A 55,927-nucleotide genomic window follows, 5' to 3' on the forward strand; every position below is an offset into this window, starting at 1 on the left:
CTGTTATGTGTGAACTCGGTCAAATGTGGGAGGGGGCTTGCCCCCGATGGCCGCGCCGCGGTTTTCCAGAAATCCCCCAGGCTGTTACCATTCGCCCCTTGCTTCAATTTTCAGTTTTATCGCCCATTCGAGACCTGCCATGACCACCGTCCGCACGCGCATTGCGCCATCGCCTACTGGGGATCCCCACGTCGGTACTGCCTACATCGCCTTGTTCAACTACTGCTTTGCCAAGCAGCACGGCGGTGAATTCATCCTGCGGATCGAAGATACCGACCAACTGCGTTCCACCCGTGAGTCGGAGCAGCAGATTTTCGACGCCTTGCGCTGGTTGGGCATTACCTGGGCCGAAGGCCCGGACGTCGGCGGCCCCCATGGCCCGTACCGCCAGAGCGAGCGCAGCGACATCTACAAGCAGTACACCCAGCAACTGGTCGACATGGGCCACGCCTTCCCGTGCTTCTGCACCGCCGAAGAGCTGGACCAGATGCGCGCTGAGCAGCAGGCCCGTGGCGAAACCCCACGCTACGATGGCCGTGCGTTGTTGCTGTCCAAAGAAGAAGTGGCCGCACGCCTGGCAGCTGGCGAACCTCACGTGATCCGCATGAAGGTGCCAAGCGAAGGCGTGTGCGTGGTGCCGGACATGCTGCGCGGCGATGTCGAGATCCCGTGGGACCGCATGGACATGCAGGTGCTGATGAAGACCGACGGCCTGCCGACGTACTTCCTGGCCAACGTGGTCGACGATCACCTGATGGGCATCACCCACGTATTGCGTGGCGAAGAGTGGCTGCCCTCGGCGCCGAAGCTGATCCTGCTCTACGAGTACTTTGGCTGGGAACAACCGCAGCTGTGCTACATGCCGCTGCTGCGTAACCCGGACAAGAGCAAGCTGTCCAAGCGCAAGAACCCGACGTCGGTAACCTTCTATGAGCGCATGGGCTTTATGCCTGAAGCGATGCTCAACTATCTGGGCCGCATGGGTTGGTCGATGCCGGACGAGCGTGAGAAGTTCTCGCTGCAGGAAATGGTCGACAACTTCGACCTGTCCCGCGTCTCCCTGGGCGGGCCGATCTTCGATATCGAGAAGCTGTCGTGGCTCAATGGCCAGTGGCTGCGTGACCTGCCGGTGGAAGAGTTCGCCAGCCGTGTGCAGCAGTGGGCGTTGAACCCTGAGTACATGATGAAGATCGCGCCATTGGTGCAGGGCAGGGTAGAGACCTTCAGCCAGGTCGCACCGTTGGCCAGTTTCTTCTTCGCCGGGGGCGTGAACCCGGATGCCAAGTTGTTTGAGTCGAAGAAGCTTTCGGCTGACCAGGTTCGCCAACTGATGCAGTTGATCCTGTGGAAGCTCGAAAGCCTGCGCCAGTGGGAGAAGGACGCCATCACCGCGACGATCCAGGCGGTAGTGGAATCCCTGGAGTTGAAACTGCGCGACGCCATGCCCCTGATGTTTGCCGCGATCACCGGGCAGGCCAGTTCAGTGTCGGTGCTCGATGCGATGGAAATCCTTGGGCCGGACCTGACCCGTTTCCGTCTTCGCCAAGCCCTTGATTTGCTTGGTGGTGTGTCGAAGAAAGAAAACAAGGAATGGGAAAAACTGCTGGGCGCCATCGCGTAATCAGGCCGCTGCAGTGACAAAACCCCGGTTTTCCGGGGTTTTGTCGGTAAGTGATTGTTATCCCGGCAAAAAATTTTGGAAAATGTTGAAAATAAATTTGACACCTTTCCAAACCGCCATTAAGATTCGCCCCGTCCTCACCGATGAGGGGCTATAGCTCAGCTGGGAGAGCGCTTGCATGGCATGCAAGAGGTCAACGGTTCGATCCCGTTTAGCTCCACCAATCTACAGGTTCAAGGTCTGGCCACACCGGCCTTGAATCGATCAGGTCTCAGCCCTGATCAGTTGTACAGAAGGTTTTGTCCCCTTCGTCTAGTGGCCTAGGACACCGCCCTTTCACGGCGGTAACAGGGGTTCGAGTCCCCTAGGGGACGCCAGTTTCAACAAGCAGCTCGCAAGGTCTGCTGCGCCGCGAGGCGAAAAATCCGGGGCTATAGCTCAGCTGGGAGAGCGCTTGCATGGCATGCAAGAGGTCAACGGTTCGATCCCGTTTAGCTCCACCAATTTACAGGTTCAAGGTTTGGCCACACCGGCCTTGAATCGATCAGGTCTCAGCCCTGATCAATGTACAGAAGGTTTGTGTCCCCTTCGTCTAGTGGCCTAGGACACCGCCCTTTCACGGCGGTAACAGGGGTTCGAGTCCCCTAGGGGACGCCACGATTACCCGCTTTGCGGGATTTTTAAGGGTCATTCAATTATTGAATGGCCCTTTTGTTTGTCTGGCGTTTGGCCAATCCTCTCCCCAACCCCATTCCTGTGTACTGACCAATGGTCATGCCGGTCGCTTGCCAAATATTATTATGGTAATAATATTCAACCCATGAGAGACGGAGGCAAGTATGAGCGATAAAAAAGCCCAGACCCGCGAGCGTATTCTGCAGGCTGCCAGCGCGGCGTTGATCCAGCGTGGCCCGGCTGAGCCAAGCGTGGGCGAAGTCATGGGTGCGGCGGGGCTGACGGTCGGTGGTTTCTATGCGCACTTTGAAAGCAAGGACGCCTTGATGCTCGAGGCGTTCACGCAGCTGTTGGCCAAGCGTCGCGCGTCCATTGACGACATGGACTCCCAACTGACCGGTGAAGAACGCAGGGCGCTGGTGGCGGCGTTTTATCTGTCGCGCAAGCATCGCGACTCTACCACCCAGGCTTGCCCGATCCCGGCGACGGTGGGCGAGATGAGCCGCCTGCCCGATGAATTCCGCCAGGCGCTGAATGAGCACTGTGAGCTGATGGCTGCGCAGCTGGCGGCCAGCCCTGAGGACACTGACAAAGCCCTGGCGGACATGGCGCTGATGATCGGCGGCCTGGCCCTGGCGCGTGCCCTTGGCCCGGGTGAGTTGTCTGACCGTGTGCTGCGCGCTGCCAAGTCGGCCGTACGCTAGAAGAGGGCTGGAAGATGGGCACGTTAACCTGGACTCGTCGCTTCAACGGCACCCTGGGGCATCTGGCGCCGCAAACCGTGGCCAACAGGATGCGACGTGTGTTCATGACGCCGCGTGACCTGCCGCCACGAGCCTGGGAGCTGCCGCTGTTGGCGCAGTCGGAGCGCATTACTTTGCGCTTTGGCTTGTCCGCCCTGCGCTGGGGCCAGGGCCCGGCGGTGCTGTTGATGCACGGCTGGGAAGGTCGGCCCACCCAGTTCGCCAGCCTGATCACTGCGTTGGTGGACAACGGTTATTCAGTGATTGCCCTCGATGGTCCTGCCCATGGTCGTTCGCCGGGGCGTGAAGCCCATGTGCTGCTGTTTGCCCGCGCCATGCTTGAGGCCGCTGCCGAGTTACCGCCGCTGCATGCGGTAGTTGGCCATTCCATGGGCGGTGCCAGTGCGATGCTGGCGGTGCAGCTGGGGCTGCGTACCGAGGCGTTGGTGAGTATTGCCGCGCCGTCGCGTTTTCTGGATGTGTTGCGCGGCTTCACCCAGATGGTCGGCCTGCCGGCGCGTGCGCGGGCGGCGTTCATCCAGGAAGTGGAACTGACGTTCGGCATGCCCCTCAAGCACCTGGATGTGGCTCACTACCAGATGAATATTCCCGGCCTGATCGTGCATGCCGAAGACGACACCTTTGTGCCGGTCAAGGCGTCGCAAGCCATCCATGAGGCATGGTTCGACAGCCGTCTGCTGCGCCTGGAGGCCGGCGGGCATCAGAAAGTGCTGGCCGACCCAAGGGTGATCGATGCGGTACTCGTGCTGTTGGCTGGCCGCCTACAGGAACGGCAAATCGCCTGATACACTGCCCCGCCGACATTAATCGACTGGAGCAAGGCATGGGCTGGGACCTGGCAACGCCGTTTATCATCGATCTGCAGGTCGCGCCTGAGGACATCGACGGCCTCGGGCACGCCAATAACGCAGTGTACGTGTCCTGGCTGGAGCGTTGTGCCTGGCGCCATTCCCAGCGCCTGGGGCTGGACCTCACCGAATACCGGCGCCTGGATCGTGCCATGGCCGTGGTGCGCCACGAGATCGATTACCTGGCGGCCGGCTATGAAGGCGATGAGTTGCAACTGGCCACCTGGATCGTCGATTGGGACCAGCGCCTGAAAATGACCCGTCGTTTCCAGCTGGTACGCCCCCGTGATGGCGCGACCCTGCTGCGTGCACAAACCACCTTTGTGTGCATCGAGCTGTCCAGCGGCAAGCCCAAGCGTATGCCCGCCGAGTTTATTGAAGGTTATGGCCCCGCCCTGACCGGGGGTTAACGGTTACCGCAGGAAACCCAGTAAACTGCGCCACGATTTTTGTTGAGTGTTTTCCATGCAAATTGCCTTGGCGCCCATGGAGGGGTTGGTCGACAACATCCTGCGGGACGTGTTGACCCGCGTGGGCGGTATTGATTGGTGCGTGACCGAGTTCATCCGCGTCAACGACCGCCTGCTCACCCCTGCCTATTTCCATAAGCTCGCTCCGGAACTGCTGCACGGTGCCCACACGGCGGCAGGCGTGCCACTGCGTGTACAACTGCTCGGTTCCGACCCGGTATGCCTGGCGGAAAATGCCGCACTGGCCTGCGAGTTGGGCTCGCAAGTCATCGACTTGAACTTCGGTTGCCCGGCCAAGACGGTGAACAAATCCCGTGGTGGCGCGGTGCTGCTCAAGGAGCCGGAATTGCTCAACCAGATTGTCGAACACGTGCGCCGCGCCGTACCCGCTCATATTCCGGTCACCGCCAAGATGCGCCTGGGCTTCGACAGCCCGGACGGGGCGTTGGTGTGCGCCACGGCCCTGGCCGAGGGCGGTGCTGCGCATATCGTGGTGCATGCGCGCACCAAGGCCGATGGCTACAAGCCGCCGGCCCATTGGGAGTGGATCCCGCGGGTGCAGGACGTGGTCAAGGTGCCTGTATTTGCCAATGGCGATATCTGGAGCGTCGAAGACTGGAAGCGTTGCCGCGAAATCAGTGGTGCCGAAGACATCATGCTGGGCCGTGGCTTGGTGGCGCGCCCTGACTTGGCGCGGCAGATCGTAGCCGCGAAGGCGGGCGAGGACGTGGTCGAAATGACCTGGGCGCAGATGCAGCCGATGCTGCAGGAATTCTGGCGCCAATCGGTGGCGCAACTGACTGAAAAGCAGGCGCCCGGCCGCTTGAAGCAATGGCTGGCGATGCTGACACGCAATTACCCGGAGGCGGTGGAGCTGTTCACGGCCCTGCGCCGTGAGACGCAATTGGAGCAGGTCAGTCGCCTGTTGGGCATGCAGCACCCCGTCACGTTGGATTGAATCATTAATTAAGTTTTAAATTTACCTGATAGGGCTCCAGTGGAGCCCTATCTTTCTCGTGCGCGAAATACCATAAAAACTCAGCTTGAAGTTGCTCGAATATTATCGGCTATTTACATGTAAGCAGTTTATTAACGTATGTAAGGATCGAGCTTTGTCGGCAGCCGCGTGGTGCAAGGGCTCAACGGGCGCAGACAAGAAGTGGCGTCCTTGAGTACGTGTAGGTGTGGTTATATGAGAAACGATTTCGGGAACTCGATAGGCGAATTCTCCACGAATAGGTGGACTGGGTGACGCTGTTGTTTCCAGTTCATAAAAATCAAATCAATACCCGCACTGAATCAGGGGCGGAAGAGCGCCCCGAGGCTGTGTATGCGCGGGCTGGTTTAAAATTTTAAGAAAAGCAGGCACCTTCGGCGACGTGTGTATTCGTGGGATGCCTGTGTGTGGAGAAGTATATGTCTATCCATTCAATAAACAATATTGCGCGTATTGTAGATTTCAATAAGTTCGGTGATCTGGCTGAGGCGAGTAATAAGTCAAGCCCAGCGCTGTGGTCTGGCAGTGAGGGTATTAAGCGCGATGTAAACGTTCCTGCCAGCACGGTGTCGGAAAGCAAAACCGAAACTGACAAGTTGCCGGAAGTTCTTACTGCGTTGCGTTCAATTTCTTTTCAGTTACAAGCATTGATATCTGATCGAAGAGATAGACGGGCCCAGGTACGTCCTGATGCACCTGCTCCTTCCGTAGAAGTTACCCCGCAGGTGACGCCAGAACCTGTCGCCCCCAAACCAGGCGCTGCACTGGAAATCCAGGGGCTTTCCAGCAAGCGAAATGGCGCCAAGCCTGACAACATCTGGAGCGGGTTTCGCCAAGGCCCCGATGGCAACTGTGTGACGGTATCGGCCATCAAGGCGGCGATGTATCGATTTGGCCAGAGCCCCACGGATATTTTCAAGGAAGTGATCAAAACCAGTGGCGGCTACCAGGTGGTCATGCGTGACGACTTCAAGCTCACCCTGACCGACCGTGAGCTCGCCGAAGGGGCACGAAGCGCGCGGTTTGTCGGCGCGGACAAGGGGATGCTCAAGGATGCGCAGTTTTTGTTTGCGGTCAGTGCCAAGCGTGCGCAGATGGAAAACAATGATCGTACGGCGGGCCGAAGCTTCCAGGCGGCGATCCGCAGTTTGAATAATGGCGAGGACGAGACCGGGCCGGGTGAAGGGTTCATGCGGCTGGGGTTGAAGAAGCATATGAAAAAGGTTTCTGTACGCGACCTTGCTAACGGGCAACTGGGTATGTGTAACCGGGCCATGCATTCGGTGGCGGTCATCAATGGCCGCGAAGAATTATGGGGGCGCCAAGGTTCGGCCCCCACGCGAGGTCAGGCCGTAGCGCTGATGTGATCGCTACTCCAGCAGTCGCCTGAACCCCTCTATCGGTAACGGCCGGCTGTGCAAATAACCCTGGAATAAATGGCAGCCCAGCTGCTGCAGGAACGCCAGTTGTTCCGGGGTTTCCACGCCCTCGGCAATCACCTCCAGGTTCAAGCTGCGCGCCATGGCTACGATGGCGCGGATGATTTCCGCATCATTCGGGTCGTGGGTCGCATCGCGTACGAACGACTGGTCAATTTTCAATGCATCCACCGGCAGGCGCTTGAGGTAGGTCAGGGATGAGTAGCCGGTGCCGAAATCATCCATTGCGAAGCTCACGCCTAGCTTTTTCAGGCGGCGCATCTTCGCCACGGTATCGTCAAGGTTCTGGATGACAATGCCTTCGGTGATCTCCAGTTTCAGCAGGCTGAAGGGTAGTTGGTGCTGTTCGAGGCTGCGTTCCACCCGCTCCACAAAATCATTTTGGCGAAACTGCCGCGGGCTGATGTTCACGCACAGGCTGAAATTGAGCGGGTCCACCAGGCCGTCGGCAATCAATTGTGCGAAGGCGCCGCAGGCTTCGTCGAGAATCCAGGTGCCGACTTCCAGGATCAGGCCGCTGTCTTCCAAAACCTTGATAAATTCCGTTGGCGACTGCGCGCCCAGTTGCGGATGCTGCCAGCGCACCAGGGCCTCGGCACCGACAATCCTGTTGCCGCGCGCGTCTACTTGAGGCTGGTAATGCACGCTGAACTCGCCGCGTGACAAGGCCAGGCGCAGGTCGGTTTCCATGCGCAGGCGCTCGCTGGCGGTTTTTTGCATGCTGTTGTGGAACATCTGTGTGGTATTGCGTCCTGAATCCTTGGCGCGGTACAGGGCGATGTCAGCGCGCTTGAGCAGGTCGGCCGGTGTGCTGCCATGGTCGGGAATCAGCGCCACGCCGATGCTCGGCGTGACCTGCAGCCGATGGCCGTCGAGGAACATCGGTTCCGAAAGTAACTCGCGAAGAGTGTCGGCCAATGCTTGCACCTGGCTGCTGACGGCCTGGCGCGAACCCTCCAGGCCGCTGAGCAGCACCACGAACTCATCGCCGCCCAGGCGTGCCACGGTGTCTTCCATGCGTACGCTGGCTTCCAGGCGTGCGGTGACAATTTTTAGTACGGTGTCGCCCACCGGATGGCCGAGGGAGTCGTTGATGTGCTTGAAGTGGTCGAGGTCAAGAAACAGCAGGGCGCCGCGCAGGTTGTGGCGCTTGAGCAAGGCGATCTGCTGGCTCAGGCGATCCATCAGCAGCGCACGGTTGGGCAGGTTGGTGAGCGGGTCGTGGTACGCCAGGTGACGGATCTGCGCCTGGGCGTTTTTCAACAGGCTGACGTCGCGTGCGGTCAGCAACAGGCATGGGGTTTCATTCAAGGTGATCGGCTCAACCGAAACCTCCACCGCCAACACCTCGCCACGTTTGTTGTGCCAGAGCATTTCCAGATGATGAATGCGGCCCTTGACCTGCAACTCGGCCAGTAGGGCGGCGCGCTGGTTTTCATCGGCCCAGATGCCGATCTGGTAGAGGGTCAGGCCGATCACTTCCTCGGTGCGGTAACCGGTCAGGCGGCAAAAACCATCATTGACCTCCACATAACGGCCGCTGTCGCGCTCGGTGATGGAAATCGCGTCGGGGCTGGAGTGGAATGCCTTGGCGAATTTCTCTTCACTGGCCTTGAGCGCGGCTTCCGAGCGTTGCTGCTGGGTGATATCGCGCAGTGTGGTGACGATGCATGACTGGTCGCTGACCTTGATCAAGCGGCTGGAAATCACGCAGGTCAGGCTTTGGCCGTTCTTGTGATGCACCACGACGGCCACATTGCTCAGGGCCTGTTCGCGAATCACCTGCTCGATGCGTTGCAGGCGCTTGCTGGACTCGTCCCACAGGCCGATCTGTTCGGCGCTTTTGTCGATCACTTCGGCGGCGGTAAAGCCGAAGGTCTGGGTGAATGCGGGGTTGATCTCAATAAAGGCGCCGCTGTCCAGGTCGGTCACGCAGATCGGGTCGGGACTGGCCTGGAACAAGCTGGCGAATTTTTCTTCGGAGGCTGTGAGCCGTTGTTCGCGCTCGACCTGGTCGGTGATATCCAGCAACGTACCGGCCATGCGCAAGGGGTGGCCAGCCTCGTCGCGATACAGGCGGGCACGGCTTTCCAGGTAGCGTGGGCTGCCGTCCTCCATCAGCACGCGATACGTCAACTGATAGTTGCCACCCGGCCCTTCGCGCAAGCTGCGGTAGGCGTTGCGCATGCCCTCGCGATCTTCATCGGACATGCCTTCGAAAAACGCGTCGAAGGACTCGTGGAACGGTGCGGGGTCCAGGCCGTGCAATTGGGCGGCGCGGGCCGAGCCGTAAAGCATGCCGCTGGGTATGTGCCAGTCCCAGGTGCCCAGCTGTGCCGAATCCAGGGCCAGGTCCAGGCGTTCCTGGCTGTCCTTGAGCGCTTGTTCGGCATTTTTGCGCTCTGTAGTGTCGAGGAACGTGCTGATCAGGTAGGCCTCGCCGTCCAGCTCGACTTTCTGAGCGCTGAGGGTGCCGTCGTGGATCTGGCCGTTGCTGGCGCAGAACTGCACCTCCATGGTCATGGGCTCGCCTTTGCGCTGGGTGGCCTTGACCAGCAGTGCGCGTTGTTCAGGGTCGCGCCACAAGCCCAGCTCCAGGGTGGTGCGGCCGATGGCGTCGGCCACCGGCCAGCCGAACAGCATTTCGAAGTACTGGTTGGCCTCGCTGATCAAACCGTCGGCCTGGCGCGTCAGCAGCACCATGTTCGGGCACAAGTGGAACAGCGTGGCGAAGCGCTTTTCTGAATGACTGAGGGCGTATTCGCGTTCGCGCTGGTGAGTGATCTCACGAATCACTCCGATCATGCGGCGGCGACCCGCTTTGTCGGGCGCCAGGCTGCCGCTGATCTCCAGCCAGTGCAGGCTGCCATCGGGCCACTGGATGCGGTGGTGCATGGCGCGCTCGAATGGCTCCCCGGCGAGTACCGCGTGAAAACCGCGTATCACGCGGGTTCGGTCTTCCGGTGCGAGCAGATCGAGATAGTCGAGGTCTTTGGGCAGCGGCTGGCGAGGATCAAAGCCAAATAGCGCCTGGGTGCCCCGGGACCAACTGATTTTTCCCGTATCGATTTCCCAGCACCAGGCACCCAGCCGGGCGGCATTGAGGGCCGCCAGCAATTGCGGGGCGCTGTCCCAGCTCTGTTCCGCCGCTTGTGGGTCCAGGGCGTAGATGCGGGGCAGGGGAGGTATCGGGTCGACGGGATTGCGCATTATCAAAGGGCCTTGGCTCGTTGGGAAAACAGCGCGGTAGTAGTTAGAGCCCGGGGCCGCACGGTGTCATGCCGGTAACCCTGGCAGATCGACCTGTGCATCCAATAGGCTCATGAAGGCCCGCGCAGCGTTCGACAGCGTCCTTTCGGTGTGCACGATATAGCCTAGCTGGCGACTGAGCTGTATGCCCGGCAAAGCGATACTTGCCACCTGGTCATCGAGCATGGTGCGCGGCAACACGCTCCAGGCCAGGCCGATGGAGACCATCATCTTGATGGTTTCGAGGTAATTGGTGCTCATGGCGATATTCGGCGCAAGGCCCTGGGCCTCGAACAACCGGCTGACAATGTGGTGGGTGAAGGTATTGCCCCCAGGGAACACTGCCGGGTGCGCGGCGATATCGGCCAGGCTGATGGAGCCATTGCTGATCAGGCTGTGTTCGGGTGCTACCACGAAATCCAGCGGGTCATCCCATACCGGCGTGGCGCGCACCAGGTTGTGGGGCTCGGGCGCCAGGGTAATCACCGCCACTTCGGCACGACCGTGGAGGATTTCTTCGTAGGCCACTTCCGAATCGAGAAACTGAATATCCAATGCCACGTTCGGGTATTGCCGAGTGAACGTGCGCAGGACCGGTGGCAGGCGGTGCAGGCCTATATGGTGGCTGGTGGCCAGAGTGAGTCGCCCGCTGACTTCGCCGGTAAGGTTGGTCAGGGCGCGACGGGTGTCGTCCAGCACATTGAGGATCTGATAGGCACGAGGCAGCAAGGCTCGCCCGGCTTCGGTCAAACCCACTTCACGGCCCAGGCGATCGAACAGACGCACCTTCAGTTGTTGTTCCAGGCCAGCGATGCGTTTGCTGATGGCCGGTTGGGTCAGGTGCAGGCGTTCGCCGGCACCCGAGAAACTGCCGGTTTCAGCGATGGCAATAAAGGCGTTGAGGTTGGCCAGGTCCATGGTGATATTCCAGTTGGTAATCCAAAGCATAAAAAATATGAATTTGAGTTATTTAATGTAGCGCCATACCATCAGCCTCACAAGCCAAAGGGTTATTGAAAAGCCCGGCGTATAGAAGCACCGCTGATGAGGACCGACTGATGGCCGGCAAAACGCTTTACGACAAGCTTTGGGATTCCCATGAAGTGAAACGTCGCGATGATGGATCGTCGCTGATCTATATCGACCGTCACATCATCCATGAAGTGACCTCGCCCCAAGCGTTCGAAGGCCTGCGACTGGCTGGGCGCAAGCCCTGGCGCGTCGACTCGATCATCGCCACTCCGGACCACAACGTGCCGACCACGCCTGAGCGCAAGGGCGGTATCGAAGCCATTGCCGATCAGGTCTCGCGTTTGCAGGTACAGACCCTCGACGACTACTGTGACGAATATGGCATCACCGAATTCAAGATGAATGATGTGCGTCAGGGCATCGTTCACGTCATCGGCCCGGAGCAGGGTGCGACCTTGCCGGGCATGACCGTGGTCTGCGGCGACTCTCATACCTCCACCCACGGTGCATTCGGCGCCCTGGCCCATGGCATCGGCACTTCCGAGGTGGAACATGTGTTCGCCACCCAGTGCCTGGTGGCCAAGAAGATGAAGAACATGCTGGTGCGCGTCGAAGGCACCTTGCCGTTTGGCGTGACCGCCAAGGACATCGTACTGGCCGTGATCGGCAAGATCGGCACCGCTGGCGGCAACGGCCACGCCATCGAGTTTGCCGGCAGCGCGATTCGCGACCTGTCCATCGAAGGTCGCATGACCATCTGCAACATGTCCATCGAGGCCGGTGCGCGCGTGGGCATGGTGGCGGCGGACGAGAAAACCGTCGAGTACGTCAAAGGCCGCCCATTTGCCCCGCAAGGCGCCGATTGGGATGCCGCCGTGGAAGCCTGGAAGGACCTGGTGTCCGACGCCGATGCGGTGTTCGACACCGTGGTCGAGCTGGACGCCGCGCAGATCAAGCCACAGGTCAGTTGGGGCACTTCGCCGGAAATGGTCTTGGCGGTTGACCAGAACGTGCCGGACCCGGCGAAAGAGGCTGACCTGGTCAAGCGTGGTTCCATCGAGCGCGCCTTGAAGTACATGGGCTTGAAAGCCAATCAGGCGATTACCGACATCCAGTTGGATCGCGTATTCATCGGCTCCTGCACCAACTCGCGGATCGAAGACCTGCGCGCCGCGGCAGTGATCGCCAAAGGCCGCAAAGTCGCCTCGACCATCAAGCAAGCCATCGTGGTGCCAGGTTCAGGCCTGGTCAAGGCCCAGGCCGAAGCTGAAGGCCTGGACAAGATCTTCCTCGAAGCCGGTTTTGAATGGCGTGAGCCGGGCTGCTCGATGTGCCTGGCGATGAACCCCGACCGCCTGGAGTCGGGCGAGCATTGCGCGTCCACTTCCAACCGTAACTTCGAAGGGCGTCAGGGCGCTGGCGGGCGTACCCACTTGGTCAGCCCGGCCATGGCTGCCGCGGCGGCCGTCAACGGTCGTTTCATCGACGTTCGCGAATTGATCTGAGGAATACCCGATGAGAGCTTTTACCCAACACACAGGCCTTGTCGCGCCGTTGGACCGTGCCAACGTGGACACCGACCAGATCATCCCCAAGCAGTTCTTGAAGTCGATCAAGCGCACCGGGTTTGGCCCCAACCTGTTTGACGAGTGGCGCTACCTGGACGTGGGCTATGCCTACCAAGACAACTCCAAGCGCCCGCTGAACAAAGACTTTGTGCTCAACGCGGAGCGTTACCAGGGCGCCAGCGTATTGCTGGCCCGGGAAAACTTCGGCTGCGGCTCCAGCCGTGAGCACGCGCCGTGGGCCCTGGAGGAATACGGCTTTCGCAGCATTATCGCGCCGAGCTATGCCGACATCTTCTTCAATAACAGCTTCAAGAACGGCCTGTTGCCGATCATCTTGAGCGACGCCGAAGTGGATGAGCTGTTCCATCAGGTGGAAGCCACTGTGGGCTACCAATTGACCGTCGACCTGGCCGCACAGACCGTGACTCGCCCGGATGGCAAGGTGTATCACTTTGAGGTGGATGCGTTCCGTAAACACTGCCTGATCAACGGCCTGGATGATATCGGCCTGACCTTGCAGGACGGCGATGCGATTGCGGCGTTTGAAGCCAGGCATCGGGCGAGCCAGCCTTGGTTGTTTCGCGATGCATAGATTGATGTAGGCAGGGCCGCCGCTATCGGGAGCAAGCCCCCTCCCACATTTGACCCAGTTCCTCCAGTTTGAAATGCGATCAAATGTGGGAGGGGGCTTGCTCCCGATAGGGCCAGAACAAACACCACAAGGTCCATTGAGGAATCCCCCATGACCACCACCGCCCACACCCAAGTCGTGCAAAAGCAATTCGGCGAACAAGCCTCGGCCTACCTGAGCAGTGCCGTACACGCCCAGGGCACCGAATTCGCGCGGCTCCAGGCCGAGCTGGCCGGGCAGGGCGCTGCACGACTGCTGGACCTGGGCTGCGGTGCCGGTCATGTGAGCTTCCATGTCGCACCTTTGGTCAACGAAGTGGTGGCCTACGACCTGTCCCAGCAAATGCTCGATGTGGTTGCCGCGGCTGCGGTTGACCGCGGCCTGGACAATATCCGTACCGTACACGGCGCCGCCGAACGCCTGCCCTTTGCCGATGGCGAGTTCGACTTCGTGTTCAGCCGTTATTCGGCCCACCACTGGAGCGACCTGGGCCTGGCCCTGCGCGAAGTACGCCGAGTGCTCAGGCCGGGTGGCGTGGCGGCGTTTGTCGATGTCTTGTCACCGGGCAGCCCATTGCTGGACACTTACCTGCAAACCGTCGAAGTGCTGCGCGACACCAGTCACGTGCGTGATTACTCCGCCGCCGAGTGGATGCAGCAACTCAGCGAGTCCGGTCTGCATGTGCGCAACAGCAGCCGCCAGCGTCTGCGTCTGGAATACACCTCGTGGGTTGAGCGCATGCGCACGCCAGAGGTGTTGCGCACGGCAATCCTTGAGCTGCAACAGGCGATGGGCCAGGAAGTGCGTGAATACTACGAAATACAGGCCGACGGCACCTTCAGCACCGACGTGCTGGTGGTGTTTGCCGAACGCTGATTGGATTTTTCCCGACCTGCCCGCGGGCGGGTCGCTTGATGAAATGAGGAACACATGAGCAAGCAGATTCTGATTCTCCCTGGCGACGGTATTGGCCCGGAAATCATGGCCGAAGCGGTCAAGGTCCTGGAATTGGCCAACAGCAAATACAGCCTGGGCTTCGAGCTGAGCCACGACGTAATCGGCGGCGCCGCCATCGACAAGCACGGCGTGCCCCTGGCTGACGAAACCCTGGACCGCGCCCGTGCGGCCGACGCCGTGCTGCTCGGCGCCGTGGGCGGGCCGAAATGGGACAAGATCGACCGTGACATCCGCCCCGAGCGCGGCCTGCTGAAAATCCGTGCGCAACTGGGCCTGTTCGGCAACCTGCGCCCGGCGATCCTCTATCCGCAGCTGGCCGACGCCTCGAGCCTCAAGCCGGAAGTGGTGGCAGGCCTGGATATCCTCATCGTGCGTGAGCTGACCGGTGGTATCTATTTCGGCTCGCCACGAGGTGTGCGTGAGTTGGAAAATGGCGAACGCCAGGCCTACGACACCTTGCCGTACAGCGAGAGCGAAATCCGCCGTATTGCCCGAGTCGGTTTCGACATGGCCCGCGTGCGTGGCAAGAAGGTCTGTTCGGTGGATAAGGCCAACGTACTGGCCTCCAGCCAACTGTGGCGCGAAATCGTCGAGGAGGTCGCCAAGGACTACCCGGACGTCGAACTGAGCCACATGTATGTCGACAACGCCGCCATGCAGCTGGTGCGCGCGCCCAAGCAATTCGACGTGATCGTCACCGACAACCTGTTCGGCGACATCCTGTCCGACCAGGCCTCGATGCTCACCGGTTCCATCGGCATGCTGCCGTCGGCGTCCCTGGACACCAACAACAAGGGCATGTACGAGCCGTGCCACGGTTCGGCGCCGGATATCGCAGGCCTTGGCATTGCCAACCCGTTGGCGACCATTTTGTCGGTATCGATGATGCTGCGTTACAGCTTCAACCTGGCTGATGCGGCGGACGCGATCGAGAAAGCCGTCAGCCTGGTGCTTGACCAGGGCCTGCGTACCGGTGACATCTGGTCACAGGGTTGCACCAAGGTCGGTACGCAAGAAATGGGCGACGCAGTAGTCGCCGCGCTGCGGAATCTGTAATCTCTCGGGCCCGCTTGCAGTTGTTGCTGCAAGGCGGCCCACTTTTTAACAAGGTGTAGTTGCGATGAAACGTGTAGGTCTGATCGGTTGGCGCGGTATGGTCGGTTCCGTGCTCATGCAGCGGATGCTGGAAGAGCAGGATTTCGATCTTATTGAGCCGGTGTTTTTCACCACTTCGAACGTAGGTGGCCAAGGGCCGTCCGTGGGCAAGGATATCGCCCCGCTCAAGGATGCCTACAGCATTGAAGAGTTGAAGACCCTCGACGTGATCCTGACGTGCCAGGGTGGCGACTACACCAGCGAAGTCTTCCCCAAGCTGCGCGAAGCCGGCTGGCAGGGTTACTGGATCGATGCCGCCTCGAGCCTGCGCATGCAGGACGACGCAGTGATCATCCTGGACCCGGTCAACCGCAAGGTCATCGACCAGCAACTGGATGCCGGCACCAAGAACTACGTCGGCGGCAACTGCACCGTCAGCCTGATGCTGATGGGCCTGGGCGGCTTGTTCGAGGCCGGTTTGGTCGAGTGGATGAGCGCCATGACCTATCAGGCGGCCTCCGGCGCCGGCGCGCAGAATATGCGCGAGCTGATCAAGCAGATGGGCGCGACCCACGCTGCGGTCGCCGATCAACTGGCCGACCCGGCCAGTGCGATCCTTGACATCGACCGCCGTGTGGCCGAAGCCATGCGCAGCGATGCTTACCCGACCGAGAACTTCGGTGTGCCATTGGCCGGCAGCCTGATCCCGTGGATCGACAAGGAACTGCCCAACGGCCAGAGCCGCGAAGAGTGGAAGGCCCAGGCCGAGACCAACAAGATCCTCGGGCGCTTCAAGAACCCGATCCCGGTGGACGGCATCTGCGTACGCATCGGCGCCATGCGTTGCCACAGCCAGGCGCTGACCATCAAGCTGAACAAAGACGTGCCGATCGCCGATATCGAAGGGCTGATCAGCCAGCACAACCCTTGGGTCAAGCTGGTGCCGAACAACCGCGATATCAGCATGCAGGAGCTGAGCCCGACCAAGGTCACCGGCACCCTGAATGTGCCGGTGGGCCGCTTGCGCAAGCTGAACATGGGCAGCCAGTTCCTTGGCGCGTTCACCGTCGGCGACCAACTGCTGTGGGGCGCGGCTGAGCCGTTGCGTCGCATGTTGCGGATCTTGCTGGAACGTTGATCGCTTAAGCTTAAGGTAGTAAGAGAAACCCGCGTTCTGGTGACAGGCGCGGGTTTTTTGTTGGTCTTTCGGGCCCAATCGGGGGCAAGCCCCCGATTGGGCCATCAGCCACACCACAAGGCCCAGGCTAATTGCCTCACCCCCAACCACCCGGTAAAGTGCCGCTCCCCCGTAACGCCCGAGGCAACCCCCATGACCCAGACCTTTGAAATCGCCGTGATCGGCGCCACCGGCACCGTTGGCGAAACCCTGGTGCAGATCCTTGAAGAGCTGAATTTCCCGGTGGGCACCTTGTATTTGCTGGCGGGCAGTAACTCGGCGGGGGCTTCGGTGCCGTTTCGTGGCAAGAACGTGCGGGTCAAGGAGGTCGACGAGTTCGACTTCAGCAAGGCGCAGCTTGCGTTCTTTGCGGCGGGCCCAGCGGTGACCCTGAGCTTCGCCCCGCGTGCCACGGCCGCCGGCTGTTCGGTGATTGACTTGTCCGGCGCACTGCCGGCCGAGCAGGCGCCGCAAGTTGTACCGCAGGCTAACGCCCATGTGCTGGAGGGTTTGAAAAAGCCGTTCCAGCTCGGCAGCCCAAGCCCTTGCGCCACTTACCTTGCGACGGTGCTGGCGCCGCTGCGTGGCTTGGTGGACATCCAGCAGGTCAGTGTCACCGCCAACCTGGCGGTCTCCGCCCAGGGCCGCGAAGCCGTCAGCGAGTTGGCCCGCCAGACTGCCGAGCTGTTGAACGTGCGTCCGCTGGAGCCGAAGTTCTTCGACCGGCAAATGGCTTTCAATCTGTTGGCACAAGTCGGTACCCCAGATGCCCAGGGTCATACAGAGCTGGAGAAACGTCTCGTACATGAGTTGCGTGCCGTGCTGGAAACACCTTTGCTAAAGATTTCCGCAACCTGCGTTCAAGCCCCGGTGTTTTTTGGCGATAGCCTGACTGTGTCGTTGCAATTGGCCGCGCCGGTCGATCTGGTCGCGGTGAACCGCGCCCTCGAGGCGGCGCCAGCTATCGAGCTGGTCGAGGAGGGCGATTATCCAACGGCTGTAGGCGACGCCGTCGGCCAGGACGTTGTATACGTAGGACGAGTCCGCGCAGGTGTAGACGACCCCGCGGAACTAAATCTGTGGCTGACGTCAGATAACGTACGCAAGGGCTCGGCCCTGAACGCCGTGGAATTGGCGCAGTTGTTGATAAAAGGCCTTGCGTAAAAGATACTTGGCGGCAATTTGTAGATTGATTCTAGCCAGGCGCTATGCTTGGCCCCAAGTGGAACACAAGCGCGTCGGTAACCTATCGGCTCGCCATGCCTTATGGCAGCGGTTACCAACCTTCTCGCAGGGCGGGGAGTGTTCAAACAAAGGATGAGGCTATGGTTCAAGTTCGCAAACTGGTGTTAGCAATAGCGGCCGCCTCGGCGCTGACCTCCGGTATGGCGCAGGCGCTGCAACTTGGGGAGATGACCCTCAAGTCGAAGTTGAACCAGCCGCTGTCCGTGGAAATCGAATTGCGCGACGTCGGCGGCCTCACGGCTTCCGAGATCACGCCAAGCCTGGCTTCGGCCCAGGCTTTCGTGGATGCGGGTGTCGACCGCCAGGCGTTTCTCGATGACCTGACGTTCACGCCGGTGATCAACCCCGAAGGTCGCAGCGTCGTGCGGGTGACCTCCAGCAAGCCGCTGCCCGATTCCTATGTGCGTTTCCTGATGCAGGTGCAATGGCCCAACGGCCGCCTGATGCGTGACTACAGCGTGCTGCTCGACCCGGCCAAGTTCGACCAGCCGGCCCCGACTGCCAGCGCGCCGGCCAGCACTGCGCCCGCGGTCAGCCAGCCGGCCCAGCACACCACCACCTCCCGCGACACCTTGTGGGAAATTGCGGCGAAGAATCGCAATGGTGCCTCGATCCAGCAGACGATGCTGGCCATTCAGGCGCTCAATCCTGATGCCTTTGTCGACGGCAATATCAACCGTCTGAAAACTGGCCGGGTCCTGCGCCTGCCGGATGCCACACAAAGCACTGCGCTGGCGCAACCGCAAGCGATTGCCGAAGTAAGCGCGCAGAACGCCGCCTGGCGCCAAGGCCGCCGTACCCCTCAAGGCCAAGTGGCCGGCAAGGCGCAGTTGGATGCGACCAAACGCACCCAGGCCGGCAATGCGCCGTCGAGCACCTCGGCCCAGGACAACTTGAGCCTGGTCTCGGCCGAGTCCGCCAAGAAAGGCGTGAAGGGCAAGGCCGCTGACAGCCGCGCCCTGAGCGACAAACTGGCGATGACCCAGGAAGAGCTGGACACCACGCGCCGCGATAACGAAGAACTGAAAAGCCGCGCCGCCGATTTGCAGAGCCAGTTGGACAAGCTGCAAAAGCTGATTCAACTGAAGAATGACCAGCTCGCCCGCTTGCAGGCTGAAAAAGGTGAGCCGGCGACGGCGGCCATGCCTGCGCAGCTGGCCGGCGAGCCCGAGGCGGCGCCGGCAACACCTGCGGCGCCCGTTGCGGCCCCGGCACCTGAACCTGCCCCTGAACCGGTCAAGCCGGCTGCAGCGCCTGCCAGCACCGAAGGCAAGTTCAACGACCTGCTGACCAACCCGATTGTGCTTGGCATCCTTGGCGGCGCAGCCATCCTGGTGGTGCTGCTGCTCTTGCTGCTGTGGGCGCGCCATCGCAATGCCCGCCGCGAAGAAGAAAAACACCTGCGCATGGCTCGGGCGTTGGCCGAAGAGCCTGAGTTCACCTCCAACATTGACCAGGACCTGCCGCCCGACAGTTTCGAAGGCCTTGAAGTACCGCCGCCGAGCGTCAAGCTGGCGACCGCTCCAGCGCCTGCCCCGGTGGTTGAGCCCGTAGTCGTGCCGACTGTTGCCTCTGTGCTCGCGCCGCTGGCTGTGGCCGTGGCCCAGGAGAACTCCAGCGATGCCCTGGCGCAAGCCCAGTCCCATATCGACCGTGGTCACCTGAACCAGGCGGCTGATGTGCTCGAGCAAGCCATCAAGCACGAGCCCAAGCGCAGCGACCTGCGCTTGAAGCTGATGGAAGTCTACGGCCTGCAGAACGACAAGGACGGTTTCGTCACCCAGGAGCGCCAATTGGTGGCCAACGGTGAGAACCATGCCCAAGTCGAGCAGCTGAAGGCGCGCTTCCCGGCCATGGCCGTGTTGGCCGCGGGTGTCAGTGCCGCAGTGGCCGCCGCAGCCTTGGATGCGCAATACGTCAAGGACCTGCTCGACGATAAGCCGGCTCCGACGCCTCAGGCGGATGCGGCCGCGCTCGATACCGATTTCGACCTGAGCCTGGATGATCTGGAGGCCGCTTCACCGGCCGAGATCGCGCAAGACCAGCAAACCTTTGAGGCGCTGTTGCAGCAACAGACCGCAGCCAAGCCTGATGCGCAGGACCTGTCGGACTTCGACTTGGACCTGCAGTTGGAGCCGCCGGCGTCGCAGTCCGATGACGATTTCCTTTCGGGGCTCGAAGGGCAGGTGGCGGATGTGCCGCCGGTAGATCCACCCACACTGACACCCGCCGCACTGGACGAATTCGAACTGCCGGAAGACTTCGACCTGTCTCTGGCAGATGAACCGAACGCCCCCGCAGCCAAGCCCGACGCCTTTTCGTCGGAGCTGGATGATGTCAACGCCGAACTGGACCGCTTGTCCCAGAGCCTGGAACATCCGCCCATCGAGCCTTCCTTCACCGCAGAAGATGCGGCGCTGGGCGGTGATGAGCCGGAATTCGACTTCCTCTCGGGCACCAATGAGGTCGCCACCAAGCTGGACCTGGCCCAGGCGTACATCGACATGGGTGATGCGGACGGTGCAAAGGACATCCTGTCTGAAGTGTTGACCGAGGGTGATGAAGGTCAGCGTAGCGAAGCCAAGGAAATGCTCGGCCGCATCTAACGCCAGGCGCCGTAACAGTGTGGGAGGGGGCTTGCTTCCGATAGCGGTGGCTCAGTCAATGAACCTGTTGACTGATACTCCACTATCGGGAGCAAGCCCCCTCCCTCATTTGTTTGGCATCGATCCATAACAAAACGCCCGCCACGCATCCGGCGCCTTTATAATGCCCGCCTTTGCGCAACTCATCAGGCTCTCAGTTCTTGGCAAATATAGATAACGCGGCCGCCGAAATGGCGGCCGCAGGCTTTTACCGCATCGCCCTGGGCGTGGAATACAAAGGCTCGCGCTATCGCGGCTGGCAGCGCCAGGCTTCTGGCGTGCCAACGGTGCAGGAAACCCTGGAAAACGCCCTGTCCAAAGTCGCTGATTCGCCGGTGTCGCTGATGTGTGCCGGGCGTACCGATGCGGGTGTCCACGCCTGTGGGCAGGTGGTGCATTTCGACACCCAGGCCGAGCGTTCAATGAAGGCATGGGTGATGGGCGCCAATATCAATTTGCCCCATGACGTCAGTGTGAGCTGGGCCAAGGTCATGCCGGCGCACTTTCATGCACGCTTCAAGGCCATCGCCCGGCGTTACCGCTACGTGATCTACAACGATCAGATCCGCCCGGCGCACCTCAACGAAGAAATCACCTGGAACCATCGCCCGCTGGATGCCGAGCGCATGGCCGAGGCCGCGCAGCATCTGGTGGGTGTGCATGACTTCAGCGCCTTCCGCGCCGGCCAGTGCCAGGCCAAGTCGCCAATCAAGGAGGTCCACCACCTGCGGGTCACCCGGCACGGCAAGATGATCGTGCTGGATATCCGCGCCGGGGCCTTCCTGCATCATATGGTGCGCAACATTGCCGGCGTACTGATGACCATCGGTACCGGCGAGCGCCCGGTGGAGTGGGCCAAGGAAGTGCTGGAAAGCCGCATTCGTCGCACGGGCGGCGTTACGGCACATCCGTTTGGCCTGTATCTGGTGGATGTGGAGTACCGCGACGAGTTCCAATTGCCGGAACGCTTTATCGGTCCACACTTCCTCACAGGTTTCAGCGAACTTGGCGGCTGACGCCTGGAAAAGCTTTTGTTACCATCCGGGACTTTCACGGTCCAAACCCTGAGGTTCCTACGATATGCCAGCCGTTCGCAGCAAGATTTGCGGGATTACCCGCATAGAAGACGCGCTCGCGGCAGTCGAGGCGGGGGCGGATGCCATCGGTTTAGTGTTTTATGCCAGGAGCCCGCGGGCGGTGAATGTGTTGCAGGCGCGGGCAATCATCGCCGCGCTGCCGCCATTCGTGACCACGGTGGGCTTGTTCGTCAATGCCAGCCGTTGCGAGCTCAACGAAACCCTGGATGCCGTGCCGCTCGACATGCTGCAGTTTCACGGTGATGAAACGCCAGAGGAGTGTGACAGCTATCAGCGCCCTTACATCAAGGCGCTGCGGGTCAAGGCCGGCGACGATATCGCCGCTGCGTGCGCAGCCTATGCCGGTGCTCGCGGGATCCTGCTGGACACCTACGTCGAAGGCGTACCGGGCGGCACGGGCGAGGCGTTCGATTGGTCGCTGATTCCTGCGGGCCTGAGCAAGCCGATCATCCTTGCCGGCGGGCTCAATCCGGCCAATGTCGCGGCGGCAATCGTCCAGGTCCGACCCTATGCGGTGGATGTCAGCGGCGGGGTAGAGCAGGCCAAGGGCGTCAAGGACCATGGCAAGATTCGCGCATTTGTGCAGGCCGTGCGCAACAGCAGTGGTGGGATGTGACGGCTGGCAGTCTGCCGCCGTCCATAACTACCACTGTGTAAAACAGCCCGGCGCCGCCTGTGGTGGGCCGGAAATGAAGTGGCAACCCTGCGCTGGCAGGTTGTCTGGAAGGCTGAGGATACGGCAGGAAATGGCAGGTCGAACGTCTGACCCCGTCCCGCAGGTATCATCGCCACATATGAATTTAGCTCAAGGGCATACGCGGGGCTGTGTTCAAGCCACCGGTACTGGAGAAAGAAAGCATGAGCAACTGGTTAGTAGACAAACTGATCCCTTCGATCATGCGTTCCGAGGTGAAGAAAAGCTCGGTTCCTGAAGGTCTGTGGCACAAGTGCCCATCCTGCGACGCGGTGCTGTACCGCCCGGAACTGGAAAAGACCCTGGACGTTTGCCCCAAGTGCAACCACCACATGCGTATCGGCGCGCGCGCGCGCATCGACATCTTTTTGGATGCCGACGGCCGCAACGAACTGGGCGCTGACCTGGAACCGGTCGACCGCCTCAAGTTCCGCGATGGCAAGAAATACAAGGACCGCCTGACCGCTGCGCAGAAGCAGACCGGTGAGAAAGACGCGCTGATCTCGGTCAGCGGCAAGCTGCTGGGCATGCCCGTGGTGGTCTCGGCCTTCGAGTTCTCCTTCATGGGCGGTTCCATGGGCGCCATCGTCGGCGAGCGCTTCGTACGCGCTGCCAACTACGCCCTGGAAAACCGCTGCCCGATGATCTGCTTCGCCGCCTCCGGTGGTGCGCGTATGCAGGAAGCCTTGATCTCCCTGATGCAAATGGCCAAGACCTCGGCGGTATTGGCGCGTCTGCGTGAAGAGGGCATCCCGTTCATCTCCGTACTGACCGACCCGGTCTACGGCGGCGTTTCCGCCAGCCTGGCGATGTTGGGTGATGTGATCGTCGGCGAGCCCAAGGCGCTGATCGGTTTTGCCGGCCCGCGAGTGATTGAGCAAACCGTGCGGGAGAAACTGCCGGAAGGCTTCCAGCGCAGCGAATTCTTGCTGGAGCATGGCGCAATCGACTTGATCATTCCACGTGGCGAACTGCGCCCACGCCTGGGCAACCTGCTGGCGCAAATGATGGGCCTGCCGACCCCTGTGTACGTCGCGCCTAAAGTCGAGCCAATCGTCGTGCCGCCGGTGCCTGCAAACCTATGACCCAGCGTACCCTGGGCGAATGGCTCGCCTACCTTGAGCAGTTGCATCCGTCCGCCATCGACATGGGCCTGGAGCGCTCGCAACAGGTAGCGGCCCGCCTTGGGTTGGGTCAGCCGGCACCGCGTGTGATCACGGTGACCGGCACCAACGGCAAGGGCTCCACCTGTGCCTTTGTCGCCGCGCTGTTGCAGGCCCAGGGCCTGAAAGTCGGCGTGTACAGCTCGCCGCACCTGCTGCGCTACAACGAGCGCGTGCAGCTCAATGGTGTCGAAGCCACCGACGAACAGTTATGCGAAGCCTTCGCTGCCCTGGATGCCGGGCGTGGCGATATTTCCCTGACGTATTTCGAGATGGGCACCCTGGCGGCGTTCTGGCTGTTCGAGCGTGCGCAACTGGATGTGGTGGTGCTGGAAGTCGGCCTCGGCGGGCGCCTGGACACGGTCAATGTGGTGGATGCCGACCTGGCGTTGGTCACCAGCATTGGTGTCGACCACGCCGACTACCTGGGCGATACCCGTGAGTCGGTGTCGTATGAAAAGGCCGGGATCTTCCGCCAGGGTAGGCCGGCGCTGTGTGGCGACCTGGATCCGCCGCAACCCTTGCTGGACAAGGTGCGCGAACTGGAGTGCCCATTCTACCTGCGCGGTCGCGAATTCAATCTTGAAATCGGTGCTTCCCATTGGCAATGGCGCGGGCGTGATGCGCGTGGCAAGGCGGTAGAGCTGCTGGATCTGCCGCTGCTGAACCTGCCGATGGAAAACGCCGCGCTGGCGCTGCAAGCGTATTTGCTGCTGGACCTGCGTTGGGATGCCGCGCAGATTGCCCAGACGTTGCAAGCCACGAAAGTGGTCGGGCGCCTGGATCGTCGCGCCTTCGACTGGGCAGGCAAACGCCTGAACCTGTTGTTGGATGTGGGGCATAACCCCCATGCTGCCCACTACCTGGCGCAGCGTCTGTCGCGCACGCCACCGGCCGGTCGTCGCCTTGCCGTGTTCGGGTTGTTGGCCGACAAGGACCTCGACGGCGTGGTTGCGCCGTTGCTGGGCAGCGTTCAGTCTTGGGCCGTTGCGCCGCTGGATACGCCGCGTAGCCGCCCGGCGGTTGAGCTGGAAGTTGCGTTGCAGAACCTTGGCGCGCTTGTGGCGTCGTATGCAAGCGTCACCGCTGCCCTCGAGGCTCAGTGTGCGGTAGCGACCGCCGACGACGAAATCCTGTTGTTCGGATCATTTTATTGTGTCGCCGAGGCGCTCGAATGGTTGGCCCGGCGCTCCACGGAGGAAGCTGCACATGGCATTACTGGATAGCGCATACAAGCAGCGAATGGTCGGAGCCCTGGTGTTGGTGGCATTGGCAGTGATTTTCCTGCCGATGCTGTTCTCCCGCCAGGATGAGCAGCGCCAGGTCGTGGTTGAGGCGCCTGCTGCACCCCAGGCGCCCGTGGTGCCTCAGGTTCAGGTCGAGCCGGTGGTGGTGCCTGAACCGCAGGCTTTGCCAGAGGAAGAACCCGTGCCGACTGACGAGGAGGTCGCCGCGCAAGAGGCGCCTTCGATGCCGGTGCAGCCGAGTGTGCCGGTGGTCAAGCCGACACCGGCCCCGACAGTCGCCGCCAAACCAGCTGCGCCTGCACCGGCGCCCAAGCCGGTAGCGCCGCAGCCTGCCGCACCGGGTAAGCCGGACGTGGGCCAGAGCCGCATCGACCCCAATGGCCTGCCGATCAGCTGGTCGATCCAGCTGGCCAGCCTGGCCAATCGCGAAAGTGCCGATGCTCTGCAGAAAAAGCTGCGTGCCCAAGGCTATAACGCTTATATCCGTAGTGCTGACGGCAAGAATCGCGTGTTTGTTGGGCCGCTGATCGAGCGTGCCGAGGCTGATCGCCTGCGGGACTTGTTGGGGCGCCAGCAGAACCTCAATGGGTTTGTGGTGCGCTTCCAGCCTGAGCGCGGCTGATTCAAGCAGGCAGTAATGCAATCTAAATGTGGGAGGGGGCTTGCTCCCGATAGCGGTGGGTCAGTGTCAGTTGTATTGACTGATCCATCGCTATCGGGAGCAAGCCCCCTCCCACAGTGGTTTATGCTGGGCTTGAAATGGCGTTCATACCGCCCAATCTATTGATTTGCAAAGCACCCGCAATCACAGCTTACCCATCGCCCGGCGCTCTGCTAAAATGCGCCGCCTTATCCGTACGTAGGCTGCACTGTGCCATTTACCTGGGTTGATTGGGCGATTGTTGCCATCGTCGCCATCTCCGCTTTGATCAGTCTGAGCCGCGGCTTCGTAAAAGAAGCACTGTCGTTGCTGACCTGGATCATCGCAGGAGTCGTAGCCTGGATGTTCGGTGGTTCACTGTCGGTCTACCTGGCTGGATACATAGAGACACCTTCGGCTCGCGTCATCGCGGGCTGCGCCATCATGTTCATCGCCACGCTGCTGGTGGGGGCAATGGTCAATTATCTTATTGGCGAGTTGATACGTGTCACCGGCCTCTCCGGGACCGATCGATTTCTCGGCATGGCCTTCGGCGCTGCGCGTGGCGCGTTGCTGGTGGTCGTGGCGGTCGGGCTGTTGAGCCTGGGGCCGGTACAGCAGGATTCGTGGTGGCAGGAGTCGGTACTCGTGCCAAAATTTCTATTGGTTGCAGATTGGTCCAAGAACCTCATCCTGGGGTGGAGCAGTCAGTGGCTGGCCAGCGGAATCAGCGTACCCGCTGATCTTCCGTTCAAGGAACACCTCTTGCCGGCGCAAACGCCTCAGTAAGCTGTGTTCAGTCAAGATTCATTAAGTAGGGGTTGCGTCGCATGTGTGGCATCGTCGGTATCGTCGGTAAGTCGAACGTCAATCAGGCGCTGTATGACGCGCTAACCGTCCTCCAGCACCGCGGCCAGGACGCTGCCGGTATTGTGACCAGCCACGACGGCCGGTTATTCCTGCGCAAGGACAATGGCCTGGTGCGTGACGTGTTCCATCAGCGTCACATGCAGCGCCTCGTCGGGCACATGGGCATTGGCCATGTGCGCTACCCGACTGCCGGTAGCTCGACCTCGGCCGAGGCTCAACCGTTCTACGTCAACTCGCCTTACGGCATTACCTTGGCGCACAACGGCAACCTGACCAACGTTGAACAACTGGCCAAGGAGATTTACGAATCTGACCTGCGCCACGTCAACACCAGTTCCGACTCGGAAGTGCTGCTCAACGTGTTCGCCCACGAGCTGGCCCAGCGCGGCAAGCTGCAGCCGACCGAAGAAGACGTATTCGCCGCCGTGACTGACGTGCACAACCGTTGCGTCGGTGGCTATGCGGTAGTGGCCATGGTCACCGGTTATGGCATCGTCGGTTTCCGCGACCCCCACGGCATCCGTCCGATCGTGTTTGGCCAGCGTCACACCGACGAAGGCGTCGAGTACATGATTGCGTCCGAAAGCGTGTCCCTGGATGTACTGGGCTTCACCCTGATCCGCGACCTGGCACCGGGCGAGGCTGTCTACATCACCGAAGACGGTAAGCTGCACACCCGCCAGTGCGCCGTGGCGCCGAAGCTCACCCCATGCATCTTCGAGCACGTCTACCTGGCGCGTCCGGATTCGATCATCGACGGCGTTTCGGTCTACAAGGCGCGCCTGCGCATGGGCGAGAAGCTTGCCGAGAAGATCCTGCGCGAGCGTCCTGAGCATGATATCGACGTGGTCATTCCGATTCCGGACACCAGCCGTACCGCTGCCCTGGAACTGGCCAACCATTTGGGCGTCAAGTTCCGCGAAGGCTTCGTCAAGAATCGCTACATTGGCCGTACCTTCATCATGCCTGGCCAGGCTGCACGCAAGAAGTCGGTGCGCCAGAAGCTCAACGCCATTGAGCTTGAGTTCCGTGGCAAAAACGTGATGCTGGTGGACGACTCCATCGTGCGTGGCACCACCTGCAAGCAGATCATCCAGATGGCCCGCGAAGCTGGGGCGAAGAACGTGTACTTCTGCTCCGCGGCGCCTGCGGTGCGTTACCCGAACGTGTACGGTATCGACATGCCGAGCGCCCATGAGCTGATCGCACACAATCGTTCGACCCAGGACGTGGCCGACTTGATCGGCGCCGACTGGCTGATCTACCAGGACCTGCCAGACCTGATCGAAGCAGTCGGCGGTGGCAAGATCAAGATCGACCAGTTCGACTGTGCAGTGTTCGACGGCAAGTACGTGACCGGCGATGTCGACGAGGCTTACCTGAACAAGATCGAGCAGGCGCGCAACGACTCGTCGAAGATCAAGACCCAGGCGGTCAGCGCGATCATCGACCTGTATAACAACTGAGTAACAGCCGGCCCTGAGGGGCCGGTTTTGTATCTTAAATAAAGTATTGAGTAAGGAGTCGCAGCATGAGTCAGGAATGGGATGCCGGTCGGTTGGACAGCGACCTCGATGGCGTAGCTTTCGATACCCTGGCTGTGCGCGCCGGCCAGCACCGTACCCCGGAAGGTGAGCACGGCGACCCGATGTTCTTCACCTCCAGCTACGTGTTCCGTACCGCCGCTGACGCTGCTGCGCGGTTTGCCGGCGAAGTGCCGGGTAACGTGTATTCGCGCTACACCAACCCGACTGTGCGTGCGTTCGAAGAGCGCATCGCGGCACTGGAAGGCGCTGAGCAGGCCGTGGCGACCGCCACCGGCATGGCCGCCATCCTGGCGGTGGTGATGAGCCTGTGCAGCGCTGGCGACCATGTACTGGTATCGCGCAGCGTGTTTGGCTCGACCATCAGCCTGTTCGAAAAGTATTTCAAGCGCTTCGGCATCGAAGTGGACTACGTGCCCCTGGCAGATCTGTCCGGTTGGGATGCGGCCATCAAGGCCAACACCAAGCTGTTGTTCGTCGAGTCGCCTTCCAACCCGCTTGCCGAGCTGGTAGATATCGCCGCGCTGGCCGAGATCGCCCACGCCAAGGGCGCTATGCTGATCGTCGACAACTGCTTCTGCACCCCGGCCTTGCAGCAGCCGTTGAAGCTGGGTGCGGACATCGTGGTGCATTCGGCGACCAAGTTCATCGACGGCCAGGGTCGTTGCATGGGCGGCGTGGTGGCTGGCCGCAGCGAGCAGATGAAAGAAGTGGTGGGCTTCCTGCGCACCGCCGGCCCGACCCTGAGCCCGTTCAACGCCTGGATCTTCCTCAAGGGCCTGGAAACCCTCAGCCTGCGCATGAAAGCCCATTGCGCCAATGCTCAGGCCCTGGCCGAGTGGCTGGAGCAGCAGGACGGTATCGAGAAAGTGCACTACGCCGGGCTCAAGAGCCATCCGCAACATGCATTGGCCCAACGCCAGCAGCGTGGTTTCGGCGCGGTAGTGAGCTTTGAAGTGAAGGGCGGCAAAGACGGCGCCTGGCGCTTTATCGATGCGACGCGCCTGATTTCCATCACTGCCAACCTGGGCGACAGCAAGACCACCATCACTCACCCGAGCACCACCTCCCACGGGCGCCTGGCGCCGCAGGAGCGTGAAGCCGCCGGTATCCGTGACAGCCTGATCCGCATCGCGGTGGGCCTGGAAGATGTCGCTGACTTGCAGGCAGACCTGGCCCGCGGGTTGGCGGCCTTGTGATCGAGTGGTCTATGGAGGCTGCAGCGGCCACTAACGGGCGCGTTGCGCTGGTAACGGGGGCGGCGCGCGGCATTGGCCTCGGTATTGCCGCGTGGCTGATCAGCGAAGGCTGGCAGGTGGTATTGACTGACCTGGACCGCGAGCGCGGTTCCAAGGTGTCCAAGGTGCTGGGCGAGAATGCCTGGTTCATCACCATGGATGTGGCCGACGAGAAGCAAGTCGCCCAGGGTGTCGCCGAGGTGCTGGGGCAGTTCGGGCGCCTGGATGCGCTGGTATGCAATGCGGCAGTGGCCGATCCGCGCAATATCACCCTGGAAAGCCTCGATCTGGCCCACTGGAATCGCGTACTGGCGGTGAACCTCAGCGGGCCGATGCTGCTGGCCAAGCATTGTGCACCTTACCTGCGCGCCCACGGCGGTGCCATCGTCAACCTGGCGTCGACCCGGGCCCGTCAATCGGAGCCGGACACCGAAGCCTATGCGGCGAGCAAGGGTGGCCTGCTGGCCCTGACCCACGCCTTGGCCATGAGCCTGGGCCCGGAAGTGCGGGTCAATGCGGTCAGCCCCGGCTGGATCGATGCGCGTGATCCTGCTGCGCGCCGTGCCGAGCCGCTCACAGACGCCGATCATGCCCAGCACCCTGCGGGCAGGGTGGGCACGGTAGAGGACGTGGCGGCGATGGTAGCCTGGTTGTTGTCGCGTCAGGCCGGGTTTGTCACCGGGCAAGAGTTTGTGGTGGACGGTGGCATGAGCAAGAAGATGATTTACAGCGAGTAGGGCGGTTAGCCGTCTTGAAGTGATTTTGTCTTTTTCAGAAAAACTTCAAGCAGGCTATTGACTTAGGTCCGCTACCTGCGTAAATTTCGCGGCCTCAACGAAGCAAAGGGTGATTAGCTCAGCTGGGAGAGCATCTGCCTTACAAGCAGAGGGTCGGCGGTTCGATCCCGTCATCACCCACCACTTCTTGAGAGTTTTGCTCCAGGGCAAGACGCAACGTTAAGGTTGCACCGACGCGCAGCGGTAGTTCAGTCGGTTAGAATACCGGCCTGTCACGCCGGGGGTCGCGGGTTCGAGTCCCGTCCGCTGCGCCATATTTTCCAGGTTCGATGTATCGGGCTTGAGATTGAACAACCCAGGTTGATCGATCAGATGTTTAAAGGTGGTTGAGGCTTTACGCTCAATCAGCCAAGCGATACGCAGCGGTAGTTCAGTCGGTTAGAATACCGGCCTGTCACGCCGGGGGTCGCGGGTTCGAGTCCCGTCCGCTGCGCCATATCTGCCTCAAGGCCCACTGAACGCCTTGAAGCACAAGAAAGCCACCGGCTGACTTGATCCGATAGCAAAGACCCTGGTCCAAAGACCGGGGTTTTTTGTGTCTGGCGTTTGTAAAACCTCACCATCGTGTTCGCAGCAGCGAACGCCCAATCTCTTGAGCTACGCCAATATCTCGCATTAACAGGCAAACGGCCGACAGATCGTATCGATCTTGTCGGCCGTTTTGCATTGTTGTGTCAAAAAATTTCCATGTGGTTATTTGCCGCAGGCGCAGAAACCTTTAAAGTTAACCCTTCGGTCAACTTTGCACTGTCATCATGGCCTTTTAGTTCGCCCAGAAAGGCTTCTGCAAGTCTCCAGATTAGCTGCACTTAACCATAAGGGCGGATGTATAACCGCTCAGAGGATGATCCATGTCCAACCGTGAAATAACCCGGCGCTCGTTCCTCCAGGGCGGGCTGGTGGCGGGCGTGAGCGTCACGCTCACGCCGCTCAGCACCCAGGCGCTGGCAGCCTTGATGGAAAACAGCGTCACCGTGCCCTCCGAAAAGTGGCTGGGCAATAACGGCAAGGCGCGCCAGCGTAACGATGCCTTGTCGAAAGTCTGCGGCAGCAAAGTCTTCGCTCGCGACATTCGTTCCAAGGACATGCCCGGCTGGCCTGCGCAGCAAGGTCACGCCATGCTGCTCAAGACTACCAAGGCCGACCATATCTATGCGGGCTACGACCTGGCGTGGCTCGGCGCCGACCTGCAGCCGGACCGTGTTGTTACCGCTGCCGACCTGGACAACGACGGTATCGTGTTCCCGGAAGAACATGCTCCGGATCCACTGTTGCCAGAAGGCAAGGTGCCGATGTTCATCGGTCATCCGGTGGCGATCCTGATCTGGAACGATTTCGAGCGGTTCCGTCAGGCAAAAAACAAACTCAAGTTCAATGACAAGGCGATTCGTTACGGTGCCAAAGTGCCGTATTACGAAGGCGACCCGTACGGGAGCTTCCGCTATGTGCGCGTTGGCGGCCCGACCTCGGCCGATGAGGATGAATTCGCCAGCCTCAAGGATTCGATCCTGTTCCCGATGCTGAAAAACCGGCGCCCGGTGTGGAATTCCCAGCCGAACCTGCACGGCAACCTGACCGAGCGTGGTCTGTTCTACGCCGACCGCATGAAGAGCCAGATCAACACGCCGCCCGACAACTGGCTGGTGTTCGACGAGCGCTACAAAACCCCGTCTATCGAACCGGCCGCCATGGAGCCGGATAACGGCAACGGTTGGTACGATCCAGCGACCAAGACCCTGCACTTCGTAGTGGCCACCCAGTGCCCATTGGAAGTTGCGACCGAGACCGCAAAAATGATCTCGCCGTCGCGCTTCGGTCTGGCCAACCTGAACATGCACCCCGGTTATACCGTGGGTTACGGCTCAAAAGACCACAATATTTTTGTCTACTACGCCGCCCTCGCCGCATTGTATGGCGGTGGTGTGCCGGTGCGTCTGGCCAATGACCGTTACGAGCAGTTCCAGAGCGGCATCAAGCGTCACTCGTTCGACATCCGCTACCAGTTGGCTGTCGACAAGAACGACCACAGCTTCAAGATCTTCCTGGCTGACATGAGCGTCGACGGCGGTGGGCGGATTAACTACAGCCCATCGGTCGCCGCAGTAGGCGCCACGGCTGCGCAATCGATCTACTACATGCCGCAGAACGATCTGCAAGTCACCGCCTATCACTCGCGGGGCGTTGAAGCCGGTTCGATGCGGGGGTACGGCACTCTGCAGAGCATGGCCGCGACGGAAATGATGGTCGACGAAATCGCCGGTCGCCTCGGTGTGGATGCCATCGAGCTGCGTCGCAAGAATGCCCTGCGTTCGGGCATGAAGAACACCCAGGGCGCCATTCCTGCCGGTGCCTTGCGCCTGCACGAAATTCTCGACAAGGCCGCTGTGCACGACGTGTGGAAGAACCGTGACGCGATCAAGAAACAACGCGAAGTCGCTGACCCGGACAACTGGTACGGCGTCGGTTTCGCCATCTGCCAGAAAGACTTCGGCACCGGTTCCGAAGCGCCGATGGCCAGTATCGAATTCAACGCAGACGGTCGCATCAGCCTGCGCCACATCGGTATCGAAATCGGCACCGGCATGTCTACCTCGCAGTCGCTGGTGGTCGCTGATTTCCTCGGCAGCCCGGCACACGAGGTGAAGACCGGCGAAACCGAATGGAAGGAGATGCAGCTGATCACCAGCGGCAACCCTTACATCATGAGCCAGGCCGAGCAGGACAACCTGCTGCGTAACCCGCGGTGGGTTGGCAAGCTCGCTTCGGCGTCTTCGGCCACCAACTCGGCGTACTACTTCAGCCACGCCACCCGTGAAGCGGCACGCGTGCTGTTCAACCACGGTTTGTGGCCGGCGGCGCTGGAGATCTGGCGGCAGGGGCCGTTCGGCGGCCAGGCCAACCCTTATGTGGTGCGCCGTGAGGATGCGCATTGGGTCGACGGCAAGCTCACCGCCAACGGCATGCAACCGTTGAGCTTTGAGGTGCTGGCCAAGCGCGCCCACGAGCGTGGCCTGGTCACCGCTGCCACGGTTCACGGGTTCAACCGCTGGAGCTGGGCAGAGGCTGAATACAGCATCGACGGCGTGCGCGAGCGCCTGCCCCTCGACGGTTTGGCGGTGAAGTACGGCGACGGCGCACCGAAGGCCAAGCAAGCGCTGATGAGCAGCGCCGGTTTCCACCTGTTGGACCGCCAGAACATCAGCTACCCCGCGACGCAGTTGAACAACGCTGCCGTGACTTACTACAGCCCGGTGGCCACATTGGTCGAGTTGAAGGTCAACAAGGGCTCGGCGCAGGTCGAAGTGCTCAATCACCATTCGTGGATCGAGTGCGGCCGTGTGTTGGTAGAGGAATTGGTTAAAGGCCAGCTCGAAGGCGGTGTCGCCATGGGTATCGGTCACGCGTTGATGGAGGAGATGCCGCTGTACGAAGGCGGGCCGGGGGAGGGCGACTGGAACTTCAACCGTTACCGTCTGCCGATGGCGCGTCACGTAGCCGTGTGGAAGCAAACGTCGGAGATTCTGCCGGCGCTGTCGCCAAGCGACCCGTCCAAGGGGATCGCTGAAGTGGTGATGATCCCGATCGTCGGGGCCATCGGTAATGCCGTGGCGCATGCCATCGGTAAACGTGTTCGCGACCTGCCAATTACGGCTGCGCGCATCAAGGAGGCCCTCAATGGCTGACCGTCCGCTTCAACTGATCCTCAATGGTCAATCCGTCGGCCCGGTGGATATTCCTGATGACCTGCCGATGATCGATTACCTGCACGAATACAAGAACCTCACCGGCTCGCGTCTTGGCTGCGGCCAAGGCATTTGCCACGCTTGCGTGGTGATCGTCGACAACCCGGACGGCACCAGCGAAGAAGTGCGTACTTGTATCACTGGCGCGCATTACTTCGAAGGCAAGAAAGTGCGCACCATCGAATCTCACGCCAAGCGCGACGAGTCGGGGCAGGTCACAGAGCTGAATCCGATCCAGCAGCGCTTCGTCGATGAGTTCGCGTTCCAGTGCAGCTACTGCGCACCGGGCTTCGTCAACGCGGCAACGGTGCTGGTGGAAAAGCTGCAACGCCAGCCGATTGTGCAAAGCCAGCTGGAGCAGGTTATCGAGGACAGCCTGGGCCATCACATCTGCCGGTGCACCGGGTACGTGCGTTACTACAACGCCACCCGCAACGTGCTGAACGATCTCGGCCTGGTCAAGGAGGGGTAGACATGAAGCTATTTCTGACCCGCCTGACCCTGGCGGTCGGCCTGGCTGCGCCGGTGTTGTTTGCCCATGCCGATGATCAGGTCAAGCGCGGTGAATACCTCGCCCGCGCAGCTGACTGCATGGCGTGCCACACGGCACCGGGCGGCGCGCCGTATGCGGGTGGCCTGCCGATCGTCTCGCCGTTCGGCACGATCTATGGCACCAATATCACACCTAGCAAAGCGCACGGCATCGGTTTGTACAGCGATGAGGAGTTCTTTGCGGCGCTGACCGAAGGCAAGCGTCGCGACGGTGCGCATTTGTATCCGGCGATGCCATACACCTCGTACCACCTGATGCCCCGTGAAGAATCGGACGCGATTCATGCGTACCTGAAAACTATCGAGCCCATAGAACGCGCAGCGCCAGAGACCCGCCTGAGCTTTCCATTCAACGTACGCCTGGGCCTGATCGGCTGGAACCTGCTGTACGGCAAAGCCCTGGAACTGGAGCCAGCCGAAGGCAAGAGCGACGCCTGGAAACGCGGCCAGTACATGGTCGAGGTACTCGGCCATTGCGGCGAATGCCACACACCTCGCGGCCTGCCGGGTGCGATGCAATTGGACAAGCGCCTGACCGGCGGCATTCTCAATGGTTATCTGGCGCCGAGCCTGCTCGCCACTGACCTGGCGGCTCGCGGCTGGAATGAGCAGGACCTGGCCACATTCCTCAAGCACGGCATGAGTGCCCAAGGCACGATGTTCAACGAGATGTTCCCGGTGTTCCATAACAGCACCCAGGGCTTGAGCGATCTGGATCTGGCAGCGATGGCGACGTTCCTGCTGGGCGATAAACCGCCGGCAGCCAAAGCGCTGGTCGAAGTACCGATGGATAAACTCAGCCCGAGCGCTCAGCGCGGTCGTCAGGAATACCTGAACGTCTGCGCGGGTTGCCATGCCGCGGGTGGTGAAGGCAAACCCCACATCGCGGTGGCCATGCGTGGCAACACCACGCTGCGTCTGGAAGACCCGCGCAACCTGCTGCGGGTGATTGAGGACGGTATTGGCGAGCAGAAGTTTTCCGGGTTCGAGCACATGCAACCGATGCCGGGGTTCGCCGGAAAGCTCAGTGCGCAACAGCTCACCGATCTGCTCAACTACCTGCGTCAGGGCTGGGGCGGCCAATCGGCTGAGCTGGCCGTCAGCGATGTGCAGAAGCTGCAAGCCCAGGCGCCGTCCGTCGAACACAGGGCGCATTGACGCCAGCGTAGAAAGCGCTCAGCCAGTGTGGGAGCGAGCAAGTCGCTCTCACACTGGATGTGTGTCTACATTCCGAACTTATCACGCAGTCCGTAATACCAAGCCCCCAGCGCCGCAAATGGCGTGCGCAACAGCTGCCCACCTGGGAACGGGTAGTGCGGCAGGTCGGCAAACGCATCAAAACGCTCTGCCTGACCTCTTAGCGCTTCTGCCAGCACCTTGCCTGCCAGGTGCGTGTACGTCACGCCATGGCCGCTGCAGCCTTGTGAATAATAGATGTTGTCGCCAAGGCGGCCGACCTGCGGCAGTCGCGACAGCGTCAGCAGGAAGTTGCCGGTCCAGGCGTAATCGATCTTCACATCCTTCAACTGCGGGAACGCCTTGAGCATTTTCGGTCGGATGATTGCTTCGATATTGGCCGGGTCCCTAGCGCCATACACCACGCCGCCGCCGAAGATCAGGCGCTTGTCGCTGGTGAGGCGGTAGTAGTCGAGCAGGTAGTTGCAGTCCTCGACGCAGTAATCCTGCGGCAACAAGGTCTTGGCCAATTCGTCGCCCAGTGGTGCGGTGGTGATCACCTGCGTGCCACACGGCATCGATTTGGCCGCCAGCTCCGGCACCAGGTTCCCCAGGTAAGCGTTGCCTGCGACGATGATGAATTTGGCCCTGACCCTGCCTTCGGCGGTGTGCACCACGGGGTTGGCACCGCGCTCGATGCGCACCGCAGCCGATTGCTCATAGATCGTACCGCCCAGGGACTCAACGGCTGCGGCTTCGCCGAGCGCCAGGTTGAGCGGGTGGATGTGCCCGCCGCTCATATCCAGCAAGCCGCCGACATAGTTGTCACAGGCCACAACCTCGCGGATGCGGCGTTCGTCCAGCAACTCCAGTTGCGTATGGCCGTAGCGCTCCCACAGGCGCTTCTGCGACTCCAGGTGTCCCATGTGCTTACTGTTGAGTGCGGCGAACACACCGCCGTCCTTCAAGTCGCACTGGATCTGGTACTTGGCTACGCGCTCGCGAATGATCCTGCCGCCTTCAAAAGCCATCTGCCCGAGCAGTTGCGCTTGCTTAGGGCCGACACTGCGCTCGATCACATCGATATCGCGGCTGTAGCTGTTGACGATCTGCCCACCATTACGGCCTGAGGCACCAAAGCCGACCTTGGCTGCTTCCAGGACTGTCACGCGAAAGCCGTTCTCCAGCAGGAACAGCGCGCTCGAAAGCCCGGTATAGCCGGCACCAATCACGCACACATCGGTTTCGACTTCACCTTGCAGTGTCGGGCGAGGTGGAACTGCGTTGGCGGAAGCGGCGTAATACGACTGGGGGTAGGGGGTGTTCGCCATCCTGGAACCTCTGTTTTATATTTTTTACGAGTGCGGCGATCCTACCTGAGTTGAAAATTGCCTGCCAGCCACCGGAAAATCACAGGCGTGCCCGGCGCAAATAAAAAATTCGCATATTCATAGGCTTAGCTGCAAAAAAGATGTTGACACCCCTCCGGAATTCCGTAGAATGCCGCCTCACAGCAGGCACGTAGCTCAGTTGGTTAGAGCACCACCTTGACATGGTGGGGGTCGTTGGTTCGAGTCCAATCGCGCCTACCAAACAAAATCCGCTCTGCTGGGCGGTCTAGAAGGGCTCACCGAAAGGTGGGCCCTTTTTTGTTGCCTGAAATTTGGGCAATGGGCACCCTCAGACGCCTCGCGGCGTTCTTTCAGGTTCGAAGGGTGGGTCAGCAGAACAGCGTAGCCACCGACAGCAGGCAAATTATCTGGGCGACCATCTGGCAGCGTATCTCGCCAATCGTTGTTGCCCTGTTACTCATTTGTCCGGCATACATAGCGCGAGCCCTCATTGTCGGCATAACACCGTGAACGAACTGCAGGTACACACAGCTGCATCATGGAGTATAGATCCTGTTTGGGAATTCATACGGCTGAACCGATGGTGAGTGCCTCGTCGGATCATCTACGCGACCTTTTCCCTATAAGCCTGGGTTGAACCTTCCCATGGCGCCCGATTGCGCGGTGCCATCCCCCACAAAAATTATTGGTTTGCAGCAACAATTTTTCTTGTTGGACACCCCCCGTCCCCAGGCAGCAAAGTTGCCGCCACAGACGCTCGACCTTCCGGGTCAACAATAAAAAACCGAGCCGACTGCACGCCACTTTCAAGCTGTGAGCCCTTTGCCCACATCCTGCTGTAATGGCGCCGCAGCGCGCACTAAAGGACCTCTCCGCCATGCAAACAGTTGTGAGCTTATGGCCGTTGATCGGCGTACTTGTCATCGTGGTCGGCTTTGTATTGCGCTTCAATCCGCTGTTGGTGGTCACTGCGGCCGCCATCGCCACTGGGTTCGCCGCCCAGTTCCCGCTGGAAAAAATTCTCGCCACCATGGGCGATGGCTTCCTCCAGACCCGTGCCCTGCAATTGATTCTATTACTGCCGCTGGCGGTGATCGGCCTGTTGGAGCGCCATGGCCTGCGCCTGCATGCGCAGAACTGGATCGCCCGCTTCGAGCGCGCCACGGTTGGGCGTTTGCTGATCATGTATCTGTTTGTGCGTGAATCCACTGCCGCCATGGGGCTTACCAGTCTGGGTGGGCATCCGCAAATGGTGCGCCCGTTGTTGGCGCCGATGGCCGAAGGCGCGGCGGAAAAACGCTACGGCAAGCTGCCGGACAAGCTGCGCCACAAGGTATTGGCCATGTGCGCGGCCACCGACAACGTTGGGCTGTTTTTTGGAGAAGATATTTTTGTCGCCTTCGGTGCCATTGCGTTGATGCATACCTTCCTGTTGGGCTCGGGCATTGATGTGGAGCCGTTGCACATTGCGGTATGGGGCATTCCCACGGCGATCTGTGCCTTCATCATTCACGCTATCCGCCTGCATCGTTTTGATCGACGCCTGACCCGAGAGATGAGCCCGGCCACCGCCCCGGTGGAGGCTGCGCAATGATCATTTCCATTCAATACCTGTACTGGCTGGCCGGTGTGCTGTTGCTGATCACCGCGGGCATGATCCTGCTCGATCGTTCCCATCCCAAGCGCTGGTCCAGCGCGCTGTTCTGGCTGTTGTTCGCCATACCGTTCCTGGTGGGGGAGCGCCTGCCTTCGGTGGTGATCGGGGGCGGTGTGGTGGTGATGGCATTGATCGCAGGCCTGGGCGGTGTGGGTCGTGGCCAGCACGCCGAATTGCACGACAAGGCGTCCCGCGCCAGTGCCGGGCGCCTGGGCCACAAGTTGTTTATCCCGGCGTTGGCGATCCCGCTGACCACGGTGATTGGCTCGGTATTGCTCAAGCACACTGAAATCGGCGGTGTACCGCTGCTGGACCCGAAGAACACCACCTTTGTGTCCCTCGGCATCGGCTGCCTGATTGCCTTGGGCCTGGCCTGCTGGCTGACCCGCGATACGCCGGTACAAGCCTTGCGCGAATCGCGCCGCCTGACCGAGGCCCTGGGCTGGGCGATGGTGCTGCCGCAGATGCTGGCGATGCTCGGCTTGCTGTTCAATGAAGCCGGGGTGGGCACCGCTGTCGCCCACGTCACCACCACTTATATCAACCTGGATTACAAGTTGGTGGCGGTGATGGTGTATGTGCTGGGCATGGCCTTGTTTACCGTGATCATGGGTAATGGCTTCGCGGCGTTCCCGGTAATGACAGGGGGCGTCGGCGTGCCGGTACTGGTGGGGATTTATGGCGGCAACCCCGCGGTGATGGCGGCGATCGGCATGTTTTCCGGCTACTGCGGTACGCTGATGACGCCGATGGCGGCCAACTTCAACATCGTACCGGCAGCCTTATTGGAGCTGCCTGATAAAAACGCGGTGATCAAGGCCCAGATACCCACGGCGCTGATGATGCTGGTGGTCAATATCGTGCTGCTTTATCTGTTGATGTGAGGCTCAAATGCAAACGGTGCTGCTGACGGGCTTCGAGCCCTTTGATAACGACTTGGTGAACCCCTCCTGGGAGGCGGCGCGACAGCTCGATGGCGTGCAAGTGGCCGAGGGTGTGCAAATTGTCGCGCGTTGCTTGCCGTGCGCATTTGCCACCGCAGGCACGTACCTGGCACAACTGATAAACGAGTTGAGCCCGGCGATGGTGATTGCTACCGGCCTGGCACCTGGGCGCAGTGAGATGTCCATCGAGCGGGTGGCGATCAATATCAACGACGCGCGTATCCCTGACAACCTCGGGCAACAACCGATTGATACGGCGGTGGTGGTCGATGGCCCGGCTGCGTACTTCTCGACGTTGCCGATCAAGGCCATGGTCAAGGCGCTGCGCGAGGCGGGTGTTGCCGCAGCGGTTTCGCAAACGGCGGGGACCTTCGTGTGCAACCAAGTGTTTTATCTTTTGCAGCATCGGCTGGCCGGCACCGGGGTGCGCAGTGGGTTTGTCCATGTGCCGAGCTTGCCGCCAGCGGGCCAGCCTTCCCTGGTTGAAGGCTTGCGGCTGGCGGTCTCTACGGCTTGGCTCATCCAGGCCGATGTGGTGGAAACAGGTGGGCAGGTGAGTTGACGGCTAGGCTGCGCATATAGGTGGGGCAACTTCGGCTATAGTTCACAAGCGTATCCACCTTGGAAAACCATCATGATCAAGTGCCCGAAGTTCGTGTCTGTCGCGTTGTCCCTCGCGCTGTTTGCGGGTAGCGGTCTTGCCCTGGCTGATCCCGGTAATGGCAAGGGCCAAGGTAATAACCAGGGGGGACAGGGTCAGGGTAATAACAAGGCTAATAACCCGGGAGGGAAGGGGCAGGGCAATAACAAAGGCAATAACCCGGTAGGACAGGGCTATGACAAACCCGGAGGCAAGGGCGCGTCGGGTGGTCATGGCCCAAGCGTTGACCGAGGGAGCGTACTTAATGTGTTGGGCGGCTATCGCGATTACTGGAGCCCGGGGCCTGCATTGCCACCAGGTATCCAGAAGAATCTGGCGCGTGGCAAGCCGCTGCCACCCGGTATAGCCAAGAAGCTCGACGGCCGCCTGTTGGGACGCTTGCCCCATTACGATGGTTATGAATGGCAGCAAGCGGGAACCGACTTGATCTTGGTGGCCATTGCCACCGGTATCATCTACGAGGTGCTGAACGGGGCCTTGGATTGAGTGGGCGAGCTGTCACGCGTTGCGCTTTGGAAAAAACAATTCAAAGCACGTCACGCCGCCCTCACTGGTAACCCCATAGCGGCCGTTATGCAACTGCATGATGGTCGCCACAATCGACAGTCCCAACCCGTTGGACTGGGACGAACACCCGCGGGATTCATCCACCCGGTAAAAGCGTTCGAACAACCTGGGCAAATGCTCGGCGGCAATGGTTTGGCCGTAGTTGCTGACCCTAAGGCGGATCCCTTCGGTCGTCGGAATTGCCTGAATATTAAGCTCGGTGTTCGGCGCGCCATATTTGATGGCATTGGCACACAGATTTGCCAGGGCCCGGCGCAGTAGCATCGGTTCAGCCCAGATCACGCCTTCGCCCAAGCCAACGATGTGCATGCCCACATCACCGGCCAACCCCTCGAAATAATCTGCGATGCGTTCCACCTCATCCGCTGCGTCCAGCTCCTGGCGTTGGCGCAAGGCGCTGGCAGGGTCGGTATGGGCCAGGAACAACATGTTATCGAGCATCCGCGCCAGGCGTTCGAGCTCTTCGACGTTAGAGGCCAGCAGTTGTTGGTAACTCTCCATGCTGCGGCTCTGTTGCAGGGCGACCTGGGTTTCACCGAGCAAGTTGTTGATGGGGGTACGCAGCTCGTGGGCCATATCGGTGGAGACCTGGCCCAGCTGGATAAATCCTTTGGCCAGCCGTTCAAGCATGGTGTTGAAGGAATCAATCATCGGCAGCAGTTCTTTGGGAGCGCCGTGGCTCTCGAGACGTTCGGCCAGGTTACTGACGCCGATGCCCTGTGCATGGCTAGCCAGGCGCCGCAACGGCAGCAACCCACGGTGTACCAGCACATAACCGACCAAGGCGAGGATCACCGCTGCGATGCTGGCCAGGATGAAGACGTTCAAGCGATAACGCGCGAGCATGCTCGTGCGTTCGGCCATCAGGCGCCCGACGGTGACTTGCAGGCTGCCCAGGTCACCGGTATCGATGGACGCCGCTACGGTGGCGAACGGCACGCCGTTCACATCGAGGAAATGCTGCACATCGGCAAGTCCGAGCGCATGGTCTTTCGTCACGGGCGACACCGGGGGAATCTGGATGTTGCCAGGGTTCACCAGCAATAACGCTTGCTGCCCGGGTGCAGCGATGCTCAATACCGACTCACTGTTGCCCAGCATGTTCTGGAACAGCTGCGGTTTGGACTTGATCAGCTCCAGGGTGTTGCCGTCATTAAGCAGGGTGCGCAGTTGGTTGGCGCGCGAGATCAGCGCGGCGTCGTCACGCTTGATCAGTTCACGCTCCAGCTCGCGGTACAATGTCACGCCGAGGGTTGCCAGCAAGGCGAAGGCGAGCAAGGCGAAGATCAGTGCCAGGCGCAGGGTCAGGGAATAGTGGCGATGATGGTTCATGGCTGGGTATCGAAGCGGTAGCCAATGCCCCGCACGCTGTGGATCAGCTTGAGTTGGAACGGGTCGTCGATTTTCAGGCGCAGGCGTCTGACGGCCACATCCACTACGTTGGTGTCGCTGTCGAAGTTCATGTCCCAGACCCGCGAGGCGATCAACGAGCGGGACAGCACCTGGTCCTGGTGCGTGGCGAACAGGTGCAGCAGGGCGAATTCCTTATTGGTCAGGGTAATGCGCGTGCCGGCACGGGTGACACGACGCTTGAGCACGTCAATGTGCAGGTCGGCGATGTGCAGCTGTTCTTCCTCGCGGCTGGGGCCGCGGCGGTTGAGGGTACGCAGGCGTGCGACCAGCTCGGCGAAGGAGAAGGGCTTGATCAGGTAGTCGTCGGCACCCAGTTCCAGGCCTTTGATGCGGTCGGCAATATCATCCCGGGCGGTGAGGAACAGCACCGGCGTATCGGCTTCTTTACGCAGGCGGCGCAGCACTTCCCAGCCGTCCATCTTCGGCATCATCACGTCCAGCACAATCACGTCGAAGGGCGTCTCCAGGGCCTGGTGCAAACCATCCACGCCATCGCGGGCCAGGCTTACAGAGTGGCCCAGCTCCTGCAGGCCGTTGAGCAGGTAATTGCCGGCCTTGGGTTCGTCTTCGACTACGAGGATGTTCATGGCAGATGCCCCTGCTTCAATAAGTGGCGCCAGTGTAGCCCGATCAATTGTCACTGGCGCAACCGATGCCCTGGACCTGATAATCCAGCACGTGTTCGCGTCCTTGGTGATCCAGGTAACGCAATTGTGCCGGTACGACCCCGCACTGGCCGTAGGTGTCGGTACTCGACACTACCTTGGCGACATCCAGGTGCACGAAGAAGCCGGTCTTGTCATGAATGACGTTGGAGGCAGGGACCGTGTCGGCAGCAAACGCCGAGCCGGTGGTGAGCAGGGCGGCAAAAGCGAGGGTAAACAGTTTCATGGTGGTATCTCTCGTTACGGATTGGCTGCCGCAGTGGCAGTGAGCTCACGGTAACCAGGCGATCCCAACAGCCAACCAACAGGATCATGACAAGTTCGTCATTCTTGACGTGAGACCGATACGTGGGCGGTTTGAGGGGGCTCAGCGTTTACAAGCGTGAAGGTGATCCGTAGATTGCAGGGGTCCAGCTCATGAGGAAGCGCGTAGTGTCCATCCCGAATCCAACTGTGTTTACCCGGCGCTATCGCGCCTTCCTGTTCGACATGGACGGGACGCTGCTTAACTCCATCGCTGCGGCCGAGCGGGTATGGAGCATCTGGGCGAAACGTCATGGCCTGGACGTGGAGGCGTTCCTGGGCACTATTCATGGCGCCCGCGCGATTGATACGATCAAGCGTCAAGCGTTGCCGGGTGTCGATCCCGAGGTGGAAGCCCGGTGGATCACCGAAGCTGAGTTGAATGACGTGGAAGGGGTTGTTGCGATTCCTGGCGCTGTAGAGTTTTTGAAGGGCTTGCCCATCGATCAATGGGCGCTGGTCACCTCTGCTCCAAAGGCGTTGGCGATGCGCCGACTGCAAGCGGCAGGCATTCCGGTGCCGGAAGTATTCGTGACGGCCGAAGATGTGGCGAGCGGCAAGCCAGATCCGGCCTGTTATGTGCTGGGTGCCCAGCGCCTGGGCGTGCCGGTGCAAGACTGCCTGGTATTCGAGGACGCCACGGTGGGCATTCGGGCGGGGGAGGCGGCGGGGGCGGATATCATGGTCGTGACCTCTGCGCACCTGACGCCGATGGTGACTGAGCATGCTTGTATCGAGGGGTACAGCAAGTTGCGGGCGCTACGCGACGATGATGGCTTGCTTTGCGTTCATCCGTTGACACCTTAATGCACAGAAAGGCCGAGCCTTCACCGGGCTCGGCCTTCTGTGCAGGCAACTGCTAGCAACCGGCTGCTTTTCATTCCCTGACGCGACAGCACCATTTCCCTGAGTATCTCTGTGGCGAGCCGGTTGATGGCATCAGTGCCGCGATGATGCGCCCGCACGATTCCGGTAATCGCAAAATGATCGGTTTCGGGGCCGCTGAGAACGGCTGACAAGGTACCGTCGGCATGCAGGGTGCACTCAACCGTGTAGCTGGGCAGGCGATCTGCCAAGGCTTTTTCGATTTGGGATTTGCTGAGCGTGTCCATCTGATTCTGCACCTTTGACTGACCGTGCATGCCCAAGCATAGGTCTTGTTGCTCAACTGTAAATACCGGCGATCCGATAGCAGGCCGCGGTGTTCAGCGCAGGGTTTGCTGGTGTGCGCGTTGAGCTGCGCGTTGACACAACTTGCGCAAAATAACCTTTTGCATGGGTTTGAGGCAGAACACCAGCAAGTAGCCAAACAGCAAAAGTGTCAAGTCCAGCCAGCCGTGGTCATCGGGAAAGGCCCGTTCAGCTTCCACTTTCAGCCCATACCCGAGCGCGAGGAAAACCAAGCCGATCAGCAGGGCAATCATCCAGGATCGGGTAACAGGTGGGGGCGTCGCGGCTGGCCTCATCGACGTGCTCCTGAATGCACTCGGATGGCAGGAAAAAGCGTCACAAATTGGGCTGCGAATAGTTCGACAAGTTCCAGGAACGCTGACAGTTTCATTTTGCGGCGAAGAGGTATGCAAAGGGCGCGCTGGTCACGCAGGAAAGCGCGAGCAGGCCGATCGGGTTTTCGCCAGCCGTTACAGTGAACGAAAAGGCTGGCTACTGAGGCGTTTCAAGGTGTCTGGTTTTTGTCGGGCGCAGTCAGGCCCGCCTGGATGCGCTGGTAAATTTCCTCGCGATGCACGGCAACGTCCTTGGGAGCGTTGATGCCGATTCGTACTTGCTGGCCGCTAACGCCCAGGATGGTGATCGTAATGTCATCACCGATGTTTATGCTTTCACCGACTTTGCGGGTGAGTATAAGCATGGACTTCTCCTTGATTACTTTTAAGGACACATGTTTCAGACAGGGCAGGTGTCGGATGTGTGTAGCTTACTGCGAAGCGCTTCCCTGTGACTGCCTCTTTTAGGACGCATAGAGGCGACATTAATTCCCATGGCGGCATCATACAGGTCGCGATACATCATTCGCATTGTTTAAGCCAACGTTTATGACGGCCAGAATAGACAGTGAATGGTAAAGTCGCCTCTTTGATCCTCAAAGGAGCAGGGCAGTGCGTAAAGTAGCGATGGCAATTGTGGTGTTGGCGTTGGCCGGATGCGGTGAAGGTAAATCGGTCGATGCCCCCAAGGCCAAGCCTGCCGTGACCGAAAGCCTGCCACAAACCGGTGCGATTGCCGCTCAAGAATGGGATCTATGGGTCGGCCCGCCGGACCACAAGCTGCAGGCGATCACTGACCTGACCGCCTGGTTGCTGGAGCATGGTTTCAGTTTTTACATCGTGAAGGTCGATGGCAAGGATGAAGTGCGGCTGGGCCCGTTCGCCACCAAAGCGGAGGCAGAAGCCAGGCAGGCGTTGCTTAACGAAAAGATGGCGAGGGCCAAGAAAACCGATACGGTGTCGGAGATCATCGAACACAAGGTCGCGCAGTAAGGGCCTGAGTGGGCGGCAGCCCCGCCCACATTCAGCCGCAGGCCTTAAGGTTCACCGGGCCGACAAACTCGTTGCCGCGTCCCATCACACAAGCCACGGTCTGGTTGCGCTGGCGCTCCCAGGTCTGCACCGGATAGGTCTTGTTCCAGGCTTCATACAGTTGCCGGTCCTGCTTCGACAGCCGCAGACCGTACTGCTTGCTCATATAAAAATACGTGCGTGCGATCATTCCACGAATGGACGGGCGCGGCATGACCTTCTTGGCCTTGAAATCCACCTGGGTCAGGCATGAGCCGTACTGCCCGCTTTGTATCGGCAGCCAGCCAAAGCTGAAGTTGTTACGGTCGCCATTCACTTCGCCGATGCTCGGCACCAGGTTGTGCAGGTCAGCCTCGGCGCGTTTGAACACCTCGTCGTGGCGCGTGCAGTTTTTTCGCCCGCCACTTTGCCAACATTGGCGCTGATGCCCGATTTGCCAGGCAGGCACGATGTGTTCCCACTCGATGCGCGCAGCGCGGTTGGCGTTTTTGCGTGGGATGTAGCCACAGGCTTTCAGGTCCACACGATTACCCGTGTACTTACACCCGCAGTAGAACTCGGTGGATTGCGGGGCGTAAAGCTTCCAGGCAATTTTCTTGGCTTCGCTGAAGGTTCGAGGGGCTTGGGCGTGGGCGGTGATGGTAAAAAACAGACAGCACAGGGCAATAAAGCGGGCACTCATTCAATCAATCTTCCTTCGGCACAACCCAGAAAATCTGCACGCCGCCGTCATCCCGATAGGCCAGGGTGACATTGTCGTTTTCAGCAATTTCTTCCAGAAGACGCTGCCACTCGTCCTCCGGCTCATCGGGTAAACGGAAGATCAAGGCTGCCTTGGCTTTCTGGGCGTTGGTCGAATTGATGATTTTTTGCACGCGAATGGCCAGGCGCTGGTAGGCGTCAGGCGATGCGGGTACTGCGGACGAGGGCTTTGCCACGGAGCATTCCTTAATAGGCTGTACGCACATACAGTATTTAAATGTAGGCGATTTCGCAACTGCTTAAATTTCAAGAAGTTGGTCTGACAGCGATTAAGGGAGTTTGTTGAAGTGCGGAGGGAGGAGGGCTGTAGGAGCAAACTCGCTCCTACAGGTAGATCATCAGGAATCAGTATTCCCAGAACATCCGTTGCAGTTCCTTGCTGTCCTGGGTCTTGGTCAGGGCGACCATTGCCAGGATCCGGGCTTTCTGCGGGTTCAGGTCATGGGCAGCAACCCAGTCATATTTGTCGTCTGGTTGTTCAGCGTTGCGCAGGACGAAACCGCCGGCATTCACGTGGGAAGAGCGAATGATCTGCACGCCTTGCTTGCGCAGTTCCTGCAGGGCAGGGACCACCTTGGCCGATACCGAGCCATTGCCGGTACCGGCATGGATGATGGCCTTGGCGCCAGCCTGGGCCAGTGCCTTGACGGCGGTGTCGCTCACGTTGCCATAACCGTAGGCAATTTCGACATCGGGCAGGCTCTTGATGGTCTTGATATCGAATTCGGAATCCATGGTGTGACGCTTGGCCGGCAGGCGGAACCAGTAGGATTTGCCTTCAACAACCATACCCAGCGGACCCCATGGGCTCTTGAATGCCTCTGTCTTGATGTTGATCATCTTGCTCACGTCGCGACCCGATTGGATCTCGTCGTTCATGGTGACCAGTACGCCTTTGCCCCGTGCATCCTTGCTGCCGGCGACGGCAACCGCGTTGTACAGGTTGAGCATGCCGTCCGCCGACATGGCGGTGCCTGGGCGCATGGAGCCGACCACCACGATAGGCTTGTCGGTTTTCTCCACCAGGTTCAGGAAGTAGGCGGTTTCTTCAAGGGTGTCGGTGCCGTGGGTGATCACGATACCATCCACGTCCTTGCTGTCGGCCAGTTCGGCGACGCGACGGCCCAGTTGCAGCAGGTTTTCGTTGTTGATGCTTTCCGAGGCAATTTGCATCACCTGCTCGCCGCGCACATTGGCGATCTGGCCAAGCTCAGGAACGCCGGCAATCAGTTGTTCGATGCCGACCTTGGCGGCCTGGTAGGTAGCGCTATTGGCGGCACTGGCGCCGGCGCCGGCGATGGTGCCGCCTGTGGCCAGGATGACCACGTTGGACAATTTAGTCTTGGTTTCAACTTCTTTTGCCTGGGCGGCAAGGGGGAACAGCAGCAGGAGCGCGAGGGCGCCCGGGACAAAGTTCTTCAGTGCAGATGTCATTATTTTTCTCTCTGGTTTTTGATGAGTGCTGTAGCAGGTTCATCTAGAACACCCGGGCGGTTCTGAGCGCCGCAGGGTGCTGGGAAAGAGCAGGATTCGTACCAGACTGATGGTGCCTGCTGTTTTAATTTAACGTATTGATTTAGAACAAATTTTGTCGGAATTTAAGATTGCTGGTGCGACGCTTCGTCCGGCTTTCCGAACGATGCAGGGCTGTGGTGTTCGGTTGTCCGAAAGCTGTATGGATTATCTTGGCGACTCGTACGGCTTCGGCAAGCATCATCTGTCGTTTCAGGGGTTATTCGGTAAAGGGCTTTGCTTAAACGTATCAGTGGCTTCGGTGAAGTAGCCAGTGCTGGAGAGCTGGATGAAAGGCTTGTTTTCTACCGTTGACAAATCCCGACAAGGTTCTCATAGTTTGTTCAACGCAAACGTTTGCGAGATGTTTCACAGCACTCTCCTCGAGTACCGTGACAACTCGTATCGGCCACCCAGGTGGGAGGCTACCGAAGGGTCTTCGGCGCAAGCGTTGCTCACAATAATCATAAGATCGGAGTGAACCCATGAAGCTGCCATTTGCTGGACGTCTTCTTGCTGTCGCTGTGCTTGCTGCCGCATCCGCCGCTTTACCTCTCTCCTCTGCATTTGCTGAAGACGCCGCCGCCAAACCCAAAGTCGGCCTGGTGATGAAATCCCTTGCCAATGAATTCTTCGTCACGATGCAAGAGGGTGCAAAGGCTTATCAGAAAGATCACGCCGCCGATTTCGACATGATTACCAACGGTATCAAGAACGAAACCGACACCAGCGCACAGATTGCCATCGTCAATGAAATGATCAATTCCAAGGTCAACGCCATTGTGATCGCGCCCGCCGATTCCAAAGCGCTGGCCAACGTACTGAAAAAAGCCTCTGACGCTGGCATCAAGGTCGTCAACATCGACAACCGCCTTGACCCTGACGTACTCAAAAGCAAAAACCTCGATATTCCTTTCGTAGGCCCGGACAACCGCAAAGGCTCCAAGCTGGTGGGCGACTACCTGGCCAAGCAACTTTCTGCGGGTGACAAGGTTGGCATCATCGAAGGCGTACCGACCACTACCAACGCCCAGCAGCGTACCGCAGGCTACAAGGATGCAATGGACGCCGCAGGCATGAAGATCGTTTCCACCCAATCCGGTAATTGGGAAATCGACCAGGGCCAGAAAGTTGCGTCGGCGATGCTGAGCGAACACCCCGACCTCAAGGCCCTGTTGGCCGGTAACGACAACATGGCCCTGGGCGCTGTTTCTGCCGTACGTGCCGCTGGCAAGGCTGGCAAGGTGCTGGTCGTAGGCTACGACAACATTGAAGCCATCAAGCCGATGCTGCAGGACGGGCGTGTGCTCGCGACTGCCGACCAGGCCGCAGCCCAGCAAGCGGTGTTCGGTATCCAGAACGCGCTGAAGCTGGTCAAGGGTGAAAAGGTCGATGCCAAAGATGGCGTGATCGAAACCCCGGTCGAACTCGTCCTCAAGAAGTAATCCTGGCGGTACCCAACAGCGCTCGCTCGTCCTGAGCGGGCGCCTGGAGATTTTCCTATGTCATCTTCCGCCCCGAACGCTGTCCTCTCGGTCAGCGGTATCGGTAAGACCTATGCCCAGCCGGTTCTGTCCGACATCACCCTGACGCTCAATCGCGGGGAAGTGCTGGCGCTGACCGGTGAGAACGGCGCAGGCAAAAGTACCTTGTCGAAGATCATCGGCGGCCTGGTCACACCAACTACCGGGCACATGCAGTTCAACGGTCAGGATTACTGCCCCGCCAGCCGCACCCAGGCCGAAGCCTTGGGCGTACGCATGGTCATGCAGGAACTCAACCTGCTGCCGACGCTGACGGTGGCTGAAAACCTATTTCTGGACAACCTGCCGAGCAGCTGTGGCTGGATCAGCCGCAAACAACTGCGCAAGGCTGCGATCGAAGCCATGGCCCAGGTCGGCCTGGACGCGATCGACCCGGATACGCTGGTTGGCAGCCTGGGCATTGGTCATCAGCAAATGGTCGAGATTGCCCGTAACCTGATTGGCGACTGTCATGTGCTGATCCTCGACGAACCCACGGCCATGCTCACCGCCCGTGAAGTCGAAATGCTGTTTGAGCAAATCACCCGCCTGCAGGCCCGGGGCGTGGCGATCATTTATATTTCGCACCGGCTGGAAGAGCTGGCCCGTGTCGCCCAGCGCATTGCGGTATTGCGCGACGGCAAGCTGGTCTGCGTCGAGCCGATGGCCAATTACAACAGCGAGCAGCTGGTGACCTTGATGGTCGGTCGCGAGTTAGGCGAACACATCGACCTGGGTCCACGTACGATCGGTGCCCCGGCCTTGACCGTGACCGGCCTGAGCCGCTCGGACAAGGTTCGCGACGTCTCATTTGCAGTGCGAGCTGGCGAGATCTATGGCATCTCCGGCTTGATCGGCGCCGGTCGCACCGAATTGCTCCGCCTGATCTTCGGCGCCGACCTGGCCGACAGCGGCACCGTGGCCCTGGGCTCGCCGGCCAAGGTGGTGAGTATCCGCTCGCCGGTGGACGCGGTCGGTCACGGCATTGCCCTGATCACCGAAGACCGCAAAGGCGAAGGCCTGCTGCTGACCCAGTCCATCAGCGCCAATATCGCCCTGGGTAACATGCCGGAAATCTCCGGTGGCGGCCTGGTCAATAGCCGCGATGAAACTGCCTTGGCCAAGCGCCAGATCGCCGCCATGCGGATCCGCAGTTCCAGCCCGGCGCAATTGGTCTCCGAGCTGTCGGGGGGCAACCAACAGAAGGTGGTGATCGGCCGTTGGCTGGAGCGCGACTGTTCGGTGATGCTGTTCGATGAGCCGACCCGAGGTATCGACGTCGGCGCCAAGTTCGACATTTATGCCTTGCTCGGCGAACTGACGCGCCAGGGCAAGGCGCTGGTGGTGGTGTCCAGTGACCTGCGCGAACTGATGCTGATCTGTGACCGCATCGGTGTGTTGTCCGCCGGGCGCCTGATCCAGACTTTCGAGCGTGACAGCTGGACCCAGGACGAATTGCTCGCCGCCGCCTTTGCCGGCTATCAGAAACGTGATGCGCTGCTCAATGAAGCAGCGCCTAGGAATACCCCATGAAAACAAGCATTTCCCCCGGTAAGACTGGCGGCAACTTCTATGGCCTGGGTACTTACCTGGGCCTGGCGGGTGCTTTGCTGGCGATGATTGCGCTGTTCTCTGTGCTCAGCGACCACTTCCTGTCCTATGACACCTTCAGCACCCTGGCCAACCAGATTCCGGACCTGATGGTGCTGGCGGTAGGCATGACCTTCATCCTGATCATCGGCGGCATCGACCTGTCGGTAGGTTCCGTGCTGGCATTGGCGGCGTCGGCGGTCAGCGTGGCGATTCTTGGCTGGGGCTGGAGCGTGCTGCCCGCCGCGTTGCTGGGCATGGGCTGCGCCGCATTGGCCGGTACTATCACCGGCTCTATCACCGTGGCCTGGCGCATTCCGTCATTCATCGTGTCCCTGGGTGTACTGGAGATGGCTCGCGGCGTGGCCTACCAGATGACCGGCTCGCGCACCGCCTATATCGGTGACTCGTTTGCCTGGCTGTCCAACCCGATTGCCTTCGGTATTTCCCCTTCGTTCATCATCGCGCTGCTGGTGATCATTGCGGCCCAGTTGGTGCTGACCCGTACTGTATTCGGGCGTTACCTGATCGGTATCGGCACCAACGAAGAGGCGGTGCGCCTGGCTGGTATCAATCCCAAGCCCTACAAGATCCTGGTGTTCAGCCTGATGGGCCTGCTGGCCGGTGTGGCGGCGCTGTTCCAGATTTCGCGTCTGGAAGCGGCGGACCCGAATGCCGGTTCGGGCCTGGAACTGCAAGTGATCGCCGCCGTGGTGATTGGCGGCACCAGCCTGATGGGCGGGCGCGGTTCGGTCATCAGTACGTTCTTCGGGGTGTTGATCATTTCGGTCCTGGCTGCCGGCCTGGCGCAGATCGGCGCAACGGAACCCACGAAACGCATCATTACCGGTGCAGTGATCGTGATCGCCGTCGTCCTCGATACTTACCGCAGCCAGCGCGCCAGTCGGCGGGGCTGAACCATGGCAACGATCAAGGATGTGGCAGCGCTTGCAGGCATTTCCTACACCACGGTGTCCCATGTGGTGAACAAGACGCGCCCGGTCAGCGAGCCGGTACGCATTAAGGTGGAGGCGGCGATCAAGCAATTGGACTACGTGCCCAGCGCCGTAGCACGTTCGCTCAAGGCCAAGACCACGGCCACCATCGGCTTGCTGGTGCCCAACAGCCTCAACCCGTATTTTGCGGAGCTGGCCCGCGGCATCGAGGATTACTGCGAGCGTAATGGTTACTGCGTGATCCTCTGCAACTCCGATGACGACGCTGAAAAGCAGCGCAGTTACTTGCGCGTACTGCTGGAAAAGCGCGTCGACGGCTTGATCGTGACGTCGGTAGGTGGTGATGACAGTGGCCTTGCCGCCGGCTTGAGTGCGGTGCGCACGCCCATGGTAATTGTCGACCGGGCGCTGGATGGCATCGATGTCGATCTGGTGCGCATTGATCACGAAGAGGGCGCTTACCTCGCGACACGGCACTTGCTGGAGTTGGGGCATCGGGACATTGCCTGTATCGGCGGCCCGGGGCATACCCGCGTGGCGCAGATGCGGCTTGCGGGCTACCAGCGTGCATTGCGTGAGGCCGGCGTCGAGGTGCTGGCCAATCGCATCCTGGAAAGCGATTTTACCAGCACCGGAGGTTACGCCGCGGCGGTGCAGTTGCTATCGGAGAACCCGCCCAGTGCGATCTTCGCCAGCAACGACATGATCGGTTTTGGCGTGCTGCGCGCCGCCGCTGAACGTAATATCCGCGTGCCAGGCGAGTTGTCGGTGATCGGCTTCGACGACATCCAGATGGGTCGCTACGTCTACCCGGCGCTGACCACGGTCGGGCAGTCGATCCTGCAACTGGGTGAGACGGCGGCCGAGTTGTTACTGCAACGAATAGCAACACCCCAACTGCCGATCGATCAACGTATCGTGACGCCGAGTATTGTTTTGCGTGAGTCAACGGCGCCACTGGCCGGTGTGTTCGCCCAATACCGCTGAACCGAATTGATGAGTACTGATGTATGCCAGCAAAAGTAGTGGTAGTAGGCAGCTTGAACATGGACCTGGTGACCCGCGCCAGTCGCTTGCCGCGTGCCGGTGAAACCCTGGTCGGCCAGAGTTTTTCCACCGTTCCCGGAGGCAAGGGCGCCAACCAGGCCGTCGCGTCGGCGCGCCTGGGGGCCGATGTTGCGATGATTGGTTGCATCGGTACTGACGCCTACGGCAGTCAATTGCGCGAGGCGTTGGTGGCGGAAGGCATCGATTGCCAAGCGGTGAGCACCGTAGAAGGTTCCAGTGGTGTGGCGTTGATCGTGGTGGATGACAGCAGCCAGAACGCAATTGTCATTGTGGCGGGTAGCAATGGTGAGCTGACGCCCGAGTCTCTGAAAGCCTGCGACGCTGTGCTGCAGGCAGCAGAGGTGATCATCTGCCAGCTTGAAGTGCCGATGGACACCGTTGGCTATACGCTCAAGCGCGGTCGTGAGTTGGGCAAGACGGTCATCCTCAATCCGGCCCCGGCAAGCGGACCCCTGCCCGCGCAGTGGTATGCCTCGATCGACTACCTGATCCCCAATGAAAGTGAGGCCAGCGCCCTGAGCGGTGTGGCGGTGGACTCGCTCGACAGCGCCAAGGTCGCCGCGACGGCGCTGATCAAGGCGGGGGCGGGTAAAGTCATCATCACCCTGGGCGCCCAGGGTGCGCTGTTCGCGGATGGTAAAAGCTTCGAGCATCTGGTCGCGCCGAGGGTCAAGGCGGTGGACACCACGGCCGCCGGCGACACCTTCGTCGGTGGCTTCGCCGCTGCGCTGGCTGCCGGCAAGAGCGAGTCCGAGGCCATTCGTTTTGGCCAGGTCGCGGCAGCGCTGTCGGTCACCCGTAACGGCGCTCAGCCTTCCATTCCTACGCTGCACGACGTCCAAGGTTTTGTGCCCTCATGAAAAAGACACCTTTGCTCAATATCGCCCTGTCACGCGTGATCGCGTCCCTGGGCCATGGTGACATCCTGGTCATCGGCGATGCAGGCCTGCCGGTACCTCCCGGTGTGGAGCTGATCGACCTGGCGCTGACCCAGGGCATTCCGGATTTCATCAGCACATTACGCATTGTGCTGAGCGAAATGCAGGTAGAAAGCCACGTGCTGGCCGAAGAAATCCTGCTTAAGCAACCGCCGGCGCTGACCGAACTCAATACACTCACAGAGCAGGCTGCGTTGGGTGAGCGACGCCTGCTCAGCCATGATCAGTTCAAGCAACTGAGTCGCAACGCCCGCGCGGTTGTGCGCACCGGCGAATGCCAGCCTTACTGCAATATCGCGCTGGTGTCCGGCGTAACGTTCTAGCGTCCCCCCTATGACAAGGAGTGCTTTATGCAACGTGGTCTACCTACCCTGAAAAACCTGTTCCGGAGTGTCCTGCTTTTGTCCGCCCTCACAGCAGCAAGCGCCCAGGCGGCGGAAAAAATCGACCTGATCATCGACACTGATCCGGGCGCCGATGATGTGGTGGCGCTGTTGTTTGCCATGGCTTCGCCAGAGGAGTTGAGCATTCGTGCGCTGACCACCGTCGCCGGTAACGTGCGCCTGGACAAGACCTCCCGCAATGCACGCCTGGCGCGCGAGTGGGCAGGGCGCGAGGACATCCCGGTGTATGCCGGTGCACCCGCGCCGCTGTTGCGCAAGCCGATCTATGCCGAGAACATCCATGGCAAGGAAGGCATTTCCGGCGTCACCGTGCACGAGCCGAAAAAAGGCCTGGCCGAAGGCAATGCCGTTGACTACCTGATCAAGACCCTGGGCAGCGCCAAGCCGCACAGCATTACCATCGCCATGCTCGGTCCGCAGACCAACCTGGCGCTGGCGCTGACCCAGGCGCCGGAAATCACACAAGGCATCAAAGAAGTGGTAGTGATGGGTGGTGCGCACTTCAACGGCGGCAATATCACGCCGGTGGCCGAGTTCAACCTGTTCGCCGATCCAGTCGCGGCTGAGATCGTGCTGAAAAGTGGTGTGAAGTTGACTTACCTGCCGTTGGACGTGACCCATAAAGTCCTCACCAGCGATGCGCGCCTGAAAAAGATCGCCGACCTGAACAACAACGCGAGCAAGGTCGTCAGCAGCATTCTGAATGAGTACGTCAAAGGTGACATGGAGCACTACGGCATTCCGGGCGGCCCGGTCCACGATGCGACCGTGGTTGCCTACCTGCTCAAGCCTTCGCTGTTCAGTGGTCGTCAGGCCAATATGGTCGTAGACAGCCGCGAAGGTCCGACTTTCGGCCAGACCATCGTCGATTGGTATGACGGACTCAAGCAGGAGAAAAATGTGTTCTGGGTGGAGAACGGCGACGCCCAGGGCTTCTTCGATCTGCTGACCGAGCGTCTGGCGCGTCTGAAGTAAGGCGTTTACCGGTCAGCGTCCGCTGGCCGGTTCTTATTTGTGCGCTTGTGCACCCATATGGTCGGCCGGGTATTTCTCGAATACCTGGCCGATGAAGGCTTGTGCGGCTTGGGTGCCCAGCTCCTTGACCAGCAGGTCGATACCAATGATCGCCATTTCTTCCGGGCTTGCGGGGCTGTAGGAGCTTTGCCCTTGGGGCCATTTGGCTTTGATGTCGGCTTGGATCGTTACGGTGGTCATGGACGTCTCACGGGCTGAAAGTACTGGGCAATGCGCTGGAATGCGGTTCCAGCCGGCGCAGTTAAGCATTTTACGCGGCATTTGGCACTGCTACTTAGGCATGAAGGAGGGGGTGTGCGACACTGCCAGCCTGTCCAATAGCCGGGAAACAACGCGTGCAGATCAATTTGAACAACCCTGAGGACCTGACCCAGGCGGCCGTGCGCGAACTGCTTGCCAGCGCCAGTGACGATGAACATACCCAGCTGCGTGTTACCAAGGAGGGTATTGCCTACATTTCTTCGGGGACCGTGGGAGGCGTTAACATCGACGGCCTGCTCTTTCGCCTGGAGACCTGGGCAAAGGGCTCCGGGTATGTCGGCATCGTCGCGGCAAGCGACGAAGTCTGGGTCATGCAGATTTTTAACGCGTTGAAGCAGAATTGGCCTACACCTTCTTCTGACTACATTGATATCTACTAGGTGCGTTCATATCTAGTCACGATTGACAGGGCGCTTGCCTGCTGTGAGTGAGGCAGACTTGCGCGCAGGCGGTTAACGTTCTGAAACCAATCGCTTTGACTGCTGTCGCACGATCTCTGTCCATTTTTTATCATAGGAGGCTTCATGCCTTGGAAGCTCGCATCATTCGGTACTTTGTTGGCAGCACTCGCGTTGGCGGGTTGCAGCACCCCGGGTGCCTCTGAGCCAGGCAAAGACGCCGCCGCGACCGATGCCGGTCATAGCCGCTGTGAGTCGAAGGCCGCC

General features: G+C 60.3%; 53 protein-coding genes and 8 tRNA genes (1 of these 61 cut by a window edge). 48 read left to right on the top strand and 13 right to left on the bottom strand.

Going from position 1 to position 55,927, the window contains the following annotated elements:
- The first annotated feature begins 139 nt into the window (after positions 1 to 139).
- The 10 genes from gltX to QZR30_RS12355 all read left to right on the top strand — a co-directional run bounded on the left by gltX (position 140) and on the right by QZR30_RS12355 (position 6,742).
- On the top strand, positions 140 to 1,621 hold the full coding sequence (gltX, locus tag QZR30_RS12310) for a glutamate--tRNA ligase (protein WP_046068947.1): 1,482 nt from the start codon (positions 140 to 142) through the stop codon (positions 1,619 to 1,621).
- 147 nt (positions 1,622 to 1,768) lie between these two features.
- Positions 1,769 to 1,844 (top strand) — tRNA-Ala (locus QZR30_RS12315).
- A 78-nt stretch (positions 1,845 to 1,922) separates the two neighbouring features.
- Positions 1,923 to 1,998, top strand: a tRNA-Glu gene (locus tag QZR30_RS12320).
- A gap of 50 nt (positions 1,999 to 2,048) precedes the next feature.
- Positions 2,049 to 2,124 (top strand) — tRNA-Ala (locus QZR30_RS12325).
- A gap of 78 nt (positions 2,125 to 2,202) precedes the next feature.
- A tRNA-Glu gene (locus tag QZR30_RS12330) sits at positions 2,203 to 2,278 on the top strand.
- A 182-nt stretch (positions 2,279 to 2,460) separates the two neighbouring features.
- Positions 2,461 to 3,000: a TetR/AcrR family transcriptional regulator gene (locus QZR30_RS12335; protein ID WP_046068946.1), complete on the top strand. Its 540-nt coding sequence runs from the start codon at positions 2,461 to 2,463 to the stop codon at positions 2,998 to 3,000.
- 14 nt (positions 3,001 to 3,014) lie between these two features.
- On the top strand, positions 3,015 to 3,845 hold the full coding sequence (locus QZR30_RS12340) for an alpha/beta hydrolase (protein WP_046068945.1): 831 nt from the start codon (positions 3,015 to 3,017) through the stop codon (positions 3,843 to 3,845).
- 38 nt (positions 3,846 to 3,883) lie between these two features.
- Positions 3,884 to 4,318, top strand: coding sequence for an acyl-CoA thioesterase (locus QZR30_RS12345; RefSeq protein ID WP_005789778.1), 435 nt, complete (start codon positions 3,884 to 3,886; stop codon positions 4,316 to 4,318).
- Between the two features lie 55 nt (positions 4,319 to 4,373).
- Positions 4,374 to 5,336: a tRNA dihydrouridine synthase gene (locus tag QZR30_RS12350; RefSeq protein WP_046068944.1), complete on the top strand. Its 963-nt coding sequence runs from the start codon at positions 4,374 to 4,376 to the stop codon at positions 5,334 to 5,336.
- A 458-nt stretch (positions 5,337 to 5,794) separates the two neighbouring features.
- The gene (locus QZR30_RS12355) at positions 5,795 to 6,742 is read left to right on the top strand and encodes a CsgG/HfaB family protein (RefSeq protein WP_233518714.1); all 948 of its coding nucleotides are present in this window, start codon (positions 5,795 to 5,797) and stop codon (positions 6,740 to 6,742) included.
- 3 nt (positions 6,743 to 6,745) lie between these two features.
- Here the strand turns inward: QZR30_RS12355 and QZR30_RS12360 are convergent, their stop codons facing one another.
- Both QZR30_RS12360 and QZR30_RS12365 read right to left on the bottom strand, forming a co-directional pair.
- Positions 6,746 to 10,024, bottom strand: a complete 3,279-nt coding sequence (locus tag QZR30_RS12360; protein ID WP_046068943.1) for a sensor domain-containing protein — start codon at positions 10,022 to 10,024, stop codon at positions 6,746 to 6,748.
- 66 nt (positions 10,025 to 10,090) lie between these two features.
- Positions 10,091 to 10,981 carry a LysR family transcriptional regulator gene (locus tag QZR30_RS12365; protein WP_046068942.1) on the bottom strand — a complete coding sequence of 297 codons (891 nt, stop codon included), beginning with the start codon at positions 10,979 to 10,981 and terminating at the stop codon, positions 10,091 to 10,093.
- Between the two features lie 140 nt (positions 10,982 to 11,121).
- Here QZR30_RS12365 and leuC point away from each other — a divergent pair, with 140 nt between their 5' ends.
- The 22 genes from leuC to QZR30_RS12475 all read left to right on the top strand — a co-directional run bounded on the left by leuC (position 11,122) and on the right by QZR30_RS12475 (position 35,096).
- A complete protein-coding gene (gene leuC / locus QZR30_RS12370; protein WP_046068941.1) occupies positions 11,122 to 12,540 on the top strand; it encodes a 3-isopropylmalate dehydratase large subunit in 1,419 nt (472 codons plus the stop codon).
- Between the two features lie 10 nt (positions 12,541 to 12,550).
- Positions 12,551 to 13,195, top strand: a complete 645-nt coding sequence (leuD, locus tag QZR30_RS12375) for a 3-isopropylmalate dehydratase small subunit (protein WP_059397194.1) — start codon at positions 12,551 to 12,553, stop codon at positions 13,193 to 13,195.
- A 150-nt stretch (positions 13,196 to 13,345) separates the two neighbouring features.
- Positions 13,346 to 14,110 carry a class I SAM-dependent methyltransferase gene (locus tag QZR30_RS12380; protein ID WP_311903356.1) on the top strand — a complete coding sequence of 255 codons (765 nt, stop codon included), beginning with the start codon at positions 13,346 to 13,348 and terminating at the stop codon, positions 14,108 to 14,110.
- A 54-nt stretch (positions 14,111 to 14,164) separates the two neighbouring features.
- Positions 14,165 to 15,247 (top strand): 3-isopropylmalate dehydrogenase, encoded by a 1,083-nt coding sequence (gene leuB, locus QZR30_RS12385; RefSeq protein WP_046068938.1) that lies wholly within the window; start codon positions 14,165 to 14,167, stop codon positions 15,245 to 15,247.
- 64 nt (positions 15,248 to 15,311) lie between these two features.
- A complete protein-coding gene (gene asd, locus QZR30_RS12390) occupies positions 15,312 to 16,424 on the top strand; it encodes an aspartate-semialdehyde dehydrogenase (RefSeq protein ID WP_005789767.1) in 1,113 nt (370 codons plus the stop codon).
- A 192-nt stretch (positions 16,425 to 16,616) separates the two neighbouring features.
- A complete protein-coding gene (locus QZR30_RS12395) occupies positions 16,617 to 17,627 on the top strand; it encodes an aspartate-semialdehyde dehydrogenase (RefSeq protein ID WP_059397197.1) in 1,011 nt (336 codons plus the stop codon).
- 161 nt (positions 17,628 to 17,788) lie between these two features.
- The gene (locus QZR30_RS12400; protein WP_311903357.1) at positions 17,789 to 20,314 is read left to right on the top strand and encodes a FimV/HubP family polar landmark protein; all 2,526 of its coding nucleotides are present in this window, start codon (positions 17,789 to 17,791) and stop codon (positions 20,312 to 20,314) included.
- Between the two features lie 230 nt (positions 20,315 to 20,544).
- Positions 20,545 to 21,369, top strand: coding sequence for a tRNA pseudouridine(38-40) synthase TruA (gene truA, locus QZR30_RS12405; protein WP_046068935.1), 825 nt, complete (start codon positions 20,545 to 20,547; stop codon positions 21,367 to 21,369).
- 64 nt (positions 21,370 to 21,433) lie between these two features.
- Entirely contained in the window at positions 21,434 to 22,066 is a 633-nt protein-coding gene (locus QZR30_RS12410; protein ID WP_056846721.1) for a phosphoribosylanthranilate isomerase, read from the top strand.
- Positions 22,067 to 22,308: 242 nt separating this feature from the next.
- On the top strand, positions 22,309 to 23,229 hold the full coding sequence (gene accD / locus QZR30_RS12415; protein WP_032888267.1) for an acetyl-CoA carboxylase, carboxyltransferase subunit beta: 921 nt from the start codon (positions 22,309 to 22,311) through the stop codon (positions 23,227 to 23,229).
- Positions 23,226 to 24,533, top strand: a complete 1,308-nt coding sequence (folC, locus tag QZR30_RS12420) for a bifunctional tetrahydrofolate synthase/dihydrofolate synthase (protein ID WP_056846720.1) — start codon at positions 23,226 to 23,228, stop codon at positions 24,531 to 24,533. Before accD ends, folC begins: the two co-directional genes overlap by 4 nt.
- Complete coding sequence (locus tag QZR30_RS12425) at positions 24,517 to 25,176, top strand: SPOR domain-containing protein (RefSeq protein WP_043051727.1); 660 nt, start codon at positions 24,517 to 24,519, stop codon at positions 25,174 to 25,176. The genes folC and QZR30_RS12425 overlap by 17 nt, the downstream gene beginning before the upstream one ends.
- A gap of 249 nt (positions 25,177 to 25,425) precedes the next feature.
- The gene (locus QZR30_RS12430; protein WP_005789751.1) at positions 25,426 to 25,983 is read left to right on the top strand and encodes a CvpA family protein; all 558 of its coding nucleotides are present in this window, start codon (positions 25,426 to 25,428) and stop codon (positions 25,981 to 25,983) included.
- 41 nt (positions 25,984 to 26,024) lie between these two features.
- Entirely contained in the window at positions 26,025 to 27,530 is a 1,506-nt protein-coding gene (gene purF / locus QZR30_RS12435) for an amidophosphoribosyltransferase (RefSeq protein ID WP_015884965.1), read from the top strand.
- A gap of 65 nt (positions 27,531 to 27,595) precedes the next feature.
- On the top strand, positions 27,596 to 28,807 hold the full coding sequence (locus QZR30_RS12440; protein WP_059397199.1) for an O-succinylhomoserine sulfhydrylase: 1,212 nt from the start codon (positions 27,596 to 27,598) through the stop codon (positions 28,805 to 28,807).
- A gap of 11 nt (positions 28,808 to 28,818) precedes the next feature.
- A complete protein-coding gene (locus tag QZR30_RS12445) occupies positions 28,819 to 29,583 on the top strand; it encodes an SDR family oxidoreductase (protein ID WP_046068931.1) in 765 nt (254 codons plus the stop codon).
- Positions 29,584 to 29,690: 107 nt separating this feature from the next.
- Positions 29,691 to 29,766 (top strand) — tRNA-Val (locus QZR30_RS12450).
- Positions 29,767 to 29,820: 54 nt separating this feature from the next.
- A tRNA-Asp gene (locus QZR30_RS12455) sits at positions 29,821 to 29,897 on the top strand.
- A gap of 105 nt (positions 29,898 to 30,002) precedes the next feature.
- A tRNA-Asp gene (locus tag QZR30_RS12460) sits at positions 30,003 to 30,079 on the top strand.
- A 415-nt stretch (positions 30,080 to 30,494) separates the two neighbouring features.
- Positions 30,495 to 33,326 carry a xanthine dehydrogenase family protein molybdopterin-binding subunit gene (locus tag QZR30_RS12465; protein WP_311903358.1) on the top strand — a complete coding sequence of 944 codons (2,832 nt, stop codon included), beginning with the start codon at positions 30,495 to 30,497 and terminating at the stop codon, positions 33,324 to 33,326.
- Entirely contained in the window at positions 33,319 to 33,858 is a 540-nt protein-coding gene (locus QZR30_RS12470; protein ID WP_056846717.1) for a (2Fe-2S)-binding protein, read from the top strand. Before QZR30_RS12465 ends, QZR30_RS12470 begins: the two co-directional genes overlap by 8 nt.
- Positions 33,859 to 33,860: 2 nt before the next feature.
- Entirely contained in the window at positions 33,861 to 35,096 is a 1,236-nt protein-coding gene (locus tag QZR30_RS12475) for a c-type cytochrome (protein WP_311903359.1), read from the top strand.
- Between the two features lie 65 nt (positions 35,097 to 35,161).
- Here the strand turns inward: QZR30_RS12475 and QZR30_RS12480 are convergent, their stop codons facing one another.
- On the bottom strand, positions 35,162 to 36,445 hold the full coding sequence (locus QZR30_RS12480; protein WP_043049551.1) for an NAD(P)/FAD-dependent oxidoreductase: 1,284 nt from the start codon (positions 36,443 to 36,445) through the stop codon (positions 35,162 to 35,164).
- A 184-nt stretch (positions 36,446 to 36,629) separates the two neighbouring features.
- On the opposite strand from QZR30_RS12480, the gene QZR30_RS12485 reads away from it, so the two are divergent.
- The 5 genes from QZR30_RS12485 to QZR30_RS12505 all read left to right on the top strand — a co-directional run bounded on the left by QZR30_RS12485 (position 36,630) and on the right by QZR30_RS12505 (position 40,214).
- Positions 36,630 to 36,706, top strand: a tRNA-Val gene (locus tag QZR30_RS12485).
- Positions 36,707 to 37,343: 637 nt separating this feature from the next.
- Complete coding sequence (locus QZR30_RS12490) at positions 37,344 to 38,060, top strand: DUF969 domain-containing protein (RefSeq protein ID WP_311903360.1); 717 nt, start codon at positions 37,344 to 37,346, stop codon at positions 38,058 to 38,060.
- A complete protein-coding gene (locus tag QZR30_RS12495; RefSeq protein ID WP_311903361.1) occupies positions 38,057 to 39,007 on the top strand; it encodes a DUF979 domain-containing protein in 951 nt (316 codons plus the stop codon). The genes QZR30_RS12490 and QZR30_RS12495 overlap by 4 nt, the downstream gene beginning before the upstream one ends.
- Positions 39,008 to 39,014: 7 nt before the next feature.
- Entirely contained in the window at positions 39,015 to 39,629 is a 615-nt protein-coding gene (gene pcp, locus QZR30_RS12500) for a pyroglutamyl-peptidase I (protein ID WP_046068926.1), read from the top strand.
- A 72-nt stretch (positions 39,630 to 39,701) separates the two neighbouring features.
- Positions 39,702 to 40,214 (top strand): anti-virulence regulator CigR family protein, encoded by a 513-nt coding sequence (locus QZR30_RS12505; protein ID WP_046068925.1) that lies wholly within the window; start codon positions 39,702 to 39,704, stop codon positions 40,212 to 40,214.
- 12 nt (positions 40,215 to 40,226) lie between these two features.
- Here QZR30_RS12505 and QZR30_RS12510 read toward each other — a convergent pair whose 3' ends face one another.
- Genes QZR30_RS12510 through QZR30_RS12520 form a run of 3 tightly spaced genes read right to left on the bottom strand, consistent with a single transcriptional unit; the run spans position 40,227 to position 42,599 of the window.
- Positions 40,227 to 41,627 carry a heavy metal sensor histidine kinase gene (locus QZR30_RS12510; RefSeq protein WP_311903362.1) on the bottom strand — a complete coding sequence of 467 codons (1,401 nt, stop codon included), beginning with the start codon at positions 41,625 to 41,627 and terminating at the stop codon, positions 40,227 to 40,229.
- Complete coding sequence (locus QZR30_RS12515) at positions 41,624 to 42,295, bottom strand: heavy metal response regulator transcription factor (RefSeq protein WP_046068923.1); 672 nt, start codon at positions 42,293 to 42,295, stop codon at positions 41,624 to 41,626. The genes QZR30_RS12510 and QZR30_RS12515 overlap by 4 nt, the downstream gene beginning before the upstream one ends.
- A 43-nt stretch (positions 42,296 to 42,338) precedes the next feature.
- A complete protein-coding gene (locus QZR30_RS12520; protein ID WP_046068922.1) occupies positions 42,339 to 42,599 on the bottom strand; it encodes a DUF2790 domain-containing protein in 261 nt (86 codons plus the stop codon).
- A gap of 191 nt (positions 42,600 to 42,790) precedes the next feature.
- Here QZR30_RS12520 and QZR30_RS12525 point away from each other — a divergent pair, with 191 nt between their 5' ends.
- Positions 42,791 to 43,483, top strand: a complete 693-nt coding sequence (locus QZR30_RS12525) for an HAD family hydrolase (protein ID WP_311903363.1) — start codon at positions 42,791 to 42,793, stop codon at positions 43,481 to 43,483.
- Between the two features lie 20 nt (positions 43,484 to 43,503).
- On the opposite strand, the gene QZR30_RS12530 is transcribed toward QZR30_RS12525, so the two are convergent.
- The 3 genes from QZR30_RS12530 to csrA all read right to left on the bottom strand — a co-directional run bounded on the left by QZR30_RS12530 (position 43,504) and on the right by csrA (position 44,546).
- The gene (locus QZR30_RS12530; protein ID WP_046072516.1) at positions 43,504 to 43,788 is read right to left on the bottom strand and encodes a hypothetical protein; all 285 of its coding nucleotides are present in this window, start codon (positions 43,786 to 43,788) and stop codon (positions 43,504 to 43,506) included.
- Between the two features lie 93 nt (positions 43,789 to 43,881).
- Positions 43,882 to 44,142, bottom strand: coding sequence for a hypothetical protein (locus QZR30_RS12535; protein WP_311903364.1), 261 nt, complete (start codon positions 44,140 to 44,142; stop codon positions 43,882 to 43,884).
- Between the two features lie 209 nt (positions 44,143 to 44,351).
- Positions 44,352 to 44,546 carry a carbon storage regulator CsrA gene (gene csrA, locus QZR30_RS12540; protein ID WP_003192511.1) on the bottom strand — a complete coding sequence of 65 codons (195 nt, stop codon included), beginning with the start codon at positions 44,544 to 44,546 and terminating at the stop codon, positions 44,352 to 44,354.
- Between the two features lie 262 nt (positions 44,547 to 44,808).
- Here csrA and QZR30_RS12545 point away from each other — a divergent pair, with 262 nt between their 5' ends.
- Positions 44,809 to 45,174 (top strand): SPOR domain-containing protein, encoded by a 366-nt coding sequence (locus QZR30_RS12545; protein ID WP_046068919.1) that lies wholly within the window; start codon positions 44,809 to 44,811, stop codon positions 45,172 to 45,174.
- Positions 45,175 to 45,205: 31 nt separating this feature from the next.
- Here the strand turns inward: QZR30_RS12545 and QZR30_RS12550 are convergent, their stop codons facing one another.
- The 3 genes from QZR30_RS12550 to QZR30_RS12560 form a co-directional block, all read right to left on the bottom strand.
- Positions 45,206 to 45,895: an endonuclease gene (locus QZR30_RS12550; protein WP_046068918.1), complete on the bottom strand. Its 690-nt coding sequence runs from the start codon at positions 45,893 to 45,895 to the stop codon at positions 45,206 to 45,208.
- A 4-nt stretch (positions 45,896 to 45,899) separates the two neighbouring features.
- Complete coding sequence (locus tag QZR30_RS12555; RefSeq protein WP_231989017.1) at positions 45,900 to 46,151, bottom strand: DUF1654 domain-containing protein; 252 nt, start codon at positions 46,149 to 46,151, stop codon at positions 45,900 to 45,902.
- Positions 46,152 to 46,320: 169 nt separating this feature from the next.
- A complete protein-coding gene (locus tag QZR30_RS12560; RefSeq protein WP_046068916.1) occupies positions 46,321 to 47,409 on the bottom strand; it encodes an asparaginase in 1,089 nt (362 codons plus the stop codon).
- A gap of 563 nt (positions 47,410 to 47,972) precedes the next feature.
- Between QZR30_RS12560 and QZR30_RS12565 the strand changes: the two genes are divergently transcribed.
- The 7 genes from QZR30_RS12565 to QZR30_RS12595 are packed head-to-tail and all read left to right on the top strand — an operon-like array spanning position 47,973 to position 54,941.
- Positions 47,973 to 48,932 (top strand): sugar ABC transporter substrate-binding protein, encoded by a 960-nt coding sequence (locus tag QZR30_RS12565; RefSeq protein ID WP_046068915.1) that lies wholly within the window; start codon positions 47,973 to 47,975, stop codon positions 48,930 to 48,932.
- Positions 48,933 to 48,989: 57 nt separating this feature from the next.
- The gene (locus tag QZR30_RS12570; protein WP_046068914.1) at positions 48,990 to 50,543 is read left to right on the top strand and encodes a sugar ABC transporter ATP-binding protein; all 1,554 of its coding nucleotides are present in this window, start codon (positions 48,990 to 48,992) and stop codon (positions 50,541 to 50,543) included.
- A complete protein-coding gene (locus tag QZR30_RS12575) occupies positions 50,540 to 51,517 on the top strand; it encodes an ABC transporter permease (RefSeq protein ID WP_003192502.1) in 978 nt (325 codons plus the stop codon). Before QZR30_RS12570 ends, QZR30_RS12575 begins: the two co-directional genes overlap by 4 nt.
- Before the next feature lie 3 nt (positions 51,518 to 51,520).
- Entirely contained in the window at positions 51,521 to 52,543 is a 1,023-nt protein-coding gene (locus tag QZR30_RS12580) for a LacI family DNA-binding transcriptional regulator (protein WP_046068913.1), read from the top strand.
- A 23-nt stretch (positions 52,544 to 52,566) separates the two neighbouring features.
- A complete protein-coding gene (gene rbsK / locus QZR30_RS12585; RefSeq protein ID WP_046068912.1) occupies positions 52,567 to 53,484 on the top strand; it encodes a ribokinase in 918 nt (305 codons plus the stop codon).
- The gene (gene rbsD / locus QZR30_RS12590; protein WP_046068911.1) at positions 53,481 to 53,885 is read left to right on the top strand and encodes a D-ribose pyranase; all 405 of its coding nucleotides are present in this window, start codon (positions 53,481 to 53,483) and stop codon (positions 53,883 to 53,885) included. The genes rbsK and rbsD overlap by 4 nt, the downstream gene beginning before the upstream one ends.
- 27 nt (positions 53,886 to 53,912) lie before the next feature.
- Positions 53,913 to 54,941 (top strand): nucleoside hydrolase, encoded by a 1,029-nt coding sequence (locus QZR30_RS12595; RefSeq protein WP_043049572.1) that lies wholly within the window; start codon positions 53,913 to 53,915, stop codon positions 54,939 to 54,941.
- Between the two features lie 33 nt (positions 54,942 to 54,974).
- Here QZR30_RS12595 and QZR30_RS12600 read toward each other — a convergent pair whose 3' ends face one another.
- Entirely contained in the window at positions 54,975 to 55,181 is a 207-nt protein-coding gene (locus tag QZR30_RS12600) for a hypothetical protein (RefSeq protein WP_057024666.1), read from the bottom strand.
- Between the two features lie 155 nt (positions 55,182 to 55,336).
- Here QZR30_RS12600 and QZR30_RS12605 point away from each other — a divergent pair, with 155 nt between their 5' ends.
- Positions 55,337 to 55,642 carry a hypothetical protein gene (locus QZR30_RS12605; RefSeq protein ID WP_056846708.1) on the top strand — a complete coding sequence of 102 codons (306 nt, stop codon included), beginning with the start codon at positions 55,337 to 55,339 and terminating at the stop codon, positions 55,640 to 55,642.
- Positions 55,643 to 55,786: 144 nt separating this feature from the next.
- Positions 55,787 to 55,927, top strand: partial view of an I78 family peptidase inhibitor gene (locus QZR30_RS12610; RefSeq protein ID WP_056846707.1) — the beginning only. It continues 180 nt past the right edge of the window; 141 of the gene's 321 nt are visible here — the first part of the coding sequence; its start codon is at positions 55,787 to 55,789; its stop codon lies beyond the right edge, outside the window.

It is taken from the genome of Pseudomonas sp. rhizo25, assembly GCF_031931935.1.
Lineage (GTDB): Bacteria > Pseudomonadota > Gammaproteobacteria > Pseudomonadales > Pseudomonadaceae > Aquipseudomonas > Aquipseudomonas synxantha.

Bases quoted from the DNA above. Each gene is read 5' to 3' on its own strand.
- gltX (WP_046068947.1), top strand. From the start codon at position 140: ATGACCACCGTCCGCACGCGCATTGCGCCATCGCCTACTGGGGATCCC.
- QZR30_RS12335 (WP_046068946.1), top strand. From the start codon at position 2,461: ATGAGCGATAAAAAAGCCCAGACCCGCGAGCGTATTCTGCAGGCTGCC.
- QZR30_RS12340 (WP_046068945.1), top strand. From the start codon at position 3,015: ATGGGCACGTTAACCTGGACTCGTCGCTTCAACGGCACCCTGGGGCAT.
- QZR30_RS12345 (WP_005789778.1), top strand. From the start codon at position 3,884: ATGGGCTGGGACCTGGCAACGCCGTTTATCATCGATCTGCAGGTCGCG.
- QZR30_RS12350 (WP_046068944.1), top strand. From the start codon at position 4,374: ATGCAAATTGCCTTGGCGCCCATGGAGGGGTTGGTCGACAACATCCTG.
- QZR30_RS12355 (WP_233518714.1), top strand. From the start codon at position 5,795: ATGTCTATCCATTCAATAAACAATATTGCGCGTATTGTAGATTTCAAT.
- QZR30_RS12360 (WP_046068943.1), bottom strand. From the start codon at position 10,024: ATGCGCAATCCCGTCGACCCGATACCTCCCCTGCCCCGCATCTACGCC.
- QZR30_RS12365 (WP_046068942.1), bottom strand. From the start codon at position 10,981: ATGGACCTGGCCAACCTCAACGCCTTTATTGCCATCGCTGAAACCGGC.
- leuC (WP_046068941.1), top strand. From the start codon at position 11,122: ATGGCCGGCAAAACGCTTTACGACAAGCTTTGGGATTCCCATGAAGTG.
- leuD (WP_059397194.1), top strand. From the start codon at position 12,551: ATGAGAGCTTTTACCCAACACACAGGCCTTGTCGCGCCGTTGGACCGT.
- QZR30_RS12380 (WP_311903356.1), top strand. From the start codon at position 13,346: ATGACCACCACCGCCCACACCCAAGTCGTGCAAAAGCAATTCGGCGAA.
- leuB (WP_046068938.1), top strand. From the start codon at position 14,165: ATGAGCAAGCAGATTCTGATTCTCCCTGGCGACGGTATTGGCCCGGAA.
- asd (WP_005789767.1), top strand. From the start codon at position 15,312: ATGAAACGTGTAGGTCTGATCGGTTGGCGCGGTATGGTCGGTTCCGTG.
- QZR30_RS12395 (WP_059397197.1), top strand. From the start codon at position 16,617: ATGACCCAGACCTTTGAAATCGCCGTGATCGGCGCCACCGGCACCGTT.
- QZR30_RS12400 (WP_311903357.1), top strand. From the start codon at position 17,789: ATGGTTCAAGTTCGCAAACTGGTGTTAGCAATAGCGGCCGCCTCGGCG.
- truA (WP_046068935.1), top strand. From the start codon at position 20,545: ATGGCGGCCGCAGGCTTTTACCGCATCGCCCTGGGCGTGGAATACAAA.
- QZR30_RS12410 (WP_056846721.1), top strand. From the start codon at position 21,434: ATGCCAGCCGTTCGCAGCAAGATTTGCGGGATTACCCGCATAGAAGAC.
- accD (WP_032888267.1), top strand. From the start codon at position 22,309: ATGAGCAACTGGTTAGTAGACAAACTGATCCCTTCGATCATGCGTTCC.
- folC (WP_056846720.1), top strand. From the start codon at position 23,226: ATGACCCAGCGTACCCTGGGCGAATGGCTCGCCTACCTTGAGCAGTTG.
- QZR30_RS12425 (WP_043051727.1), top strand. From the start codon at position 24,517: ATGGCATTACTGGATAGCGCATACAAGCAGCGAATGGTCGGAGCCCTG.
- purF (WP_015884965.1), top strand. From the start codon at position 26,025: ATGTGTGGCATCGTCGGTATCGTCGGTAAGTCGAACGTCAATCAGGCG.
- QZR30_RS12440 (WP_059397199.1), top strand. From the start codon at position 27,596: ATGAGTCAGGAATGGGATGCCGGTCGGTTGGACAGCGACCTCGATGGC.
- QZR30_RS12445 (WP_046068931.1), top strand. From the start codon at position 28,819: ATGGAGGCTGCAGCGGCCACTAACGGGCGCGTTGCGCTGGTAACGGGG.
- QZR30_RS12465 (WP_311903358.1), top strand. From the start codon at position 30,495: ATGTCCAACCGTGAAATAACCCGGCGCTCGTTCCTCCAGGGCGGGCTG.
- QZR30_RS12470 (WP_056846717.1), top strand. From the start codon at position 33,319: ATGGCTGACCGTCCGCTTCAACTGATCCTCAATGGTCAATCCGTCGGC.
- QZR30_RS12475 (WP_311903359.1), top strand. From the start codon at position 33,861: ATGAAGCTATTTCTGACCCGCCTGACCCTGGCGGTCGGCCTGGCTGCG.
- QZR30_RS12480 (WP_043049551.1), bottom strand. From the start codon at position 36,445: ATGGCGAACACCCCCTACCCCCAGTCGTATTACGCCGCTTCCGCCAAC.
- QZR30_RS12490 (WP_311903360.1), top strand. From the start codon at position 37,344: ATGCAAACAGTTGTGAGCTTATGGCCGTTGATCGGCGTACTTGTCATC.
- QZR30_RS12495 (WP_311903361.1), top strand. From the start codon at position 38,057: ATGATCATTTCCATTCAATACCTGTACTGGCTGGCCGGTGTGCTGTTG.
- pcp (WP_046068926.1), top strand. From the start codon at position 39,015: ATGCAAACGGTGCTGCTGACGGGCTTCGAGCCCTTTGATAACGACTTG.
- QZR30_RS12505 (WP_046068925.1), top strand. From the start codon at position 39,702: ATGATCAAGTGCCCGAAGTTCGTGTCTGTCGCGTTGTCCCTCGCGCTG.
- QZR30_RS12510 (WP_311903362.1), bottom strand. From the start codon at position 41,627: ATGAACCATCATCGCCACTATTCCCTGACCCTGCGCCTGGCACTGATC.
- QZR30_RS12515 (WP_046068923.1), bottom strand. From the start codon at position 42,295: ATGAACATCCTCGTAGTCGAAGACGAACCCAAGGCCGGCAATTACCTG.
- QZR30_RS12520 (WP_046068922.1), bottom strand. From the start codon at position 42,599: ATGAAACTGTTTACCCTCGCTTTTGCCGCCCTGCTCACCACCGGCTCG.
- QZR30_RS12525 (WP_311903363.1), top strand. From the start codon at position 42,791: ATGAGGAAGCGCGTAGTGTCCATCCCGAATCCAACTGTGTTTACCCGG.
- QZR30_RS12530 (WP_046072516.1), bottom strand. From the start codon at position 43,788: ATGGACACGCTCAGCAAATCCCAAATCGAAAAAGCCTTGGCAGATCGC.
- QZR30_RS12535 (WP_311903364.1), bottom strand. From the start codon at position 44,142: ATGAGGCCAGCCGCGACGCCCCCACCTGTTACCCGATCCTGGATGATT.
- csrA (WP_003192511.1), bottom strand. From the start codon at position 44,546: ATGCTTATACTCACCCGCAAAGTCGGTGAAAGCATAAACATCGGTGAT.
- QZR30_RS12545 (WP_046068919.1), top strand. From the start codon at position 44,809: ATGGCAATTGTGGTGTTGGCGTTGGCCGGATGCGGTGAAGGTAAATCG.
- QZR30_RS12550 (WP_046068918.1), bottom strand. From the start codon at position 45,895: ATGAGTGCCCGCTTTATTGCCCTGTGCTGTCTGTTTTTTACCATCACC.
- QZR30_RS12560 (WP_046068916.1), bottom strand. From the start codon at position 47,409: ATGACATCTGCACTGAAGAACTTTGTCCCGGGCGCCCTCGCGCTCCTG.
- QZR30_RS12565 (WP_046068915.1), top strand. From the start codon at position 47,973: ATGAAGCTGCCATTTGCTGGACGTCTTCTTGCTGTCGCTGTGCTTGCT.
- QZR30_RS12570 (WP_046068914.1), top strand. From the start codon at position 48,990: ATGTCATCTTCCGCCCCGAACGCTGTCCTCTCGGTCAGCGGTATCGGT.
- QZR30_RS12575 (WP_003192502.1), top strand. From the start codon at position 50,540: ATGAAAACAAGCATTTCCCCCGGTAAGACTGGCGGCAACTTCTATGGC.
- QZR30_RS12580 (WP_046068913.1), top strand. From the start codon at position 51,521: ATGGCAACGATCAAGGATGTGGCAGCGCTTGCAGGCATTTCCTACACC.
- rbsK (WP_046068912.1), top strand. From the start codon at position 52,567: ATGCCAGCAAAAGTAGTGGTAGTAGGCAGCTTGAACATGGACCTGGTG.
- rbsD (WP_046068911.1), top strand. From the start codon at position 53,481: ATGAAAAAGACACCTTTGCTCAATATCGCCCTGTCACGCGTGATCGCG.
- QZR30_RS12595 (WP_043049572.1), top strand. From the start codon at position 53,913: ATGCAACGTGGTCTACCTACCCTGAAAAACCTGTTCCGGAGTGTCCTG.
- QZR30_RS12600 (WP_057024666.1), bottom strand. From the start codon at position 55,181: ATGACCACCGTAACGATCCAAGCCGACATCAAAGCCAAATGGCCCCAA.